Below are 57,201 nucleotides of genomic sequence, written 5' to 3' on the forward strand. Positions count from 1 at the left end.
GCCGCAAGACCTTCGAGTCGATCGGGCGGCCCTTGCCGAACCGGCGCAATATCGTCGTCACACGCAATCCGCAATGGCGCCATGAAGGCGTGGAAGCAGCGACCTCGCTCGATGCCGCCATCGGGCTGGTGGGCGACCTGCCGGCCTGCATCATCGGCGGTGCCCAGATTTACGCGGAAGCGCTGCCGCATACCGACCGTCTGATCGTCACTGAGATCGGCAAGAGCTTCGACTGCGACGCCTTCTTCCCGTCCATCGATGCACGACAGTGGAAGGAAGTCGCGCGCGAACGGCATCATTCGGACCAGAACGGATTCGATTACGCATTCGTCACCTATCAAAGAACTTAGGAGAAAAGATGTCCGGACACGGATTTCATGTACATGGTCCGCACGACCATGAAGTGGAGCATGCTGCACATGGTACGCATGGCAGCGACGGCTTTGCCAACAAGATCGCCGTCACCACGGCCATTCTCGCGACCGTCGGCGCGCTGTTCGGCTACATGGCAGGCGACACGCAAAACAACGCCGCGCTGAATAAAAACGAGGCAGCGATCAAGAAAACCGCCGCATCGAACCAGTGGAACTATTACCAGGCCAAGTCCAACAAGCAGAATCTCGCCGAACTGGCGATGACCCTGCCCGGCGTGGACGTCGACAAGTACAAATCGGAAGTCGAGCGCTACAAGAAGGAAAAAAACGATATCAAGGTCGATGCTGAAAAGCTGGAAGCCGAATCTGCCGAGTGGAGCAGCAAATCCGACGAACAGATGCACCAACATCATCGCTGGGCGCAGGCCATGACCGCCGAGCAGATCGCGATCTCGCTGGCGGCCATTACGCTGCTCACGCGAAAGAAGTGGCTGGAATACACGTCTTATGGCGTTGCCGGCATCGGTGTTGCCCTGGGCGTGCTGGCCTGGCTGCATTTCTGATTCTGCTGTCCGATGCTGCCGCCCTCGTGGCGGCAGCTACTGCGTTGGCCTCCAAGCGTCGGACACGCTCTCTTTCGCTGCAGCGTCTTTCTCCAGATTAAGCATGCCCCGCGCTTCGCGCATGCGCCTTTCCGTGTCGCTTCCCCGTGGCACCTGCTCGCCGGTATAACACGCCGCCATCTCTCGCAGCGCCGCAAAAATTACGGCACCAACTGCCCTCATTGCGCTCCAACCCTTTCCAGCGCGTACGCAGAAACGCGTAATTGCAAGCAAACAGGCTCTTGCCGCCAGAAAAACCTCTTTTCGGAAGCCGCACCCTGCAGGCGCGGCGGGCAAGCATAGTAACCCCAGGAAAGGAAATGGCCATGTATCAAGACACAAGCAAGAATCAATCATGGACAGCAGTATTCGGCGCAGCCGCGCTTGGCGCTGCGGCAATGTATCTGTCCGATCCGGATCGCGGCAAGCGGCGCCGAGCGCTCATCAAGGACAAGGCACGCAGCGCCGTCAACAAGACTGGCAATGCCATCGATGTCGCTTCACGCGATTTCGGCAACCGGATGCAGGGGTTGCGCGCACAGGGCCGGCGCTTGCTGCGCCTGCGCCGCCGGGAAGCAGATGACGTGGTGGTGGCGGCTCGCGTACGCCAATGCCTCGGGCGCAGCGTATCGCATCCGCATGCGGTGAAGGTCAATGTGATGCAGGGATGCGTGGCATTGAGCGGGCCGATCCTGGCAGCCGAAAAAGAGCGCTTGCTGGATGCGGTGCGATCGGTTTCCGGCGTCAGCGAGATCGAAGACTGCCTGGCAGTGCACGAGAGCGCCGAAGGCGTCGCGGCGCTGCAAGGCGGACGGCGCCTGGCACCGTCGCGCTACCTCTTCATGCAGGATAGCTGGCCGCCGGCGTTGCGTGCAGTTGCCATCCTGGGCGGCGGGGCCATGGGATATGCCGGCGTGACGCGCCGCGGCCCGGTCAGCGCCATAGTCGGCGTGCTCGGGCTCGGGCTGGCATTGCGCGGCGCGATCAACCGTCCGCTGTGGCGGAGCGCCGGTTCGCGCGAAATGCAACCGCTCGATCTGCACAAGACCATCTATATCAATGCGTCGCCGGAGAGGGTGTTCGATACATGGAGCAAGTACGAGAACTTCCCGCGCTTCATGTCGAACGTGCAGCAGGTGCAAGACATGGGCGATGGCCGTTCGCACTGGATCGTGAGCGGCCCTGCAGGCACCCAGGTGGAATGGGAGTCAAACCTCACTGAATCGCGGCGACCGGAACTGCTGGCATGGCGTACCGAGCCGGATGCAGCCATCGAGCACCACGGCCGGGTGCACTTCGAAGCTGTCGACGGCGGCACGCGCGTGACGGTGGAGATGGCATACAACCCGCCGGCGGGTGCGGCCGGCGAAGCCTTTGCCTCGCTGTTTACCGGCAGCCCGGCACGCCAGCTGGAAGAGGACCTGATGCACATGAAGTCGTTCATCGAAAGCGGTGTGCCGCCGCATGACGCGAGCAAGGCCATGCAGCATCCGGCACAGCCGCCGCAACGGACGGGGGAAATCCTGCATTGACCGGCCACGTGGCCGGCGGCGGGCGTTACGTTGCCAGTACCACCCGCCTTATCATCCTTCCATCTCTACGCCATGGCCGGAAGCGGCTGCGACGATCGCTTTTGGCCATGGTGCACCCGCAGCCGCCGCGCAAAATTAGCAAACAAACACCATTCCGGCGTGCCCGCATGCCGGTATGAGACCGTCCGCGCGCCTTATTGCGCGCATAATGCCCATATTTCCCCCACATCATCCGCATATCTGCGAAAATTCGGCTTTTCCAATTTTTTCGGCGCGCAAGCGGTTGTTGCCACGACTTGCCCAGGCGTCTCCCATGCACCATGTCTATTCTGGAGACCTCGATGAAATTCCGCTTCCCGATCGTCATCATTGACGAAGACTTCCGCTCCGAAAACACCTCCGGCCTGGGCATCCGCGCGCTGGCGCAAGCCATGGAAAACGAAGGCATGGAAGTCGTGGGTGTGACCAGCTACGGCGACCTGTCGCAGTTCGCGCAGCAGCAGTCGCGCGCCTCGGCCTTCATCCTGTCGATCGACGACGAGGAATTCGGTGGCGGCTCGTCCGAAGAAACCGATTTCGCGCTCAAGTCGCTGCGCGCCTTTGTCAACGAAATCCGCCACAAGAACGCCGACATCCCGATCTACCTGTACGGCGAAACGCGCACTTCGCGCCACATCCCGAACGATATCCTGCGCGAGCTGCACGGCTTCATCCACATGTTCGAGGACACGCCGGAGTTCGTCGCGCGCCACATCATCCGCGAGGCCAAATCCTACCTCGACAGCCTGGCGCCGCCGTTCTTCCGCGCGCTGGTGCATTACGCACAGGACGGCTCGTACTCCTGGCACTGCCCGGGCCACTCGGGCGGCGTGGCTTTCCTGAAGTCGCCGATCGGCCAGATGTTCCACCAGTTCTTCGGCGAGAACATGCTGCGCGCCGACGTCTGCAACGCGGTGGAAGAGCTTGGCCAGCTGCTCGACCATACCGGCCCGGTCGCGGCGTCCGAACGCAATGCGGCACGCATCTTCAATGCCGACCACTGCTATTTCGTCACCAACGGCACCTCGACGTCGAACAAGATGGTGTGGCACTCGACCGTCGGCCCCGGCGACATCGTTGTCGTGGACCGCAACTGCCACAAGTCGATCCTGCATTCGATCATCATGACCGGCGCGATTCCTGTGTTCCTGATGCCGACGCGGAACCACCTCGGCATCATCGGCCCGATCCCGCTGGAAGAGTTCACGTACGAGAACATCCAGAAGAAGATCGAAGCAAACCCGTTCGCGCGCGAAGCGAAGAACAAGAAGCCGCGCATTCTGACCATCACGCAGTCGACCTATGACGGCGTGCTGTACAACGTCGAGACCATCAAGCAGATGTTGGACGGGAAGATCGACACGCTGCACTTCGACGAAGCGTGGCTGCCGCACGCGACCTTCCACGAGTTCTACAAGGACATGCACGCGATCGGCAAGGACCGCCCGCGCGCCAAGGAATCGCTGATCTTCTCGACCCAGTCGACCCACAAGCTGCTGGCCGGCCTGTCGCAGGCATCCCAGATCCTTGTGCGCGACTCGGAAAAGGTGAAGCTCGACCAAGACACCTTCAACGAAGCCTACCTGATGCACACCTCGACCTCGCCGCAGTACGCGATCATCGCGTCGTGCGACGTGGCCGCCGCGATGATGGAGCCGCCGGGCGGCACCGCCCTGGTCGAAGAAAGCATTCTGGAAGCGCTCGACTTCCGCCGCGCGATGAAGAAGGTAGACGAAGAGTGGGGCCAGGACTGGTGGTTCCAAGTCTGGGGCCCGGACAGTTTCGCCGAAAACGGCGTTGGCTCGCGCGAAGACTGGATGATTCGCGCCGAGGACGAATGGCACGGCTTCGGCAAGCTGGCGCCGAACTTCAACATGCTGGACCCGATCAAGGCGACCATCGTCACGCCGGGCCTGTCGCTCAACGGCCAGTTCGGCGACACCGGCATTCCGGCGTCGATCGTCACCAAATATCTGGCCGAGCACGGCGTGATCGTGGAAAAGGCCGGCCTGTATTCGTTCTTCATCATGTTCACCATCGGCATCACCAAGGGCCGCTGGAACACGCTGGTGACCGCGCTGCAGCAGTTCAAGGACGACTACGACAAGAACCAGCCGATCTGGCGCATCCTGCCGGAGTTCGCCGCCGCCAATCCGCGCTACGAGCGCGTGGGCCTGCGCGAACTGTGCCACCAGATCCACGACATGTACAAGGCCTACGACGTGGCGCGCCTGACCACCGAGATGTATTTGTCCGACATGCAGCCGGCGATGAAACCATCGGACGCATTCGCCAAGATGGCGCACCGCGAGATCGAGCGCGTCGCGATCGACGAGCTGGAAGGCCGCGTCACGGCAATCCTGCTGACGCCCTACCCACCAGGCATTCCGCTGTTGATTCCGGGCGAGCGCTTCAACAAGACGATCGTCGACTATCTGAAGTTTGCGCGTGACTTCAACGAGAAATTCCCGGGCTTCGAAACCGACGTGCACGGGCTGGTCACGCAGGATGTCGGCGGACGGCGAGGCTATTACGTGGATTGCGTCAAGTAAGCCAGCCACGCATCCAGAAAAAAGGCGGGCGCATCTGTCGCCCGCCTGTTCACCGCCTGTTAATCACGCAGGCATCCCTGCGCATAAATTTTTCTCGATCTGGAAATGGCAAGCCGGATCAGCCGGCATCCTTGCCGCTGTCGCTCGCATTGCCGTCGCCCGTGGGCAACGTCTGGCTTGCGTTTTGAGTGGCGCGGCGGTCCGGGCCATTGCGCGGCTGGGCACGGCGTTCGGCAATGCGGCGCTCGCGGAATTTATTCAAGTCGTAGCTGGCTGCCTCAAAGAGATTTTCCGGTCGCGTCATGGTTTACCGCCCAATTGTGTTTAGAAGTAGAAACTTCGCGCAAGTCTAAGGCGGTGCGCATAAACGTATTTGATTTTTCTCAAGCAGCATTACTTTCTCAAGAAAACTCCCCTCCGGCCATTGAAGGCAAAGCCGTGCTGTCCAATTGTCAGCGGAGTGAAACGCTTGCGCTTGCCTCTTCCCAAGTTTGGAGGCTAGTCTGCTGCTTTTCTGGGAGGAAGCTATCCCGCTTGAGCCAGGCTGGTGACTGGGCGTCCGCACGTCGGACTGCATTGGGCATCACGGCGCGCCGACAATCCCAAATTAAGATGCTTAGCGGGCAACACTAATTTTCATCATTACGGGAAAACCTGGGCGGCCGGGATAAGCAGGAGGTTTCGGATAACGCGCAGACGCAAAACCGCTGGCGAAACACTGTCCGATAGCGTTATCAGGTTTCACCTCGACCGCCGCGGCCCGTCCGTCTGCCTCAATATCGGCAATCAGCACGACCGACTTCTGCTCCGGCGCTGGCGCAATCGCGCGGCAAGCGCGCATCGTACGAGCCAGATGGCGTCCGCTCCTGCGAATCATCGCCGTCTTATACGTTCTGAAACGCTCATCCGCTTCCACATCCCTGGCTAGTTGCACCCGCACATCAAATGGAGCAGGCAAAGCGGGAGCTTCCGCATGGACCGATACGGCAAACAAAGCGAACAACAGTGGGATGGTACGTTTCACGGCGACAGAGAAACGCGATTCACTGTGAGGGATAAGACGCGTCATATGTCGATGGGTGAGTTAATACGCATAACCAACTGCCAGACCGCCGCCCCAGCCCGGATTGCTGTCAGCCAGGCCTTTCGTCACATAGGTTTGTGTTTTCCAGGCTTTATCGACCTTGTGCACATAACATGCAGTCACTTCCGGCGAGGCCAAGCGAGATTTCTTGCCGCAACCAAATGCGATACCCGGATTGTCGCCCGCTTCCTGTCTGACGCCCTGGTCTATAGGCAACGGGAGCGCAGGCGGCATTGCGGATATCCCATTTCCCCACGCCGACCCCAATCCCTGGCTGCCATTTTCCAGAGCAAGGCGGCGCTCCCTGCCAAATGACAGACTCCCGTACTTGAAAGCGAGGTTCGCCGGATCACTGGACAAGCTGTAGCTTGTTATCTTGCCTTTCCGGAATTTTTCATGGCGCCTGTGCTTTTCCGGCGCACGAAAGATACCCTTCACGTTGTTCAGTGGCCGCTGCCTGCTCTCATGCGCCCTCGACAAAGGTAAGCCGGCCGGTACGCTCGGCGCGATGGTCAAATCCATGCCAAATGCCGTCCCTGCGTCAGACATGACCAGGCTTGATATGAACAGGACTAGCAGTACAGTTCGCTTGATCGCCATAACAAACTTGCAACGTGGTAATTTTTTGTAAGCGTGAGGAACTCCGAGGACACCAACATAGAGGAGTTTTATCTTTGTTGCTGTAAGGAAAGGTAACAGGCGTTGCACCGAGGGGAAAGATCGTTCGCCGGTGCAACGATGAAGAGAAAAAGACTGCTTTCAGGCACGCTTATCGGTCATTCGCACGCGCAGCGCAGATGGTGTAACGCCTGTGGTTTGTGCGGAATCAGGCATGCGTAATTCATGCTACGCTTACCACTTTCGATACTAAAGGATCCTATGATTTCAGCACTACAAGCACTCGATGAACTGCGTAACGGAAATCGCCGTTTCGTTTCAGATATCCGCAACTCCAACGCATTGCCTACCCATGCGCGAAGCACTTCGCTGCCGATCGGACAGGAGCCGCTCGCCATCATCCTCGGCTGTTCCGATGCGCGCGTGCCGGCTGAAATCGTGTTCGACCAGGGGCTGGGCGATCTGTTCGTGATCCGGGTGGCGGGCAATATCGTGGCGCCGTCCCAGATCGGTAGCGTCGAGTTTGCAGTCGAGCGCTTCGGCACGCGCCTCGTCGTGGTGCTTGGCCACAGTCAATGCGGCGCGATTCATGCAACGCTGGAAGAATTGCAGCGTCCGACGGAAAACCAGTCGCGCAACCTGCGCTCGATCGTCAATCGCGTGCGGCCTTCTGTAGAGGGCTTGCTCGAGACGGAATTGAAAAACGACTTCGACGCGCTCGTGCACCACGCGGTACGCGCCAATATCCGTGCATCTGCCAATCAGTTACGGCACGGGTCGGAAATCCTAGAAACACTGATTGAAAAAGACGGCTTGCTTGTCGTTGGTGCAGAATATTCCCTGGAAACGGGTGTCGTCGATTTCTTCGATGTTCAGCCCACGACATCGAACGGTTAAGCCTGGAGTGGCGGGCATCAGGTTCCCGCCTTGCTCGTTCCCATCTCCCCCACTTCTATAATCAGCCTGCTCCGCACATACTGATTGAACTATTGATTAAATGACAATTTCAGCGTAGTTTTCGATATGTCATTTACATTTAGCAACAACTCTATCAATGCGGAAACATTATCTGACAATGTTTCCATGCATCATTGTTTGCATGCAGGAAATTATCAAACAGATCAATTAGTTTTCTCCCGTCTCCATCGTGAGGGCTACTTCTCCGCAAGGAGAAGCTTGGGTTAGTGGCAGTGTGTATGCAGTACTTTGCGGTACCGCAGACACTCTACCCCTTACCTCTCCCCTCTCCCCCGCAAAGGGAGAGGGGATTTTTTTGCATTTGCATGGGACCGCGCCGGCGCATGCCGGGAGACGGAGAGCCGGGCGAGGCTGTCGACCACGACGGCACCTGCTTCTACAGAGAATGCGCAACGGTTGCGCAGCCGCTCACTGGCATCAAGTCTTCGGCAGTGTCACGCCATGCTGTCCCTGATACTTGCCACCGCGATCCTTGTACGATGTTTCGCACACTTCGTCGCTCTCGAAAAACAGCACTTGCGCGCAGCCTTCGCCAGCATAAATCTTCGCCGGCAGCGGCGTGGTGTTCGAGAATTCGAGCGTCACATAGCCTTCCCATTCCGGCTCGAACGGAGTCACGTTGACGATGATGCCGCAGCGCGCATAGGTCGATTTTCCGAGGCAAATCGTGAGCACGGTGCGCGGGATGCGGAAATACTCCATGGTGCGCGCCAGCGCGAACGAATTGGGCGGAATGATGCAGACGTCACCCTTGAAATCCACGAAGGACTTCTCGTCGAAATTCTTCGGGTCGACGATGGTGCTGTTGATATTGGTGAAAATCTTGAATTCGTCGGCGCAGCGGATATCGTAGCCGTAGGACGAGGTGCCGTAGCTGACGATCTTGTGGCCGTCGACGTGGCGCACCTGGCCGGACTCGAACGGCTCGATCATGCCGTGCTCCTGCGCCATGCGGCGGATCCATTTATCGGATTTAATGCTCATGATGTTTGCGGTGGGATGGGTGGACTGGCCGCGCAGCGGGAAAAAGCGCCTGGTGCGCGCTTCGCCGCTCACGCGAATTCCCGCGATTTTACGCGAAAACAACGTCCAAACCACTATCCGGAATGGCTATTTTGCCGCCTACCACGTGCTTTCCCGGCATCGCGAAGGAAGGCCGGAGGCTGCAGTCAGGCCACGTGCGCCGCCGCCTCGATGTAATGCGCGCCCGGCGTGTAAAAGGCCGACGCCTGCCTCATGTATTGCTGTTGCACGCATTCGCTGTACGCCTCCTTCAGCAGCAGCGGATTATGCAGCAGCTTGTCCTTCCATTCGCCGAGCCGTACCTGCTGCCGGATCAAGGCGCGCAGGATGCCGGCATGCTCGTTCAATCCAACGGCGTTGCAGCCGATAAGTACATCGCGTCTGAATTCGAGCCGCAGATACTTGAAGTTGCCGCTATCGGAGAATTCAACCCACTGCCCGCCGCGCACGCCCTGCCACTGGCCGAAAGATGATGAAATCAGGCCCATCGTATCGAGCACGTCGATCTGCCGCACACTGCGCTGGAATGCGTGCTTGCCCGTCATGTTCAGTGCCGCGCAGTAGGCCTGGTCGGCGGCATTGGGCTGCACCCCCGATATGAAGCTGCGTCCAGTTTCAGAATCAAAAGTCTCCGCACAATCGCCGGCCGCATACACGCCCGGCATGCTGGTCTGCATCGAGGCATCGACTACCACCCCCTGCAGGCACTTGATTCCGCTGCCCTTGAGGAAGCCGATGTTCGGTTCGCTGCCGACCGAATAGACGATCAAATCCGCCTGCAGCTGCTCGCCACTCGACAACCGCACCATGCGCGGGGAGTCGTTGTCCCATGCGTCGCTGCCGATGCCAATCACACGCGTCGAGGTGTACACCCTGATGCCTTTTCTCTCGCACCATAGTCTGACCATCTCCCCGGCGGACTTGCCCATCATGTTGGGCAGCATGCGGTCGCGCTTCTCGACCACGGCCAGATGGACGCCGCGCGCTGCCAGCGCCTCCATGACGATGCAACCGATGAAGCCGGCGCCGATCAGCACCACGCGCGACCTCGGCTGCGCCAGTTGCATGATGGCGCGGGCATCGTCAAGCGTCCAGCACGCGTGCACGCCGGGGAATTCGATGCCCGGGATCGCCGGGGCCCTCGGCGAAGCGCCGGTCGCAATCAACAGCCGATCAAAGTCGATCACGCTGCCGTCGTCCATCTTCACGGTGCGCGTCCTGCTGCTGACATGGTCGGCGCGGGCGGTCTTCTGCTGGATGCGCAGGCGTGAAAAATAATCCTTTTCGCGGCGCAGGTAGGTGCCGCCTTCATGCAGCTGCCCGCTCAGCAGATGCGGAATCGACATGCGGGAATACGGCGGTTGCGGCTCATCGCCGATCAGGAGGATGTCGTCCGAAGGCGCATGCTTGCGGATGGTTTCGGCCGCAATCACGCCAGCCGGGCCGTTGCCGATGATGACGTGTTTCATCCCGCCGCTCCCGACCGTGCCGCCGCGCCGCATGCCTCAGAACAGATCGCCAACGATTTTTGCATTACCCCTCCCGTGGATCAGGCTTTACAAAAACCCACTATATCGACGGTCAAATATTGTCAATTGAATAATATCAAGGGTGATGTCCCACCCTTCTGTTCTTGCGCAGGCAACTCTGGCAATCGCTCAGCTATCAGCCGATGCCGCAGTAACGATCGCCGGCTGGCTGACCGCTAGACTTGCCATGGGCGACTGACGCGTCGGCAGGAAGCGCGATACCGTTCTTCACTGCGGTCATTTCTGCGAGGATCGAGATGGCGATCTCGGCGGGCGTTCGGCTGCCTATATAAATGCCGACCGGGCCGCGTAGTCTGGCAATCTGCGCATCGCTCAGGTCGAACAGCCGGAGTCGCTCGCGCCGCCGGGCATTGTTCGCACGCGAGCCGATGGCGCCGACATAGAAAGCGTCCGAGCGCAATGCTTCCATCAGCGCCAGGTCGTCCAGCTTGGGATCGTGGGTGAGCGCGACGACGGAACTGCGGCTGTCGAGCCGCATGTCCGCAACCACATCGTCCGGCATCTCCTGGCGCATGTCCACGCCCGCCTGCTCCCAGCCATCGCGGTATTCCTCGCGCGGGTCGCAGACTGTCACGTGATAATCCATGCCGACAGCAATTTGGGCGAGAAAACGCGACAGCTGTCCGGCGCCGATGATCAGCAGGCGCCAGCGCGGGCCGTGTATCGTGGTCAGCGCGGCTTCGGATAACTGCAGGATCATGCCGGCTGCAGCCGGTCCCAGAGCCACCTCACCGGTGGCAATATCGAGCCGTCGCGCCACCAGCTCGTGCCGGGCCAGCCGGTCGAGCAGCTCATCGATCCGGCTGGCGCCGGAAAGCGGTTCGATCGCCAGTTGGATAGTGCCACCGCACGGCAGGCCGAAGCGGTGCGCCTGGTCGGCCGTAATGCCGTAAGTGACGATTTCCGGCTTCGATCGGTTCATGCCGTTGCTGCGAATATGCGCGATCAGGTCGTCTTCCACGCAGCCCCCGGAAACCGAGCCGACCACGCGCCCATCATCGCGGATGGCAAGGGTTGCGCCGGCCGGGCGCGGGCTGGAGCCCCAAGTCTTGATGACGGTGACCAGTTCGCAGCGATGGCCGTCGCTGAGCCATTCGCTGCAGGTTTTCAAGACTTCGAGGTCGATGCTGTTCATGGGCGCGCTGTGAAGATCGTGGATGCACTACTATGCCACGCTCTCCGGAGACGATGTTTATCGCCGTCAATTCATCGCTGCATCGATTCCCATACCTTTTGCAGGCGCTTGACCGATACCGGCATCGGCGTGCGCAGTTCCTGCGCAAACAGCGACACCCGCAGCTCTTCCAACAGCCAACGGAATTCCGTCATTTTCGGGTCGCCCCCCTTCTGCCTGTCTTTCCTGTCCTTATGGGCGCGCTGCCAGGGCAGCGCCACTTGCGCCCATTCCGTCATCAGGCGCATGTCACGCGCAGGGTCGGCGCGCAGCTTGTCGAGCCGCACACCGATCGCCTTGAGGTAGCGCGGAAAGTGAACGAGCTGCGCATAATCGTTGTCGGCGATGAAGCGCTTGCCGACCAGCGCCTGCAGCTGGGACTGCATGTCCGCCGCGCTTTGCGCATGCGATTTCACGCCTTGCAGCTTTTTCGGCAAGGTGTAGTACTCGGCCAGGATTTGCGATGCGAGACGCGCGATTTCATTGACCAGCAAGCCCAGGCGCGACTTGCCTTCTTCCTTGCGCCGGTTGAATTCCTCGGCATTCGTCGGCAGCGGATCCTGCAGGCAGGCGCGCTCCAGTCCGGCCTGGATGATCTGGTCGCGCAACTCTTCCTGTGTGCCGAGCGACATGAATTGCATGCCCATCTGCTGCAGGCCGGGGATGTTCTTTTCCAGGTACTTGAGCTGTTCCTTCAGCTGTAGCGCGAACAGGCGGCGCAAGCCGATGCGGTGCACGCGCGCCGCTTCCGCCGGGTCATCGAATACTTCGAGGTCGCAATGCGTCGCCTTGTCCACCAGCGCAGGGAACCCAATCAGGGTCTGCTTGCCCTGCTGGATTTCCAGCAGTTCCGGCAATTCGCCGAAGGACCAGGTGGTCAGGTTCTGATGCGCACCGGCTCCGGCGCTAGCATTCTGCCCGGCATTCGATGCATCGGCGCGGGCAGCGCCGTGGCCGGAACCGGCTGGCCCCGTTTCAGGGGGGGCGGCCACCGTCTTTTCGGCCAGTTGTTGAAATTTCTCCCGCGCCTGACCGCCCAACTCGGACTGCAAGGCAGACAGGTTGCGCCCCATCTCCAGTTGCCGCCCGTGTTCGTCGACAATCTTAAAATTCATGAAGTGGTGCGCTGGCAGGGTCTCCAGCTTGAAGTCGGTGGTCTTGACCGCCACACCGGTCTGCTCGCGCACGTCGGCGATGACGACATCGATCAAATTACCCTTGCCGAATTCCATCCGCTCGCAAAAACCGGCCGCGTAGTCCGGCAGCGGCACGCAATGGCGGCGCAATTTCTGCGGCAGCGATTTCAGCAGCATGTGCACCTTTTCCTTCAGCATGCCCGGCACCAGCCAGTCGCAGCGCTCGGTCGACACCTGGTTTAACGCAAACAGCGGAATGGTGAGCGTGACGCCGTCGCGCGGGCTCCCCGGCTCGAAGTGATAGCTCAGCGCCATGTCCACGCCGGCGACCACCATCTTCTTCGGGAACAAGTCGGTCGTCACGCCGGCCGCCTCGTGCCGCATCAGGTCGTCGCGGTTCAGATGCAAGAGCTTCGGGTTCTTCGCCGTCGCGTCCTTGAGCCACTTTTCGAACGCCGCGCCGTTGTAGACATCCTGCGGAACCAGCTTGTCGTAGAACGCCGCAATCAGCTCCTCGTCGACCAGCACGTCGAGCCGGCGCGATTTATGTTCGAGATTTTCGATCTCGCGCACCAGCTTCTGGTTATGCGCGAGGAACGACGCGCGCGTTTCGTAGTCGCCGCCGACCAGGGCGCTGCGAATGAAGATGTCGCGCGCATCCTTCGGATTGATCGCACCGTAATTGATGCGCCGCTGGCTGTAGACCACCAGGCCGTAGAGCGTTGCGCGCTCGAATGCGGATACTTGCGCGGTGCGTTTTTCCCAGCGCGGATCGCCCCATGATTTCTTGAGCAGATGGCCGCCGACGCGTTCCAGCCATTCGGGCTGGATTTGCGCGACGCAGCGCGCATACAGGCGCGTCGTTTCCACCAGTTCGGCCGCGATAATCCAGCGCCCCGCCTTTTTCGCCAGCGAGGAGCCCGGCCAGATGTTGAACTTGATGCCGCGTGCGCCGAGGTATTGCGGCTCGTCTTCCATCTTGTAGCCGACATTGCCGAGCAGGCCCGTCAACAGCGCCGTATGCAGCTGTTCATAGGTCGCCGCTGCCTCGTTCAGGCGCCATCCCTGTTCGCGCACCAGCGTCAGCAGCTGCGAATGCACGTCGCGCCACTCGCGCAGACGCAGCTGCGACAAAAAGTTGGCGCGGCAGGAATCCATCAACTGCTTGTTGGATTTCTTGTGTTCGATCGCTTCTTCGAACCACTTCCAAATCTTCAGGTAGCTCAAGAATTCGGATTTTTCGTCCGCGAATTTTTTATGCGCATTATCGGCGGCTTCCTGCGCCTCCATCGGGCGGTCGCGCGGGTCCTGCACCGACAGCGCCGAGGCGATGATCAATACCTCGCTTAACGCCGCATTGTCGCGCCCGGCGAGAATCATGCGGCCGACACGCGGGTCGAGCGGCAGTTTCGCCAGCAGCCGGCCAAGCTGCGTCAACTGGTTGTTGTCATCGGTTGCGCCGAGCTCCTGCAGCAGCTGGTAGCCGTCCGCAATCGCGCGCCCCATCGGCGGCTCGATGAACGGGAACGTCTCGACATCGGTCAGTCGCAGCGACTTCATGCGCAGGATGACGGCCGCCAGCGACGAGCGCAGGATTTCCGGATCGGTGAACTTCGGACGCTGCTGGTAATCCTTTTCGTCGTACAGCCGGATGCACACGCCGGCGGCAACGCGGCCGCAACGACCCGCACGCTGGTTGGCGGCCGATTGCGCAACCGGCTCGATCTGCAGCTGCTCGACCTTATTGCGGTAGCTGTAGCGCTTGACCCGCGCCAGCCCCGTGTCAACCACGTAACGGATACCCGGCACCGTCAGTGAAGTTTCCGCGACATTGGTGGCCAGCACGATGCGGCGCGCATTGGATGGCTTGAACACCCGCTCCTGCTCCTGCACTGACAGCCGCGCGAACAGCGGCAGGATTTCCACGTGCGGCGGATGATGCTTGCGCAAGGCTTCGGCAGCGTCGCGGATCTCGCGCTCCCCCGGCAAAAACACCAAAACGTCGCCGGGGCCGATGCGCGCCAGCTCGTCGACGGCATCGACCACCGCGTCCATCAGGTCGCGCTGTTCCTTCTGAAAAGATGGCCTGTTGTCCGTCTTATCGCCCGGCTCCACCGGCCGGTAGCGCACTTCCACCGGATACAGGCGGCCGGAGACTTCGATCACCGGCGCAGGTGCATCGGGCTTGCCGAAATGCCGCGCGAAACGCTCTGCATCGATGGTGGCCGACGTGATGATGATCTTCAGGTCGGGCCGGCGCGGCAGCAGCTGCTTCAGGTAACCGAGCAGGAAATCGATATTGAGGCTGCGTTCGTGCGCCTCGTCGATGATGATGGTGTCGTATTGCTTGAGCAGCGGATCGGTCTGCGTTTCGGCCAGCAGGATACCGTCCGTCATCAGCTTGACCGACGCACCGGAAGACAGCGTGTCGGTGAAGCGGACCTTGAAGCCCACATGCTCGCCCAGCAGCGAGCCGAGTTCCTGCGCGATGCGCTTGGCGGTCGACGATGCGGCAATGCGGCGCGGCTGCGTGTGGCCGATCAGTCCGGCCTGGCCGCGTCCCAGCTCAAGGCAGATCTTTGGCAGCTGGGTGGTCTTGCCCGATCCGGTTTCACCGCTGACGATGATCACCTGATTTTTGCGCAATGCATCGGCGATTTCCCGGCGCCGGCCGGAGACCGGCAGTTCTTCGGGAAAGGTAATCGGCGGCAAGGGATTGCGCACGACAGGCGCGGCTGGCTTTGCCTGCGGCTGGCGTGGCTTGGAAGGTGTTTTCCTGGCTTGTTCTAGTTCAGACATATCGGGGCGAATTATACAGAGCGGGGGCCTAACGGATGCGGCCGAAAAATGTACGGAAGGCATCGCTGGCGCAGTCGTCGCAGGTCGCTCTGTATATAATGCGGAACATGGAAAATCCAATTCAATTCGTTCAATGGCTGCGCTCGGTTGCGCCGTACATTCATGCTTTTCGCGGCAAGACCTTCGTCGTCGCCTTTCCCGGCGAATTGGTAACGGCCGGCGCGCTGCCGGTGCTGGCGCAGGACGTGTCCCTGTTGCATGCGCTCGGCATCAAGGTCGTGATCGTGCATGGTTCCCGCCCCCAGGTGGAAGAACAGCTCGCGCTGCGCAACCTGAAGGCGCATTATCACAACGGCCTGCGCATCACCGATGCCGCAGCGATGGAATGCGTGAAAGAGGCGGCCGGCGAATTGCGCCTGGATATTGAAGCCGCATTCAGCCAGGGCTTGCCGAACACTCCCATGGCCCATGCGGCAATCCGTATCATTTCCGGCAACTTTGTAACTGCACGCCCGCTCGGCGTGATTGATGGCGTCGACCTCGAATTCACGGGTGTCGCCCGCAAGATTGCCTATGAGACCATCCATCCGATCTTAAGTGCCGGCGCGCTGGTGCTGCTGTCGCCCCTCGGCTTTTCGCCGACCGGCGAGGCATTCAACCTGACGATGGAAGACGTGGCGGTCGCTGCTGCAACGGCTTTACATGCTGACAAGCTGATTTTCGTCAGTGAAACGCCGTTGATGACCGATGCGGAAGGCCGCGACGTACGCGAACTGACTGCTGCGCAAGCCAATGCACTGCTGAAGACGGGCCAGTTGCCGGCCGATACCGCGTTTTACCTGCAAGCCTGCGTTAAGGCGTCGCGCGGCGGCGTGCCCCGGGTGCATATCGTGCCGTTTGAAATGGATGGCTCGGCCCTGCTGGAAATCTTCACCCACGACGGCGTCGGCACCATGGTCAGCACGGAAAACTTGGAAACGCTGCGCGAAGCGACCATTGAAGACGTCGGCGGCATCCTCAAGCTGATCGAGCCGCTGGAAGCCGATGGCACGCTCGTCAAGCGCGGACGCGAGCTGATCGAGCGTGAAATCGACTATTTCTCCGTCATCGAGCACGACGGGGTGATTTTCGGCTGCGCGGCACTGTATCCGTTCCCGGCTGAAAAGATGGCGGAAATGGCATGCCTGACTGTCAACCCGGAAGTGCAAAGCCAGGGCGACGGCGAGCGCATCCTGAAGCACATGGAAAACCGCGCGCGCGCCGCCGGGTTCAGCAAGCTGTTCGTGCTCACGACGCGCACCGCGCACTGGTTCCTCAAGCGCGGCTTCGTGCACGCGACAGTCGACGATTTGCCGAAAGACCGGCAGCACATGTATAACTGGCAACGAAAATCGCTGGTCTTGATCAAACAGCTTTGAATGAAACGGCGCATCATGCCGCTTCCGACATGGCAGAATTTTTTTGAACGCACAAGGAGTAAAACATGGCCCGTACGGTCCACTGCATTAAACTGAACAAGGAAGCCGAAGGTCTGGATTTCCCGCCGTATCCGGGCGAACTCGGCAAGCGCATCTACGAAAACGTGTCGAAGGAAGCCTGGGCCGGATGGCTCAAGCACCAAACCATGCTGGTCAATGAAAACCGCCTGAACCTCGCCGACGCGCGGGCGCGCAAGTACTTGGCGACGCAGATGGAGCGCCACTTCTTCGGCGAGGGCGCCGACCAGGCTGCCGGCTACGTGCCGCCGACGGAGTAAGCTCGCATCGCCTGTGAGCAAAAAAGCCCGTTGAAGCGATTCAACGGGCTTTTTCTTTGCAGCTGAAGGTGCGTCGTCAGAACGTCATCTTCTTCACGCCCTCCGCCATCCCCAGCAGCGCGACATCCGCGCCGCGCTGCGCGAACAGGCCGACTGTGACCACGCCGACCATGTTGTTGATCAGCGCTTCCATTTCGGCCGGGCGATCGATCTTCAGGCCGATCAGGTCGAGGATCTGGCACCCGTTATCGGTGATCAGCGGCTGGCCGTCCTTCATGCGCAGGCGCGCCTCGCAGCCGAGTGCTGCCAGCTTGCGCGCCACGGCCGCCTGCGCCATCGGGATCACTTCGACCGGCAGCGGGAAGGCGCCCAGCACGCCGACCAGCTTGGAGCCGTCGGCAATGCAGACGAACCGGTCAGCCACCGACGCGACGATCTTCTCGCGCGTGAGCGCCGCGCCGCCACCCTTGATCATGGCGCCGTGCGGCGTGATTTCATCGGCGCCATCGATATACACGGACAGGCGCTCGACGTCGTTGAGGTCGAACACCGGGATGCCGTGTGACTTCAGCCGCTGCGCGGTCGCTTCGGACGATGCGACCGCGCCCTTGATGCGGTCCTTGATCTTGCCCAGTTCGTCGATGAAGAAATTGGCGGTGGAGCCGGTTCCCACGCCGATGATTTCACCTTGCGGTACGTATTCGATAGCCGCGCGCGCAACTGCCTGTTTCAGTTCGTCTTGAGTCATGGTGTATTGCAAAAAAAAGAATGTGCCTATTTTAAGCGCGGCGGCCTGCAATAGCATATTTTTTCTCGGGAAAACGAACCGCCGCCACTATTCGCAGGTAGACTTATCGCGGAGTATTTTTTAGATATGTTTGAATCACCTGCAGTGCAAAAATGACAACAGTCCTCGTAGTAGACGACAGCCGGGTTTCGCGCATGCTGTCGCGGCAATTCATCCTGCAAAAGCATTCCGACTGGACTATTGCGGAAGCCGCCAGCGGCGAAGAAGCAATCGACAAGCTGCAGAGCGTGACCCCCGACCTGGTCCTGCTCGACCTCAATATGCCCGGCATGGGCGGCTTGGCGGCGGTCGAGAAAATCCAGGAAAAGTGCCCGACAGCGCGCATCACGCTGCTGACTGCCAATGTGCAGGACGCAATCCGCGAGCGCGCCGCCGCGCTTGGCATCGGTTTTGCCGAAAAACCGATTACCGAAGTCCGCATCGACCAGATCATCGCCACTCTCGGGAACTAGCCATGTTCCAGCTCAGCGAACTTCAGCACGACGCCCTGCTTGAAATTTTCAATCTCGGTGTGGGACAGGCCGCCGCGGCCATGAGCCGCATCGTGAATGAAGAAGTCACCATGTCGGTGCCGATGATCGCATTCCAGAGCCGCGCCGAAGTTGCGAAAACCTTGGGCAGCCAGGAAGGGCGCCGCATCTGCGCCATCACCCAGCATTTCGAAGGTGCCTTCAACACCGAGGCCTTCCTCATGTTCCCCGAGGAAAAAAGCTTGGAGATCGTGCGCCTGATGGTTGGCCAGAGCCTGTCCATGGAAGAGCTGTCGGAAATGGAGCAGGAGGCGATGAGCGAAATCGGCAACATTATCCTGAACTGCTGCATGGGCGCATTCGCCAATGCATCGGGCAAGGAGTTGCACGGCTCGCTGCCGCTGTACCATGTCGGCACCGGCGACAACATCCTCGCTGTCTCCGGCAAGGAATGGGACGGCGTGGTGCTGACGCTGAAGATCGATTTCAATATCGAAAAGCATCAGATCCACGGCTATGTCGCCTTCCTGCTCGACCTGCCGGCATTGCACGACCTGCAGCAGTACGTCGATGACTATCTCGCCAGGCTGATGGGATGAACATGCCGACCACGCTCCCGGAAACCCGCCTGCAGCTTTTCACCAGCGTCCTGACTGCGGTTCGCACCGGCATCATCGTGTTCGACAGCGAGCAGCGCGTAGTGTTGTGGAATCACTGGATCGAGCAGCATTCTCACCTGCCCGCGCCTTCCGTGCTCGGCAAGCCGTTTGCGGACGTGTTTCCCGACATGGTGGACGGTCGCACCCATATCGCGATCCGCGAGGCCCTGCGCAACAACTTCGCGTCGCTGATTTCCCAGACCCTGAACAAGGCGCCCTTCCCGCTCTTTGCCGCTCCGGCCGATGCAGCCGGCGGCGCCCGGCTGCAGCAGGCGATCCATGTAATGCCGCTGGAAGTTCCCGGCCTGCCGCGCCACTGCATGGTGCAAATCACCGATGTCAGCATGGCGGTGTCGCGGGAACGCAAGCTGCGCGAAATGGCGGTCGAACTGGAATCGCAGACCCTGGTCGACGGCCTGACCGGCATTGCCAACCGCCGGCACTTCGACCTGCACCTGGAAGATGAATTCCGCCGCGCCAAGCGCACCAGAATGCCGGTGTCGCTGATCATGATCGATGTCGACTACTTCAAGGATTACAACGACAACTACGGCCACCAGCGCGGCGACCAATGCCTGGTGCGCATCGCCAGTGCGCTCGGCGCCGTGCTGAACCGTTCGCGCGACTTGCTGGCGCGCTACGGCGGCGAAGAGTTTGCGGTAATCCTGCCGGATACCGACAACAATGGCGCGCTGCAGCTTGCCGAGGCAATGCGCGCCGAAGTCGAGTCCTTGGAACTCGAACATGGCCACTCGGGCGTTGCTCCGCAGGTGACGGTCAGCCTTGGCGTGAGCACGATGGTGCCGGAACTGATCGCCAAGAGCGGCAGCCTGATCCATGCAGCCGACCGCGCGCTGTACCAGGCCAAACGTTCCGGGCGTAATGGTGTCGCGGTGTACAACGACGAACAGGCCATTAACGTATAGGCCGATAGCACCGCCTTGATGCCGGGCAGACCTTTGACAGGGAAGCAAGCGATGACTACAGATGCACAAACTCCGTTGCACGTCTCCATCGACCCATTGCTCGCCAAGCTGTATGACGGGGTCACGTCAGCGAACGGCTTCCAGGACTTTATCGAAGCGCTGGTGACATCCTTCGACCTCAAGGCGGTCACGCTGATCGTTCATCACGCTGAAACACACGAAGTCAAAGGGCTTTGGCTGTGCGGAATCACGCCGGACTGGGTGGAGCGATACGCGCTCGACTATGCGCAGGAAGACATGCTGGCGCAGCATATCGTCGCGTCTCCCGTGGCGCACTTCTACGCCAGTAACCTCGACGTCGCAAACCCCGAACGATTCCCACAGACCCGGTTTTTCCGCGAATGGCTGGAGCCGCAAGGCGTAGCCTATGCCGCCGGCGCCATTGTGCTGCGCGAAGGCGCATGGTGCACCCAGATCATCCTGCAACGCGCTCCGGCGCAACCGGCATTCTCGCGCGCCGAAGTGGACATGCTGGACTTGCTCATGCCGCATATGCAGCGCGCATTGCAGATGCGGGAGCGCTTTGCCGAACTGCAGCTGGGGCAGGACTTCCTTGCCGGCGGCCTGGACCTGCTGGCAATGCCGACGATTTTCTTCGACGAGCACAGCCGCGCCGCCCACCTGAACAAGCGAGCCAAGGCGCTGCTGGCGGAGAACAGCCTGTTACGCCTGGACGACGGGCATCTGGTGGCAAGTAATGTGGAAGCCAGCCGCAAGCTGAATTACGAGATTGCCAGCGCGATCCAGGCCAGCCGCGGCGGTGCGGCGCCCTTGAACGAAGTCGTGCTGCTGCCGCGACCGGAGCGCCTGCCCCTGATGCTCATGGTGGCACCACTGCGGCTCGACGCAGGACAGGCGCATGGCGCTGCCCTGCTCTTCGTCTTCGACCCCGACGATGCGCCCAGCCTAACCGCAGACCGGGTACGCAAGTTGTTTGGCTTAAGCGAGGCGGAAGCCGGCCTGGCGGTAGCCTTGTGCGCAGGGTGCACACTCGAGGATATCGCCCGAGAACGCAAGGTTTCGCCGAATACGGTGAAATCCCAGCTCAAGAGCGTCTTTGCCAAGACCGGCACCAACCGCCAGACCGAGCTGGTTTCGATGCTGCTGGCCAGCCCGGCGTATTTTCTGGCCGATCGCACGAGCCCGAATTAACGAAATTCAGCTTGACCGGTATTGCGCTGCCGGCCCGTCCTGCCCTTGAGTCACCCGTTCGGGTGATATTCGATTTGACATAAATCAATTAGCATTCGATGTGCAATTTCCTATAAGAATTAACTAACCCATTAAAGACCCCAGAGGGAGATTTACATCATGAATGCACAAGGCAAGATGAGGCTGAAGGGATTAATCCTCGCAAGCGCGGTAGCTGCTGCTCTTGCGGCTTGTGGCGGCGGCTCGTCCTCCACTTCCACTAATACATCGTCAAGTTTGACTCTAAGTGGCACGGCAGCCACGGGCTTGGCTATTGCAAATAGCTCAGTCAGCGTTAAATGCCAAGGTGGATCAGGAACTGCAACAACCAAAGCGGATGGTACCTACACTGTTACCGTAGCGGGAGCGACCTTGCCATGTGCGTTGGAAGTTACCGCGAATGGCGAGACCTTGCGTTCAGTAGTTTCCGGTACCGGCACTTCGGCGACAGCGAACATCACGCCGCTAACCGAATTGCTCGTTGCCGCCTTGCTGCAACAGCATCCTGATGCCCTTGCCGATGGGGCGCCGTCAGCAACAGCAATCACCAGCGACGCTCTAAAAGCAGCAAAAGATACGGTAATTAGCTTCCTCCAGGCAAATGACATCGATGTTACCGCCTTGGCCGATACAGATTTCGTCGGAACACCATTGACCGCAGCCGTTACAACTCCTGGTACTGGCGATACGCAGGATCAGTTGCTCGACAAGCTAAAAACCGCACTGCCCAATTTAAGCGATGCGGCAACGACAATTGCAACAGCGCCAACCGGCTGTGCAGTAGCAAAATCGGGAAAATACACACTGATTAACCACACCGGTGCAGTCTCGTTTGCTAATGTCGATTTTTCCAAACAAACCATTAGCTTTGACGACAACCCGACGCCGCAGGCCTTTAAAGCGTCCAGCACGTATGCTTGCGAATTTACCGGCGGCACCGTTACAGTCAATTTTGCCAGTTCCGGCCTTGCCATTTACAAAGACACCACTACCAAGGTAATTGGTATTGCGCTTCCGACCCAGCCATTTGATAAGTCTGTCTTCGGAGACACATATAATCTTTCCGGCTATTTCGTTCAGGGCGCTGGCCCTGCGTCACTTAGTAACAATGCAACCGGACCGAATGCGCAAATCGGTACCTTTAAAGTAAATACCGATGGTAGCGTCAAGGTATGTGGCAATACGGACTATTCTGATACGTGTGGCATAACTGCAAGCTTCTCCAGCACACTCAACAGCGATGGCAGCGTCGATTTCCTTGCTCCCGACACGACCACACCGACCAAGGCCTACAGCTACAAGGCACCGAACGGGAAAAAACTGTTGGTGCTGGCAGACAGTGAGACCTTCCTGATCGCGGCCAAGCAAGAAGCTATTGACACATCGAAAATCGAACCGAATTCCGTGTGGTACCAGGTCAAGGGATATGCTGGCTACTCGGGCGGCACTGGAAGCAGCGCCTGGACCGGAGCCACGATTGAATCCGGAACAAGCGTCGTGACAGACGCCGCTGCAGGCACAATAGTGCAGCATTTCGATGATGGTGTAACCGCAGATCGTACGGACACCTATCAGTGGAATAAACCTTGGACCGGAATGCGTCTTCGCCCGGCAGTTACTGGCGTTGCACCAGCCAGAATCGGCATGACCGCAATCGGCATGGGCTTGAGCACCAACGGAAGCGTCAATATTGTGTCGTCAACGGCAGTTACCGCTCCCAATGTGCCTGGATTCACGCTCTCGGTAAAACGATGATCCGTATCGCACAGCGACCGCTCTCCACTTCGTTTATCGAATAACGGGTGATCGCTGGCAAGATCAATAGGGGGCAGCTTGCCCCCTATTTTTTTTTTGCGATTGACTACAGTACCTACCCGTTATGCGGTCAGTCATGCGTCTTCGCCGGTACGCATAGCCGGGCATTATAATTTCAGCATGATGCTCTTACGGCCCCGCACGAAATCCCGGCCTCGCTCCTTAAACGTCAGTTGTTCGCTGAGGCACCAACCCACCGAGGACACGAATTGGACGCCCCCGACCTTTCAAAATTAAAAATAGATCGAAACGCAACGCCATCTGGCGGCAATCCGCAGGGACGGCGCAGACGCTGGGGCCGCATCGCCATTGCCATCCTCATCGTACTCGGCGTCACGCTCGCCATTGCCACCCGCCTGCGCGGCCCCGTCAGCGTGGAAACGGTAACCGTTGCCACAGCCTATCCGTCGCAGAATTACACCCTGCTCAACGCCACCGGCTATGTAGTGGCGCAGCGCAAGGCGGCGCTGTCCTCGAAGGCGACCGGCCGCCTGGAATGGCTGGGCGTGCTCGAAGGCAGCCGCGTCAAGAAGGATGAACTGGTCGCGCGCCTGGAAAACCGGGATGTGGCGGCTGCCCTCGGCCAAGCCTCGGCCAACGTGCAGGTCGCCCGTGCCAACCTGGAACAGGGACAGGCGGAATTGCGCGACGCGGAGCAGGCATACCGGCGTTCGCAGGAACTGCTGCAGCAAAAGTTCATCTCGATGGCAACCCGCGACACTGCACTCGCGCGCTACAACAAGGCGCAGGCGGCGATTGCCGGCTTGCGCGCCGCCATTGCCGCGGCCGAAGCCAGCAGGCAGGCGGCGCAAGTGGCGCTCGACCAGACCATGATCCGCGCGCCGTTCGACGGCGTGGTTCTGACCAAGAATGCCAATGTCGGCGACAACATCACGCCGTTCTCCTCTGCCACCGACAGCAAGGGAGCGGTGGTCACCATTGCCGATATGGATACGCTGGAAGTGGAAGCCGACGTCTCCGAATCCAATCTTTCCAAGATCAGCGTTGGCCAGGCCGCCGAGATACAGCTCGATGCGTTTCCCGACCTGCGTCTGGCCGGCGTGGTATCGCGCATGGTGCCGACCGTTGACCGATCCAAGGCCACGCTGCTGGTCAAGGTGCGCTTCATCGAGCGCGATGCGCGCATCTTGCCGGACATGAGCGCGAAAGTCGCCTTCCTGTCGCATCCGGTGCCGCCGCAGGACGAGAAGCCGGTCACTGCGGTTCCGGGCGGCGCCGTGGTGCAGCGTGACGGCAGGAAGGTCGTGTTCGCGGTAAAGGACGACAAAGCGCGGCAAACTTCGGTGAGCACGGGCAGGAAAATTGGCGAGCTGCTGGAAGTCGGCGGAATCAAAGCCGGCGACAAGGTGGTGCTTAATCCGGGGGACAAACTGAAAGACGGCAGCGCAGTTGCGCCGGCGAAGAAATGAGCACGCTGGTCGATATCCGGCACCTGGTGAAATCCTACCGGCGCGGCGACCAGGCGGTGCCGGTATTGACCGACATTACGCTTGCCATCGACGCTGGCGACTTCACGGCGCTGATGGGCCCGAGCGGCTCGGGAAAGAGCACCCTGCTCAACCTGATCGCGGGCATCGACAAGCCCGACAGCGGCATCCTGCTGGTCAATGGCCTCGATATCACGCAGCTGTCGGAAGCGGAGCTGGCCGACTGGCGCGCCGCCAACGTTGGCTTCATCTTCCAGTTCTACAACTTGATGCCGGTGCTGAGCGCCGTCGAAAACGTCGAACTGCCGCTGCTGCTGACTGGCCTGTCGCGCAGGGAAAGGCGCGAGCGCGCCGAGCTCACGCTCGCGATGGTCAACCTGTCCGACCGCCTGGACCACTATCCGTCCGAACTGTCGGGCGGCCAGCAGCAGCGTGTCGCGATCGCACGCGCCATCGTCACCGATCCGACGCTGATCGTCGCCGACGAACCGACCGGCGACCTGGACCGCCAGTCCGCCGTCGAGGTGCTGGACCTGCTCAAGCGCCTGAATCAGGAGCTGGGCAAGACCATCATCATGGTGACGCATGACGCGCATGCGGCGCAGCGCGCGCGCTCCATCGTCCATCTCGACAAGGGCGAGCTGCTCAGAGAGTAATCATGGAAGTCCTCAAACTGATCCTCAAGAACGCGCTGCGACACAAGCTGCGCACATCGTTGACAGTGCTGGGACTAGTGGTGGCAACGCTGGCGTTCGGCCTGCTGCAGACGGTGGTGGGCGCCTGGTATGCCGGCGCGGACGCCGCCTCCAATACCCGGCTGGTAACGCGCAACGCGATTTCGCTGGTTTTTCCATTGCCGCTGTCGTACGAGAACAGCATACGCGGCATCGAGGGCGTCACCGGCGTGGCCTACGCCAACTGGTTCGGCGGCATCTATCAGGAACCGAAAAACTTCTTCCCGCAACTGGCGATTTCCGGGCGCAGCTATCTCGACCTGTATCCGGAATTCGTGCTCGACGAAGACCAGCGCGCCGCCTTCCTGCGCGACCGCAAGGGCTGCGTCGTCGGCAGCAAGCTCGCCGCACAATATGGTTTCAAACTCGGCGACGTCATTCCCATCAAGGGTACGATCTTCCCCGGCCAGTGGGAATTCGTGGTGCGTGGCATCTACGACGGCAGGCAAGAAACCACCGATACCTCGCAGTTCTTCTTCCACTGGGACTACCTGAATGAAACGCTGCTGAAAACCTCCAAACGGCGCGGCAATCAGGTTGGCCTGTATGTCGTGCGAATCGATAATCCCGATAATGCCGCCGCCATTTCCGGCGCCATCGACCGCCAGTTCAAGAACTCGCTGGCAGAAACGCTGACCGAAACCGAAAAGGCTTTCCAGCTGGGTTTCGTGTCGATGTCGGAGGCGATCGTGGTAGCGATTCGCGTAGTGTCCTTCGTGGTCATCGTGATCATCATGGCAGTCATGGCCAATACCATGGCGATGAGCGCACGCGAACGGCTGGCCGAGTACGCCACGCTCAAGGCGCTTGGCTTCGGACCGGGGTTCCTCGCGCTGCTGATTTTCGGTGAATCGCTCCTGATCGCGCTGGTGGGTGCCGCCATCGGCATCGTGCTGTTGTTTCCAGTCGCGCATGCATTCAGCGCCAAGATGGGCACACTGTTTCCTGTGTTCGAGATCGCGCCGCAAACCCTGCTGCTGCAGGCTCTCGCCGCGCTCACGGTCGGTATCGTCGCGGCGATCGCCCCTACTCTGCGCTCGATGCGCGTCAATATCGTCGACGGCCTGCGGAGTATCGGATGAAAATCCCGCTCAGCTATATCGCCCGCAACCTGTGGACCCGGCGCCTGACGACGCTGCTGACGGCCGCCGGGCTGGCGCTGGTGGTGTTCGTGTTTGCCACCGTGCTGATGCTTGACGAGGGCTTGAAGAAAACCCTCGTCACCACCGGCGAATACGACAATGTCGTGCTGATCCGGCGCGCCTCGGAAACCGAGGTCCAGAGCGGCGTCTACCGCGACCAGGCGACGATTGCGGCGAGCCATCCGTCGATTGCGCTCGGCGCCGACGGACAACCGCTGGCGTCAAAGGAAACGGTGGTGCTGATCGCATTGAACAAGCGCGGCACCGACAAGCCGGCCAACGTGGTGATCCGCGGCGTGTCTCCCGTCGGGCTTGCGCTGCGTCCGCAGGTCAGGCTGTCGGCCGGACGCATGTTCCGCCCCGGCGCGTCAGAAATCATTACCGGCAGCGGCATCGCCAAGCGCTTTTCCGGCACCGCCATCGGCGAAACGCTACGCTTCGGCCAGCGCGACTGGACCGTGGTGGGGACATTCGACGCCGGCAACAGCGGCTTCGATTCGGAGATCTGGGGCGATGCGGACCAGTTGATGCAGGCCTTCCGCCGTCCCGTGTATTCGTCCGTCATCGTGCGCCTCAACGACAGCCACGACTTCGACGCATTCAAGAAGGATATCGAGAGCGACCCGCGCCTGACGCTGGAAGCCAAGCGCGAACAGACGTTCTATGCCGACCAGTCGAAGGCGCTGTCCACTTTCATCAGCATCCTCGGCATGACGTTGTCCATCATCTTTTCAATTGGCGCCATGATCGGCGCCATGATCACGATGTACGCATCGGTTGCCAACCGCGTGGCGGAAATCGGCACGCTGCGTGCGCTCGGCTTCAAGCGGCGCAGCATCCTGGCGGCGTTTCTGACTGAGTCCCTGCTGCTGGCGCTGATCGGCGGCGTGGTCGGACTATTCTTTGCGTCCTTCATGCAATTTCTCTCGTTCTCGACCATCAACTTCCAGTCGTTTTCCGAGCTTGCATTCGGTTTCACACTCAACCCGGCGATTGTGGCCAAGTCGCTCTTGTTCGCGCTGTTGATGGGCTTTGTCGGCGGCTTCCTGCCGGCACTGCGTGCCGGGCGCATGAAGATTGTCGATTCACTGCGCGCGGCTTAGTTGTGCGACTCAAGCGCGCAGCTTGCTGGCCGCCGCCGCCAGCGAAGTAATCTGTTTCCAGTCCCCGTTCCGGATCGCGTCTTTGGGCGTCAGCCACGATCCACCGACGCAGGCGACATTCTTGCATGCGAGGAATTGCGGTGCCGTTTCCTGTGAAATGCCACCAGTCGGGCAAAACATCACGTCGGGCAGCGGCCCCGCGATTGCATTGAGCATCCCGACGCCGCCGGCCGGCACTGCCGGAAACAGCTTCAGTTGCCGGAATCCCGCTTCGCGCGCCATCATCACTTCGGACGGCGTCATCACGCCAGGCAGCAATGGCAAGCCGCTCGCTTTGGCTGCCTCGACCATGCGCGGTGTCAGACCCGGCGATACGCCAAATACCGCGCCGGCGTCACGTGCGGCGACGAACTCTTCGGGCCGGGTCAGGGTTCCGACGCCGACGATTGCGCCCGGCACCTGTTCGGTCATGGCCCGAATTGCCGGCAAGCCATGCTCGGTGCGCAAGGTCACCTCCAGCACCCGGATACCGCCTTCAACCAGCGCCTTGGCCAAGGGCACGGCATGTTCGATGGCGTCGATTGCGATCACCGGAATCACCGGCGATGCGCGCATGATTTCAAGAAGTGTCATGTCTTTCTTTCCATCGGACGTGAGAACAGGAAATCTTCATCCGAGTATGCTTCGGATTGCGGAACGGCCAGACAGTTGTCCGTTTCCTCCGGCATGTGCAGCGGCAGCGGCAAGCCGAAGGTCGCGGCGCCCTGCTCGGCTTCGCTCACTGCATTACGGAAGGTGGCAAACAACTCGCGCCCCATGCCGACGTGGCTGGCTGAGAGATCCGCTGTGGCGACGGTGCGCGCCTGCCATTCGACTTTCGGCACCAGCGCCTGCAAGACTCCCGCCTCGGCATCCAGCCGGATCATGTCGCCGTCGCGCACGCGTCCAAGCGGTCCGCCAGCCAGCACTTCCGGCGACACGTGAATGGCTGCCGGCACCTTGCCGGATGCGCCGGACATGCGGCCATCGGTCACCAGCGCGACATGCCGCCCAGCATCCTGCAGGTTGGTGAGCGCCGGCGTCAGCGCATGCAGCTCTGGCATGCCGTTGGCGCGCGGCCCCTGGAAGCGCACGACCGCCACGAAGTCGCGATCGAGCTTGCCTGCCTTGTAGGCATCCATCAGCGCTTCCTGCGAATCGAACACCAGGGCCGGCGCTTCCACCACCCGGTGCTGCGGCTTGACGGCGGATACCTTGATGATGGCACGGCCGAGATTGCCGGACACCAGGCGCAATCCGCCATCGGCTGAAAACGGCTCCCCTGCAGGCCGCAATACGCCGAGGTCGCCGCTGGTCTGCGGCGCCGGCCGCCACACCAGCGCCTCATCCTCAAGGAAAGGCTCGACGCAGTGCGCGCGCAAGCCTTGCCCCATGACCGTCGTCACGTCATCGTGCAGCAAGCCGGCATCGAGCAGTTCTCGGATCACGAATGGCGGGCCGCCCGCCGCCTGGAAATAATTGACATCGGCTTCCCCATTCGGATAAATGCGCGTCAACAGCGGCACTACCGACGACAGCTTGTCGAAGTCGTTCCAGTCGATCACGATACCGGCCGCTTTCGCCACCGCGATCCAGTGCAGCGTGTGGTTGGTGGAGCCACCGGTTGCCAGCAGCGCCACGACCGCATTGATGATCGACTTTTCGTCGACCACGCGGCCGACCGGGATATACGACTGGCCTTGCGCGCTGATTTCTACCGCGCGCTTGCCGGCAGCCGCAGTCAATGCCTTGCGCAGCGGGGTATTGGGCGGAATGAAAGCCGCACCCGGCAGGTGCAGCCCCATGACTTCCATAAGCATCTGGTTGCTGTTGGCGGTACCGTAAAAGGTACAGGTACCCGGGGCATGGTAAGACGCCGATTCCGACTCCAGCAACTCCTCGCGCCCGACCTTGCCTTGGGCATACAACTGGCGCACTCGCGCCTTTTCGGAATTGGAAATCCCGGTCGTCATCGGGCCGCCCGGTACAAACACTGCCGGCAGGTGGCCGAAATGCAAGGCGCCGATCAACAGTCCCGGCACGATCTTGTCGCAGATGCCGAGGTAGACCGCGGCGTCGAACATGTTGTGCGACAGTGCAATGGCGGTCGCCATTGCGATCGTGTCGCGCGAAAACAGCGACAGCTCCATACCCGGCTGGCCTTGCGTGACGCCATCGCACATGGCGGGCGTGCCACCGGCGAACTGCGCCACGCCGCCTGCCTCTCGCACCGCGTCCTTGATTATCGGAGGAAAGTGCTCGAAAGGCTGGTGCGCGGACAGCATGTCGTTGTATGCCGATACGATCGCCACCGACGGGTTATGCAACTGCTTGAGCTTGAGCTTGTCATTGGCAGGAAATGCCGCGAAGCCGTGGGCGAGATTGGTGCAGGCCAGCGCGGCGCGATGCACGGTGTTGCCCCGCGCCGCCTCGATTCGTGCCAGGTAGGCGTTGCGATAGGGCCGGCTGCGCGCGACGATCTGATCGGTGACCGCCTGCAGAACAGGATGGAGAGCCATGGAAGCATTCCCGCGGAAGAGTTGTTTTTGAAATTTTACTACACTTATCTTACTGATTCAGATCAATCAATTTTCTGCAGAACCTCTCAGAGAATGCAGCCAGAAAAACGACGCACGACATCCCTTTCAGAGAATCAGAGCACAGTCGAAATACAACCTCCTGAGGCAGCGCAAAATGTATTCAAAGATGCAAAACAAATTGTAGTGAATTTACTTAAACATGATGTATAGTTAAACAAATTGAATTTTCCGACCGCCTGCCATGCACCCGTCATCGCTGACCACTACACCGGCCTTTCAGGCACTTGCTTCGCATTACCCTGAAGCCAGGGAATGGCATATGCGCACCCTGTTTTCTCAAGACGTGGACCGCTTTGATCGCTTTTCGGTCGAAGCAGCGGGTCTGCTGCTGGATTACTCGAAGAACCGGCTCAATGCGACGACCGTGCAGCTGCTGCTTCAACTGGCGCACGAGCGCGGCGTGGAAGAACGGCGCGACGCCATGTTCGCGGGCGAAAAGATCAATGTCACGGAACATCGTGCCGTCCTGCACACCGCACTGCGCATGCCGCGCAACAGCATTCTGATGGTAGATGGACAGAATGTGATTCAAGAGGTTCATGCGGTGCTCGATCATATCCAGGCCTTCACCGACCGGGTGCGCTCCGGTGCCTGGACTGGCCATACCGGCAAGCCGATTACCGATATCGTCAACATCGGCATCGGCGGCTCCGATCTCGGTCCGGAAATGGTCTGCCGCGCATTGCGCTCCTTCATCCATCCGCGCCTGACCATGCACTTCGTCGCCAACGTCGACGGCCATGACCTGGATGCGGTACTGGCAAAGCTCAATCCGGAAACCACGCTGTTCATCGTCGCTTCCAAGACCTTCACCACGCGCGAAACCATGCTCAACGCACAGTCGGCTCGCGAATGGTTCCTTGCCCGCGCCGGCGAAGCGGCATTGCCGAAACATTTTGTCGCCGTATCGACCAACACGAAGGCAGTCAGGGATTTCGGCATCGATCCGGAAAACATGTTTCCGTTCTGGGACTGGGTCGGCGGGCGTTACTCGGTATGGTCGGCCATCGGGCTGCCCGTGGCACTGGCCATCGGATTCGACGCCTTTGCCGAATTCCTCGGCGGTGGCCATGCCATGGACCAGCACTTCCGCACCGCGCCGCTGGAACGCAACATGCCCGTGTTGCTGGCGATGACAGGCATCTGGTACCGCAATTTCTTCGGCAGCACATCGCTGTCGATCGCCCCTTACCACCAAGACTTAAGCCAGTTTCCCGCCTATCTGCAGCAACTCGAAATGGAAAGCAATGGCAAGTGCGTGACAATCGATGGAGTGGCTGTTGATTATTCCACTTGCCCGGTCGTCTGGGGCGATGTCGGCACCAATGGCCAGCATGCCTATTTCCAGCTGCTGCATCAGGGTACGACAATGGTGCCGGTCGATTTCATTGCGGCGCTGAAACCGGCGCACGACCTCCCCGGCCACCATACCGTGCTGCTCGCAAATTGCTTTGCTCAGTCGGAAGCATTTATGCGCGGCAAAACTGCCGACGAAGTGCGGGCCGAAATGCGTGCGCAGCAGATCGATGAAGCGGAAATCGATGTGTTGATTCCGCACAGAACGTTCCCCGGCAACCATCCCAGCAATACCATTCTGATGGATACATTAGCACCGGCCACGCTGGGCGCCTTGATTGCGTTGTACGAGCACAAGGTATTCGTGCAAGGCGTGGTTTGGAGCGTCAACAGCTTCGACCAGTGGGGTGTTGAGCTGGGCAAAGTGTTGGCGAAAACAATTGAGACGGAATTGATCGGCAATGCGCATCCGAAGGCGCATGACAGCTCGACCAATGCACTCATCGCGCGCGCCAGGGAAGCGCTGGGGCGCTGATATCGAAAGCAGGAAGTAAAGCGACGTGCGCACGGGTTCGCGCTTTCTTCTCGCCTACGGTAAAAAGTCGCCTAAACTAAAAAGTCATTGATTGCCGACTTCTGTTAACCCAAATCAACCTCACATCATGGCCCTTACAGATTTTGACCTGGCCTTATTCGGCGGCAGCGGCGACTTGGCAATGCGCAAGCTGTTGCCCGCCTTGTACAACCGTGAGCGCTGCAGGGATATTCCCTCCACCGCCCGCATTATCTGTATCGGACGGCACGAATGGAGCCGCGAGGCATTCCTGACTGAAGTCGAGAAAAACGCGAAGCCGCATATCGCGTCCGGCAATTTTAGCGAAGCGGCGTGGAATGCATTTTGCGCCCGCATCAATTACGTCGCGCTCGATGCAATGAACCCCGCGTCTTACCAGGCACTGGTCGATGCCATGCGTCAGGAAACGACCGGCATCAATCGCGTGTTCTACCTGGCCACGCCGCCCAGCCTGTTCGCCACGGTGTGCCACAACCTCGCCGCCTGCGGGCTGGCCACGCCGAATTCGCGCGTCGTTCTCGAAAAACCGCTGGGGCGCGATCTTGCCAGCGCCAAACAGATCAATGAAGAGGTTGGCCGCGTCTTTGCCGAATCGCAGATCTTCCGCATCGACCATTATCTTGGCAAGGAAACGGTACAGAACCTGCTCGCCCTGCGTTTCGGCAATGTGCTGTTCGAACCCCTGTGGCGGCGCGAATGGATCTCCGATGTCCAGATCACCATTGCGGAAGAACTCGGCGTCGGCAACCGTCTCGACTATTACGACACCGCCGGCGCCTTGCGCGACATGCTGCAGAACCACCTGTTGCAACTGTTGTGCATCGTCGCGATGGAGCCGCCGGTGGCCGCCACGCCGGACGCCGTGCGTGATGAAAAACTGAAAGTGCTGCGCTCGCTCAAGCGCTTCACGCCGCACATGCTGGTGCAGAACGTGGTGCGCGGCCAATACCGGTCCGGCTATGTCGACGGCGTCGCCGTGCCCGGCTACCGCAAGGAACCGGGCGCCAATCCGGGGTCGCGCACCGAGACGTTCGTCGCGGTCAAGGCCGAGATCGAAACCTGGCGCTGGGCCGGCGTCCCCTTCTATCTGCGCACCGGCAAGCGCATGGCCGACCAGCTGGCGGAGATCGTGGTGCGTTTCAAGTCGATCCCGCATTCGATCTTTGCGCAGCCCAACAGCAGCTTCCAGCCCAATTCCCTGATCATCCGCCTGCAGCCCGACGAAGGACTGCAGCTGAACCTGATGGCAAAGACTCCAGGCGACGGCATGCGCCTGCGTCCGGTCGAGCTGGAACTGGATTTCCGCGAAACCTTCAAGCAGCCGCGCATGGAAGCCTACGAGCGCCTGCTGCTGGATGTATTGCGCGGCCAGCTCACCCTGTTCATGCGCAGCGACGAACTGGAGGCCGCATGGGAGTGGGTCGAGCCCATCCTCAATTACTGGGAACAGGAAGGCATCGAGCCGATGCCCTATACCTCCGGTACCTGGGGACCGGCGGCGGCCAGTGCCTTGATCGGGCGCGACGGCTTGCAATGGCGCGAAGAATCGCTGCCGGAAGAATTATAAAAAAACAGGCTCTCAATGCTGCTTGACTCGATCCGTACCCAGCTCGACAGCCTCTCCAAGTCGGAGAAAAAAGTTGCCATGGTTGTCCTGAAAAACCCCGATCTCGCGGTGTCCGGCAACATCACCGCATTGGCCAAGAATGCCCAAGTGTCGGAACCGACCGTCGTGCGCTTTTGCCGCGCGCTCGGCTGCGACGGCTGGCATGAATTCAAGCTCAAGCTGGCGCAGGGCCTGGCGCTGGCCTTGCCGCCAGCCGACGAATCGATGTTGCAGGGCGACCTTGCATCGGACCTGGTCAACAAGATCTGCAGCCGCTCCATCAATACCCTGCTCGACCTGCGCAACAGCCTCAAGCCGGCTGCCATCGAGCACGCCCTGGAGCTGCTGGCGCGCGCCAACAAGATCGAGTTTTACGGACAGGGATCGTCGGGCATTGTCGCCGCCGACGCGCAGCACAAGTTCTTCCGCTCCGGCGTGCCCACGGTGGCCTATGCCGACCCGCACATTCACAGCATCTCGGCTTCGCTGCTGCAGAAAGGCGACGTGGTGGTCGCGATTTCGCAGCGCGGCAACAGCACGGCGCTGCTACGCAGCGTGCAGCTGGCAAGAAAAGCCGGCGCCGACGTGGTGGCGCTCACGCCCAGCGGCACCCCGCTGGCCGATCTCGCAACGGTGCTGGTGCCGATTGACCTGAGTTTCAATATCGATCCGTATACGCCGATCTCGGCGCGCCTGGCGCACCTGGTCGTGATCGACATCCTCGCCGTCGGGCTGGCGCTCAAGCGCGGGCCGGAATTCCGCAAGAAGATGCAAAACGCGCAAAAGGCGCTACAAAAATACGACTTGCAGTTCGACGCCTACTATCGCCATGCGCCCAAGACGTAACCGAACACGCACTGATGCATATCTAACAAGCAAGAATTAAGCGTTGTTGCGAGCGCCAATCTGGGTATCATTTACGTTTTTCCTCTTTTCTGCTCCACTCGCAGCCAGATTCCATGAACCAGCTCGAACAACTGAAACAGTACACCACCATCGTCGCCGACACCGGCGACTTCCAGGCCATGAAGGCCTTCGCGCCGCGCGACGCAACCACCAATCCATCGCTGATTCTCAAAGCCGTGCAAAAGGACGAATACAAGCCGCTGCTCGAAAAGGCGGTGCGCGACCACGGCAGCAAATCGATCGCCGAGATCACGGACCATCTGCTGGTCGCCTTTGGCCTGGAAATCCTGAAGATCATTCCGGGGCGCGTCTCGACCGAAACCGACGCGCGCCTGTCGTTCGACACGCAAGCCACCATCGACAAGGGACGCTCCCTGATCGCGCTGTACGAAGCGGCAGGCATTTCTCGCCAGCGCGTGCTGATCAAGATTGCTTCGACCTGGGAAGGCATCCGCGCCGCACAGGTGCTCGAGAAGGAAGGCATCCGCTGCAACATGACGCTGCTGTTCGCGCTGCCGCAGGCAATTGCCTGCGCCGACGCTGGCGTGCAATTGATCTCCCCGTTCGTCGGCCGCATCTACGACTGGTACAAGAAATCGACGGGTCAGGAATACAGTGGCGCGGACGATCCGGGCGTGCAGTCGGTCAAGCGCATCTACGACTACTACCGCAAGTTCGGCTACAAGACCGAAGTAATGGGCGCGAGCTTTCGCAACACCTCACAGATCACCGAACTGGCCGGCTGCGATTTGCTGACGATCAGCCCCGAACTGCTGCAGAAACTGTCGGAAAGCGACGCCCCGGTGGCCCGCAAGCTGAGCCCGGAGCAAGCACAGGGCGCGGGCCTGCAAAAGCTGGACCTGGATGAAAAATCGTTCCGCTTCATGCTCAATGAAGACGCGATGGGAACGGAGAAGCTGGCCGAAGGCATCCGTCTGTTCTGCGCCGATGCGGTGAAGCTGGAAAAGATGATCGCCGCCTTGCGCTGATCGCTTGCCCGTCACTCGTTCCGTTCGGGGACGTCCGACCGCTTCCACATCGCTTGATATGCGACTTCAAAGCCGTCGAATCGGGGACGATCTCGAACGGAATGTGATTGGCAGTCGCCGCCCCATGCGGCGATGAGCGCATTGGGCTGTCCCGCCTGAACATCAGCCTGACGCGCGAGCGTGAGCGTGAGATCGGACAGGTGCCGGTTTGGACTTGACTGTCGCCTTTTTCCCGGAGATCGATTGCCGGACTGTCTTGCACACCGCACGGCAAAAAGATTCTAAGCGCGCACGATCACCGCTCAGATCCGGCATGGCGTGCTGACACTGCGCGAGGTTTTACGGAGCGGCTGATCGCCCCGGCGACAGGCTAACCAAACACGCGTCCGAGCGTGAAATAGCCGAGTAGGAACAGCGCCAGCGCAATCGCGAACTGCTTCCAGAAATTCCTGTTCATGCGTGGCTCCTAAATGACGCGCTCATTCTTCAGCTGCGCAATGCGTGCATCGTCGAAGCCAAGCGCGCGCAGCACTTCATCGTTGTGCTCGCCCAGTGCCGGGCCGAGCCATCTGGTTTCGCCGGGCGTCTCGGATAACTTGGGCGTGATCGCCGGGAGCTTGAGCGGCGTGCCATCACTGAATGCGTGCTGTTCGAACATGCGCCGCGCCAGGAACTGCGGATCGCTCATCATGTCGCGCACCGAATAGATCTTGCCGACCGGGACATCGGCCGCCTTCAGGATCGCCAGCGCCTCGTCGATCTCCTTCGACTCGCACCATGCCTGGATCGCGCCGTCGATTTCCTCCGTACGCGGCACGCGCCCGTCGTTGCGCGCCAGTTGCGGATCGTTCGCCATGTCGTCGCGCCCGATCGCCGTCATCAGGCGCTTGAAGATCGCGTCGCCGTTGCCGGCAATGACGATATTCTCGCCGTCCGCCGTGGTATAGGTATTGGACGGCACGATGCCAGGCAAGGCGCCGCCGGTGCGGGTACGCACCACGCCGGCATAGTCGTATTCGGGCACCATCGACTCCATCATGTTGAACACGGCTTCGTACAGCGCCACGTCCACCATCTGGCCCTGGCCCGCCACGCATTCATCGCCCGTCTTACCATTCCAGCGCCCGCCCGTCACGTCGCGGTGGCGCAGCGCCATCATGGCGCCGATCACGCCGTGCAATGCGGCGAGCGAGTCGCCGATGGAAATGCCGATGCGCACCGGGGGCCGGTCCGGATGGCCGGAGACGTAGCGCATGCCGCCCATCGACTCGCCGATCGCGCCGAAGCCCGGCAAATCCTTCATCGGCCCAGTCTGGCCGTAGCCCGACAGGCGCACCATGATCGTCGCGGGATTGATTTTCTTGAGGTCTTCATAGCCGACCCCCCATTTTTCCAGCACGCCGGGGCGGTAGTTTTCGATGATGATATCCGCGTCCAGCGCCAGGCGCTTGGCGATGTCCTGCCCGCGCGGGTCTTTCATGTTCAGCGTGACGCTCTTCTTGTTGCGTGACTGCACCGACCACCACAGCGAAGTGCCATCCTTGAGCACGCGCCACTGGCGAATCGGGTCGCCGCCGTCGGGTGCCTCGATCTTGATCACGTCCGCGCCGAATTCGGCGAGCATGCGCGAACAAAACGGGCCCGCGATCAGCGTACCCAGTTCCAGGACCTTGATGCCGGCCAGCGGGCCGGAAGATTTTTTTTCTGTCATGTTGATCGCCGGTCGAGCATGGCGCGCGCGATGGTGCCCGCGTCAACATATTCAAGTTCGCCGCCGACCGGCACCCCGCGCGCCAGCCGGCTCACCTTCAGGCCGCGCGCCTTGAGCGTCTCGCTGATGTAATGCGCCGTCGCCTCCCCTTCGTTGGTGAAGTTCGTCGCCAGCACCACTTCCTCGACCTCACCGTCGGTGGCGCGCGCAATAAGCTTTTCGAGATGGATGTCTTTCGGGCCGATGCCGTCCAATGGCGACAGGCGCCCCATCAGCACGAAATACAGCCCCTTGTAGGTCAAGGTCTGCTCGATCATCAGCTGGTCGGCCGGCGTCTCCACCACGCACAACAGGCTTGCATCGCGTGCGCTGTCGAGGCAGGTTTCGCAGACTTCGCTTTCAGTGAACGTGTTGCACTTGGCGCAGTGATGGATTTTCTCGACCGCCTGCGTGAGCGCGCGGCCAAGCATGGCCGCGCCGTCACGGTCGTGCTGCATCAGGTGATAGGCGATGCGCTGCGCGGACTTGGGGCCGACGCCAGGCAGGCGGCGCAATGCTTCGGCGAGGAATTCGAGGCTGGAGGGAGATTTCACTGATCGGTGTCGTGGCTATGACAGGCCGGCGCAAACGTCGGCCCGGTCCGGGAACATCAGAACGGCATCTTGAAGCCGGGCGGCAGCGGCATGCCGGCGGTCAGGCCAGCCATTTTTTCCTGCGAGGTCGCTTCTGCCTTGCGTACCGCATCGTTGAAGGCAGCGGCCACCAGGTCTTCCAGCATGTCCTTGTCGTCACCCAGCAGGGAAGGGTCGATCGATACGCGCTTGACGTCGTTCTTGCAGGTCATCACGACCTTCACCATGCCGGCGCCAGACTGGCCTTCGACCTCGATCGAGGCGAGCTGCTCCTGCATTTTCTTCATGTTGTCCTGCATCGCCTGGGCTTGCTTCATCAATCCTGCCAGTTGGCCCTTCATCATGGTCGTACTCCTGTTCGTTAGTGAATTCGTTGGGAATGTGTTGATTAAGCGGGTCTGATCGATCCCGGCACGATGGTTGCGCCGAATTCGCGCATCAATGCCTGCACGAATGGGTCGCGTTGCAGGTTTTCTTCCGCCTGGCGCTGCCGCGCTTCGCGCTCGGCCACGGCCTGCGCATTGGCGGTATGCTCGACGGCGCCGATTTCAGTCTCTACCCGGATCGGTTTGCCGAAATGTTCGGTTAACGCTGCCGTCAGCTTCTCGACGGAGCCGGCCGAACGCAAGGTTTCCAGCGGAATCCGCAACAGGAACTGCGCGCCTTCGCCCTGCACATCGCAGCGCAGCAGTTCGCTTTGCTGCGCCAGCTGCTGCACCACGCCGCGCAACGGCAGCGATGCGGCCAGCACCGGCCAGTTGCCGTCCCAGTTCAGCGCGGGAACCGGCGTTGGGTCGGGCGCCCTCACCCTTGCCGCGAGTGGCGCCGCTTCCGCCGGCTTTTCGACAACAACGGCCGTGTCCACCTCGTTCAGTGCGACCGAGCCTGCGGGCGCATCAGTTTTTTTTTGAGCCGCCGCACCTGTCGCTTCGGGCATGGCCTGTTCTCTTGCCTGCGGCTTTTCCTCTTCCCATGGCGGAGGCGCGCTCGGCGCCTTGGGCGCGATACTCGCTGCCGGCGGCATCTTGCCGCCATTTCTGGCGGCTTCCAGTGCCGCGCGCGCCGGGCTCATCGCACCGGCCGATCGCGCCACCGGCGCGCTTGCCGTTGCCACTTGGGGAGCGGCGCTCAGCCTCGCGACTGCCGGCGCGGGAGCGGCCGACGCAGGCACCGCCGCCGGCTTCGCATCCGCCGCACCGATACCCGGCCTGAAGGCCAGCATGCGCAGCAAGGTCATCGAGAATCCGGCATATTCGTCCGGCGCCAGGCTCAGTTCATTACGCCCATGCACCGCAATCTGGTAAAACAGCTGCACTTCCTCGGCATCGAAACTCCCCGCCAGGCGCAGGATATCCGCGCGCTCGGGCACGTCATCAGGCACTGCGGCAGGCACGGTTTGCGCCAGCGCGATTCGGTGCAGCAAGGTCCCGAGGTCCTGCAAGGCGGCGTTGTACGACAGGCTGCGCGTGGCCATTTCATCGGCCACCGCCAGCAATCCGGTGCCATCCTTTGCCGCCAGCGCATCGAGGATGCGGATCAGGTAGGACTGGTCGAGCGCCCCCAGCATGCCCTGCACTGCTTCGAGCGTGACCTTGCCGGCGGCATACGCGATGGCTTGGTCGGTCAGCGACAGCGCATCGCGCATCGAACCATGCGCACCCTGTGCCAGCAGGCGCAGCGCCGGCGCATCGAATTCGATGCCTTCCTGGCCGAGAATATTTTCGAGGTGCCCGACGATATGACCGGGCGGCATCTGCTTCAGGTTGAACTGCAGGCAGCGCGACAACACGGTAACCGGAATCTTTTGCGGGTCGGTGGTCGCGAGGATGAACTTCACATGCTCGGGCGGCTCCTCCAGCGTCTTGAGCATCGCATTGAACGCATGGTTGGTCAGCATGTGGACTTCGTCGATCATGTAGACCTTGAAACGGGCGTTCGACGGCGCGTAGATCGCCTGTTCCAGCAATTGCGCCATTTCATCGACACCGCGGTTCGACGCCGCATCCATTTCGATGTAATCGACGAAGCGCCCGGCATCGATCGCGGTACAGGCTTCGCACGTGCCGCACGGCGTGGCGGTGATTCCTGCTTCGCAATTGAGCGATTTCGACAAAATGCGCGACAGCGTGGTCTTGCCGACGCCACGGGTGCCGGTAAACAGGTAGGCATGATGCAGTCGCTTTTGCTCCAGCGCATGCGTCAGTGCCCGCACGACGTGCTCTTGCCCGACAAGTGTGTCGAAACTCTTGGGGCGGTATTTACGGGCCAGGACTTGGTAAGACATAAAGGCGCAAGAGGTTATTTATAAGACGCATTTTACCTGACAGCCCGGCCTAACTTACAGACTTGATCTTTGGATACCCTGCAAGTTGCAATCGGCAAATTCCGACTTGACAGCTTCCTCTTGCGCCGCCTTGACGTAGCCATGGACCAGCATCCCCAACTGGTGCCGGAACACGGGCGTACCGACAGTGTGCGGTCGGCACATCAGCGTCTGGTACAGCAGGCCATAGACGGCGACATGCAGCACATACGCCATGTCTTCCACAAGTTCGGCGCGATTCGGCGTGCCGCTAGCGCGGATTGCCTGCGCCCAGATGCCGACGAAATGGCGATACAGCGTCCGGTACGCCTGTTCGTCCGATATCTGCCGCTCCAGGAATATCAGCGCCGACCACTCCTCGGGCCGCTCGGCGTGCAGGGCGACGACGGTATCCAGCAAGGCATCTACCAGCTCCCCCAAAGGCTTGCCGCGCACCGCTTCGATACGCACAAGCATGCTGTCGCCGACGGACTTGAAGCGCTGATGAATGCAATTGGCCGCAATCGACTTTTTATTCGGGAAATATTCATACAGGGTTCCCAGCCCTACCCCGGCAATGGCTACGAGGTCGCGTATCGTCAGGCGGGCATAGCCGCGCTCCAGCAAAAGCCGAACAAAGGCATCCAGAATCGCGTTCTGGGTGACCCTGGAACGCGATTGAACCGGCTTGCGGCGCGGCTTTAAAGGGATATCAGCCAATTCCTGTCTTCCTGCAAAAGACGAACACCCGAACCGGCGCCAGGCGATAGACTTGAAAAATAATCCACACCCGACAAGACAAGGAGACCCGCCATGCAATGGCCGACCCACGAAGTCACCAACCAGGTTCCGGAACTCGAAAACTACAACGTTTACACCAGCGACCAGGCGCTGCGCGAGGGCGTGCAACGCGGCCAAGCCGCTTGGCATGATGAAAACCTTAACAGATTCGGGGCCGAATTGGGCAGCAAGGAAGTGCTGGCGCTGGGCGAACTGGCAAATAGCCACTTGCCCGAACTGGTCACGCACGACCGCGTCGGCAACCGGCTCGATGCCGTGCAATTTCATCCGAGCTGGCATCAGCTGCTCGGCCTGCTGCGGCGCGAAGGCTTGCATGCGTTGCCATGGATGCAGCCGCAGGCGGGAGCGCAGGTGGCGCGCGCGGCTGGCTATTTCATGCAGGCGCAAGTGGAAGCCGGCTCGCTGTGCCCGACGACGATGACCTTTGCATCGATTCCGGTGCTGCGCAACGAACCGAAGCTGTTCTCGATACTGGAATCGAAGCTGTTCTCACGCGAGCACGATCCGCGCGACCTGCCGCTGGAACAGAAGAAATCGATCATGGTCGGCATGGGCATGACCGAAAAACAGGGAGGCTCCGACGTGCGGACCAATTCCACCGTTGCCCGCTCGCTGAATGGAACGGGGCGCGGTGCCGACTATCTGCTGACCGGCCACAAATGGTTTTTTTCGGCACCGATGTGCGATGCGCATCTGGTGCTGGCCCGCACCGATGCGGGGCTGTCCTGCTTTTTCGTGCCGCGCTGGCGCCCGGACGGCAGCAAGAACGCGGTACTGGTGCAACGCCTAAAAGACAAGCTCGGCAACCGCTCCAATTCCAGCAGCGAGGTCGAATTCCAGGACGCCTACGGCATCATGGTCGGCGACGAAGGCCGGGGCATCCCGACCATCATCGAAATGGCGAACTATACGCGGCTCGACTGCGTCATCGGAAGCGCCGGCCTGATGCGCCAGGCGTTCGTGCAGGCAGCGCACCACGCGCGGCACCGAAGCGCATTCGGCAAGCGGCTGGCCGAACAACCGCTGATGCGCAACGTATTGTCCGACCTGGCACTGGAAAGCGAAGCTGCCACGGTGCTGATGCTGCGCCTGGCGCGCGCCTTCGAATCGTCCGGCGATCCGCTGGAACGCGCATGGCGCCGCATCGTCACGCCCGCCGCAAAATTCTGGGTCTGCAAGCGCGCGCTCGAGTTCACCGGGGAATGCATGGAAGTCTGGGGCGGCAACGGCTATGTGGAAACCGGCCCGATGGCGCGCATGTACCGCGAGGCGCCGGTCAATTCGATCTGGGAGGGTTCGGGCAATGTGATGTGCCTCGACGTATTGCGCGCTGTCGAACGAGAAGCGGAAGGTTTCCTGCTGCTCCTGAACCAGTTCGATCAAGCCGCCGCGCAGCATCCATCCCTGCGCACGCTGGTTCATGCCTTGCGCGCGGATCTGGCGACACCGCCGGAACAACGCGAAATGCTGGCGCGGCGCTTCGTGCAACGGCTTGTGCTGGCAGCGCAGGGAACGCTGATGCTGCAAAACGCGCCGACACCCGTTGCCGAAGCATTCATTGCCAGCCGAGTCGATCCGGATTGCGGCCGCGTCTATGGCACGCTTGCTACAGCCGCCTTGCAGCAACGCATACTCGAACGCGCATGGCCTGTCTGATTCGATAAGGGGGATGATAAGGAAAGGGGCGAGCCTGATCTGCGGCACTTGCGGGAAATGGCTGTGGCTGCTTCGTTCCCGACCTGACCAGGTTGACCATGCCACAATGCGCAGGGGCCCGCCGACGGCTATTTTAACAGCAAAGCGCGGCGGCCGTCGCGCTATTTCCCAGCATTACAGCCCCAATTCCTGCCAGATCCGGTCAACCTTGGCTTTGACTTCGTCGGTCATGGCAATCGTCCTACCCCATTCGCGGTCGGTTTCCCCCGGCCACTTGTTTGTCGCGTCGATTCCCATCTTGCCACCTAACCCGCTGACGGGCGACGCGAAATCGAGATAATCGATCGGCGTGTTATCGACCAGGGTGGTGTCGCGTACCGGGTCGACGCGGGTAGTGATAGCCCAGATCACTTCCTTCCAGTCGCGTACGTTCACATCCTCGTCGACCACGACGATGAACTTGGTGTACATGAACTGGCGCAGAAAGCTCCAGACGCCGAACATGACACGCTTGGCGTGCCCCGGATATGCCTTTTTCATCTGCACCACCGCCATGCGATAGCTGCACCCCTCTGGCGGGAGATAGAAATCGGTGATTTCGGCAAACTGTTTTTGCAACAACGGGATAAATACTTCGTTCAGCGCCACACCCAGGATTGCCGGTTCGTCCGGCGGCTTTCCAGTGTAGGTCGAATGATAAATCGGGTCGCGCCGCATTGTGATGCGGTCAATGGTAAATACCGGAAACCACTCCTGCTCGTTGTAATAACCGGTATGGTCGCCATAGGGGCCTTCCAGCGCATGTTCATAGCCGCTCGGATGCGACTCGTCAGGATAAATGTGGCCTTCCAGCACGATCTCGGCGGAAGCCGGCACCCGCAACTCGCTGCCGATCGCCTTCACCAGCTCGGTCCGGCTACCGCGCAACAAACCTGCAAACTGGTATTCCGACAAGCTGTCCGGCACTGGCGTCACCGCCCCCAAAATAGTTGCCGGGTCGGCGCCGAGCGCAACCGCAATCGGATAAGGCTTGCCGCGATTGACGATGCAGTGTTCACGGAAATCAAGCGCACCGCCGCGATGTGCCAGCCAACGCATGATCACCTTGTTACGATCAATGACTTGCTGCCGGTAAATACCCAGGTTTTGCCGTTTCTTGTGCGGCCCCTTGGTAATGACGAGGCCCCAGGTAATAAGGGGAGCGATATCGCCCGGCCAGCAATGCTGGATTGGCAACTTCGCCAGATCGACATCATTGCCCTCCCACACCACATCCTGGCATGGCGCAGAACGTTGCTCCTTCGGCGCCATGTCCCACAGCGATTTCACCATCGAACCCAAGCCGAGCACATCCTTGAAGCCCTTCGGCGGCTCCGGCTCTTTCAATGTTGCCAGCACATGCCCGATCTTGCGCAACTCACCAATATCATCCGCCCCCATTCCGAGAGCGACGCGGCGCGTTGTGCCAAAGAGATTGGCAAGCACCGGGATGGTGTGGCCGCTCGGTTTTTCGAACAGTACTGCCGGGCCACCCGCGCGCAAGGTGCGGTCACAGATTTCGGTCATTTCCAAATAAGGCGATACTGCTACCGAGGTGCGTTTTAATTCACCAAATCGTTGCAATTGGGAAATAAAATCGCGCAAATCCGAATATTTCATGATTTTTTACAATGTCTGAAACTTGTTTCTATTTTTAGAATAGCGAACACAAGTTCTTGATTCTATTGATTTTCTGCTGCGTTGCAGCGAGATTTCAAGATTTAAAAGTTATATAGAATCAATTTGATAGTATTGACTTGATATAAACACGCACCTAAAATCTGCCCAGCTTGATGAGAGAGCGAGCCGGGACTGACGGTGACGCGACAAAGACTTTCATCGTTCACGGGATCGGGGCCCATTACATTTTAAGGAGTGTTATCAAAAGGCGTCTGCCTTCTCCCCCGAAAAAGTTGTTTGCCGCTGATATGGCGCTGCTAGGCAGCCGACAGCCCGATGCAAACAATTCCGACGCCTGTTGCTTGCGCCATGCATGTCGACAGGCGATGTTTCTGATCACGACCGGCACCAGACGCTACGAATCGTTATAGCGGCTGCACTCGCGTGTCGTGACGATTCAGGAGGCTCTATGTTAAATCGATGTATCCGGGTAACGTTTGACTTCACCCGACGCAAGGCTAGCCAATCGGCCGCTTGGGCAGTTTTCGCCGGCGACACCGTACGCGGCTTTGTCACGACTGCGCACCACACGCTCATGATTCTGGGAATCATCGCCATTGCGGCACTTAGCGCAATGTTCGTCAAACCGGAGCTGGCCGACCAGCTGCTCGCCCTGTCCCCTTTTATCGAGGCAGATACTGCTGAAGCTGAGGATACGGTTGCGGCCGCCGAGCCAGCTGAAACACCGGTCCAAACTGCCGCCCCAAGCAAAGTGCCCAGCGAAGACGATAGCAAACTAGCGGCCAATTCACGCCAACAGCAATGGGTTACCAGCTGGCTATCCAAGCGCTATCGGGTCGCATCCGATGCCACGCATATGCTGGTATCGACTGCCTACATGACCGCCAAGGATATCAAGCTCGATCCGCTGCTGATCCTGTCGGTAATGGCAATCGAATCGGGATTCAACCCTTTTGCGGAAAGCCCGGTGGGCGCGCAAGGCCTGATGCAGGTCATGTCAAAAGTACATCACGACAAGTTCCAGGAACTCGGTGGCGTAAAAGCTGCCCTCAATCCGGCTGCCAACATCCGGGTCGGCTCGCTGATCCTGAAAGATTATGTGACGCGCGGCGGTTCGATTGAAGCCGGATTGAAGCTGTATGTCGGCGCGGGGGCATTCGATTCCGACTCGGGTTATGGCGCAAGAGTCTTGGCAGAATATCGCCGCCTGAAAGACGTATCCATGGGCAAGAAGGTCCCGGTATCTACCGTCGCCGCAAAACCACGCCAGCCGGAGATCAAAACGAACGGCAATGCAGAGGAACCAACCTCCGCAAGTGCGTCGAAGGATTCCTTCACAAAGGATGGCAAGCTAGCCGCATTGTAAGAATCGCTACGAGCTAATAAAAAAGGAGCCGAAGGCTCCTTTTTTATTACTTATACATCTTGATACAACCTGTCTAGTGCCGGACATTAAAGTAGTGGCGCAACCGGTTAACCGCTTCCTGCAGGTTTTCCATTGACGTCGCATAGGACAGGCGGATGTACTGGCGCGCCGTGTAAGGCCCGAAATCGAGCCCCGGAACCAGTACCACGCCGGCTCGGTTCAACATGTCAATGGTCAACCGGTCAGCGTCATCCGACAACGCCGAACAATCAGCATAGACGTAGAACGCGCCATCCGGCGTCACCGGCACTTTGAAGCCAAGTTCGCGCAGCATGGGAACAATGTAATCGCGGCGGCGCTTGAACTCCGCCTTGCGCTGTTCATAGATGGCGATGGATTCCGGTTCGAAGCAGGCTACGCCCGCATGCTGCGCAATGCTTGATGCGCAGATGAACAGATTTTGCGCCAGCTTTTCGATCTGCGGAACCATCTTTTCCGGCACCACCAGCCAGCCGAGCCGCCAGCCAGTCATATTGAAGTATTTCGAAAAGCTGTTGATGACAATGACGTCCTCGCCCAAGGACAATGCCGAGAACGGCTCCTCATCGTAAGTCAGCCCCTGATAGATTTCGTCAACGATCGTAAAGCCATTCGTCTCCCGCACCGTCGCAACGATTTTCGCCAGCTCTTGGTGTGGAATCGAGGTTCCAGTCGGATTCGATGGCGATGCCAGCAGCACACCGCCGGTGACCGCACTCCAGTTTTCGCGTACTTTTGCATCCGATAGCTGAAAACGCTGCTCGGGGCCGCTCGGTATCATCTTTGCTTTACCGTCGAACGCCGCGACAAAGTGGCGATTGCACGGATAGGATGGATCCGGCATCAGCACTTCCGCATCTTTCTCCACCAAGGCCGCACAGGCCAGCAGCAATGCTGCCGATGCGCCGGCCGTGACAATGATGCGCGATGGTGCGATCTGCAGTCCGTACACCCGCTGGTAATGTGCGGCAATCGCTTCGCGCAAGGCAGGAATGCCCGTGGCCGACGTGTACTGCAATCGGCCATCGGCCATAGCGCGTGCCGCGGCGTCGATCACCGGCTGGGCTGCCGTGAAATCGGGCTCGCCGATGCCCATATGAATGATGTGACGCCCCTGTCGTTCCAGTTCGGTTGCCATTTTCGCCAGCTCCATTACATGGAACGGTGCGATATTGGCAAGGCGCGATGCGAGCGTAAGATCGAGGCTGGAGGAATTCATACAGGCAGGGGTTTTGCCGCAGGCTGTCGCTGCGGCTCGATGTGATTAATGCTTCTTCGCGTCGTCCACTTCGACATTGCGCACCTTGGCGGCAAACTTGTCGAGCACGCCGTTGACGTACTTGTGACCGTCGATGCCGCCGAAGGACTTGGTCAGCTCGACCGCCTCGTTGATCACCACCTTGTAGGGGATTTCAAGGTGATTGTTGAGTTCGTATGCGCCGATCAGTAATGCGGCATGCTCCACCGGCGACAACTGGTCGATCGGCCGGTCGATCAGCGGCGCCAATCCGTCGCGCAGGCTGGACGCCTGCCTGATCGTACCGTGCAACAGCGTATCGAAATGCTCGGCATCGGCCTTCTCAAAACCGTGCGCTTCGCGGATGTGCGCATCGATCGCGCCCGCATCCTCATGATTCAGCAGCCATTGATACAAACCCTGCAGCGCGAATTCGCGCGCGCGATGACGCGGCGTGCGATTCTTGTTCGGATTCGCGTGAACAATCTTTTGGGTCATTACTTATTCTTCCTCAGTTACTTCGCCGAGCTCTTCCAGAGCGATCGCCAGATTAGCCATTTCGACGGCAACGCGCGCCGCGTCCGTGCCCTTTTCCGCCATGCGTGCTTCGGCCTGCTCGTCAGTCTCGGTCGTCAATACCGCGTTGGCAATCGGAATGCCGAAATCCAGTCCGACGCGGGTAATCCCCGCGCCCGATTCATTAGACACCAGTTCGAAGTGATAAGTCTCGCCACGGATTACGGCGCCGATTGCGATCAATGCGTCGAACTGCTGGGTTTCAGCCATTTTTTGCAGCGCCAATGGAATTTCGAGGGCGCCCGGCACAGTCACGTGCAATACGTCTTCGTCGGCCACGCCAAGATGCTTCAGCTCGGCAAGGCAGGCGGACAACAGGCCGTGGCACACGTCTTCATTGAAGCGTGCCTGAACGATACCGATACGTACGCCTTCGCCGCCCAAATTGCTTTCGTATGTTCCTACGGTCATGATGATTCCTTTACGCGCGACTGCGCTCATTGATTGTTGGCCAACACCTGGCTTTCCGCAATACTGAAAAGGAATGTCAGGCGTTGATATTCTTCGAAGTTCAGCCACTAGCCGCCGTAATGCGGCAGGATTTATTGGTTCGGCTTGTCCTGGTAGCCGGTCACTTCCAGGTTGAAACCGGCCATCGACGGCATCTTTCTCGGATTGGCGAGCAGTTTCATCTTACCTACACCCAGATCCTTCAGGATTTGGGCGCCGATACCATAAGTCCGCAAGTCCATGCGCGATTCGCGCGCCTGCGGTTTCACATCGGGAGCTGTCAGCGCGGCAAATTGCGCAAACATTTGGTCAGCCGATTCTTCACAATTAAGCAGCACTACGGCGCCGCGTTCAGCCGCCTTGACCGCCGCCAGCGCGGATGCCATGTTCCAGGAATGGGTGGTGGCCCGTGTTTCGAGCAGATCCAGAATCGAGACAGGCTGATGTACGCGCACCAGCGTCTCCAGCTCGGTCCTGATTTCGCCATGCACCAAGGCCAAATGGGCGCTGCCGCTGGCCTTGTCGCGGTAAGCAATCGCCTTGAAGTCGCCGTGTGCAGTATGCATCACGCGTTCGCCGACGCGTTCGACAATACTTTCATGCTGGCTGCGGTAATGGATCAGGTCGGCAATCGTGCCGATCTTGAGACCGTGCTCCTGCGCGAATTCCATCAAATCCGGCAAGCGCGCCATGGTGCCGTCGTCCTTCATGATTTCGCAAATCACCGCTGCCGGCGTCAGGCCAGCCATTTCGGCCAGGTCGCAGCCCGCTTCGGTATGGCCGGCACGCATCAGCACGCCGCCCTTTTGCGCCTTCAACGGGAAAATATGGCCCGGCTGCACGATATCGGAAGGCTTGGCATTTTTTGCCACCGCGACCTGCACGGTGCGTGCGCGGTCCGCGGCCGAGATGCCGGTCGTAACGCCTTCGGCCGCTTCAATCGAGACGGTGAAAGCGGTGCCGTACGACGTTCCGTTACGGGCCGTCATCATCGGCAGGTTTAATTGGTTGCAACGCGCTTCCGTTAAGGTCAGGCAGATCAATCCGCGACCATACTTGGCCATGAAGTTGATGGCCTCTGGCGTCACGAATTCGGCGGCGAGAACCAGATCGCCCTCGTTTTCGCGATCTTCCTCGTCGACCAGGATAACCATGCGGCCGGCGCGCAGCTCGGCAACGATTTCTTGTGTTGTTGAAATAACCATGACATAAATCCTATGTAGCAGGCTATTTTAAAGGATTTAGGCTGCTTCCAACTTTCAGAACCACAACTATCGGCAGGTTTTGTGGCTCAATGCCGCCTAATCACGAAATCGGCCGCCTAAAATCAGGCTTTCAGGCTGAGCATACGCTCCACATAACGCGCAATCAGGTCAATTTCCAGATTGACCTTCACGCCTGGCTTAAGGTGCTTGAGCGTGGTTACCTCGACCGTATGTGGAATCAGATTGATCGAAAACTCGCAGCCGCTGGCGCCATCCACGATGCGGTTGACGGTAAGCGACACGCCATTCACAACAATCGAACCCTTGTAAGCAAGGTACTTGGCAAGATCCTTCGGCGCCTCGACCACCAGCTCCACTGACTCACCAACCGGCTCGAACTTGCGCACCACCCCCAACCCATCGACATGGCCGGAAACCAGATGTCCGCCCAGCCGGTCAGCCAGCGTCAGCGCCTTTTCCAGGTTGACCTCGCCCAATCCATCCAGCCCAGCGGTGCGATTGAGGCTCTCGCGCGACACGTCGACCACGAAACCGTGATCTGTCTTTTGCACGACGGTCATGCACGCGCCATTCAATGCAATTGAATCGCCGAGTGCGACGTCGGCCAGCGGCAATGCACCGGCATCAACTGTGAGGCGCACGCCTGCATCGGCTTGATTGCCCAATGGAGAAATGGAAGTGATCTTGCCGACCGCGGCGACGATTCCGGTAAACATGCTTAAAATCCGATTAAATGAAACGAGCAAGGATACGCAAATCCGGCCCGATTTGCTTAACTTCGTGAAACGACAGCGACTTCCTGCCGTCAAGGCTGGCGAGCGCCGGCAAATCAAACAAGCCTTGCGCATCACCCAGCAGACTGGGCGCCAGATAGAGCAGCAATTCGTCGACGCAGCCCTCGCGGATCAGCGATCCGTTCAGCTTAAATCCAGCCTCGACATGCACCTCGTTGATCTGCCGCCTGCCGAGCTCATGCATCAGTGCGGGCAAGTCCACTTTTCCATGCGCATTTGGAAGCACAATTATCTCAGCGCCGCGCTCGCGCAATTGCGCTTGCTTTTCGGGATCGGCGCTCGCCGCAACGACCCAGGTGCCGCCACCGTCCAGAATGCGCGCTTGCGGGCTGATCTGAAGCTGGCTGTCGATCACGATACGGCGTGGCTGGCGCGGGGTATCGACCGCCCGCACATTTAGTTGCGGATTATCCGCCAGCACTGTGCCGATACCCGTGAGCACCGCGCATGCGCGCGCGCGCCACCAGTGGCCGTCATCGCGCGCGGCATCGGAGGTAATCCATTGGCTACGGCCGTTGTGGAGTGCCGTCTTGCCGTCGAGGCTGGCGGCAGCCTTCATCCGGACCCACGGCTTGCCGCTGCGCATGCGCGACATGAATCCGATGTTCATGTCACGGGCTTCGTCTTCCAGCACGCCACAAGTCACCGCGATGCCGGCAGCCCGCAGTTTTTCCAGCCCCTGCCCCGCCACCAGCGGATTGGGATCGGCGATTGCCGCGACCACTCTGGCCACACCGGCCTTCACCAAGGCATCCGCACAGGGCGGCGTGCGCCCGTAATGGCTGCAGGGTTCCAAGGTTACATAAACTGTCGCACCGCGAACATCAGCACCGCGGCATGCGGCATCATTGAGCGCCTGCACCTCTGCATGTGCCTGTCCCGGCGGCTGGGTATGACCTTCGCCGATGACCTGCCCATCCTTGACGATCACGCAGCCGACTCTCGGGTTCGGCGTGGTAGTAAACATGCCTTTCGATGCCCATTGCAGGGCGCGTTCGATGCCCTGCCGATCGCTGGTAATTTCCACGGGATTTATCATGTCCGGTTATTGAAGTCGCTGCCGGCTACCTGCGCAAGCTGGCCCATTCTATCGCCAAAGCCTTCCGGCGCGCGGCTCAACAAGTTGCGCCATCGGTATCCGGATTGCAAACACGGGGGCGTCCCAGGAAGTTCAGCTTGATCTTCCTGGTCTGTTTGCCGAGCTTGAATGTAAAGGTGCCGAATTGCGTAGCCTGGCTGCTGGCATTGGTGCGCGTGCGGCCGGAGCCGGTATAAGCCAGATATTGTACTTTTGAATCGGTAAGGCTGGCCGCAATGCTCATTCCACGCGCAGCCGCGTCATGGGAAAAGATGATTCGCTCGGGACTGTCCGGCCTTTGGTTCCCGTTTTCATCAATGAAGACGACCCAGCCTTTTGCCCAGTCGCCAGTCGCATCCTTGGGAACAAGGTCCACCCGCGCTCCCAGGCGAATTGCCTCCGATCGGGCGAGATATATTGCGGAGAAAAAATCATTAACAGTCGTCGCGACCCGTTGGCGCTCGACCATATCCCGGAAGTTCGGCGCGCCGAGCGAGGCAAAAATACCGATGATAGCGATCACAATCAGCAACTCTGTCAGCGAAAACCCTGCGCGCCGGCTGCCCTGCAGTATAGCGGCAGACATGCTAGTTCCAGCAATCCGTGCTGCTTGCAGTCTTGACTCCGGTGCTCGTCAAAATGAGATCACCGCATTCCAGGTCCCTGAATTTCAAATCCACGTTGTATGTCCCCGGCATGGCCGTCAATTGCACGCAGCTTTCGATCGACTCGTCCTGGCAGGACTCCGCCTTGATTTCGTATGCGCTGCTTTTCGCGCTATTTCCGGAGAACCATTTGAATTTCCTTTCCTCTTCGTCCGTTGAGGAAGAATGAAAGCGGATATAGCTGTTGTGCCCCGAATAGAAACGTTCCTCTTGCTGCATCGCCTGCATTAACGCAGCCCGCCCTTCGGCGCGCTTGCTCTTGCGTACCGACTCGCGGTATGACGGTATGGCGATCGCCGTCAGCAGTCCCGCGATGGCAAGGGCAATCATGAGATCGGTGAGCGTGAAGCCGTGCTGCTGAACCTCAAAATCAATTGGTTGCTCACTTTCCAGCAAGAGCATCGTGTAACTCCTTCCAGTTAGGGATTTCTCGCCAGCTGAAACGGCCAACTGGCATCGCATGTTCTTCGCTGTTCGTACCGGCTTTCCGATAAAGCGCCTGTAACATCACCTGGGTAGTATGTGCAGCACCGAAACCGATTGCGGTAATGCGGTAGTAATAAATTGCCTTCGCTCCACCGCCGCTACTGTCAGGCATGAGTTCAATGATGTACCTCGGCACGTGCGATGGAAGCGGACCGGCTCCGTTCGGAAGTGTGCGCCCGGTGAAATGACCGTAAGGCACCGACTTCGTCCCCGTCAGGGCACTTGCGAAATCCATTAGTTGCCAAGTCGGTCGGCTAACTTCCCCGGACAGGCACAAGCCGAGGTAGAGCGCCGTCTGGCCGTTATTGCAATCCAACGCAAATCCCTCGTTCCGATCCGGTTCAAACAGGTAGCTGCGCGGCGAGGTTTCAATATCCAGTTCGGCATCGGTCAGCGCCGCCTCCGCAGCCAGCAGAGCAATCTCCCGGTCGCGCTCGTTGCGCGACGCCTTTTCATCCTGCAAAGAGATCCGCGCCGCCGAAAGCCCCACCATTGCCAGAAGTGCCAGCATCAGTAGCGTCACGATAAGCGTGGCTCCGGATTCGACATTCCGACGGTAGAAAGCGCAAAGCGGACCGAGCTTGGAGCGATGTGCGAGCCTCATCGCGAGCCCTCCGCTAACGGCGGCGGTTGGCGCAGATGGATCGTCGTCGCAAAGATTCGGCGCACCCGGCCACGCTGCAACGTTGGCATCTCTGCATCGCGAATGCGCACGCCCTTGTCGCTGTCCGCAAATGCATTCGCGTAATCCTTGCCAAACAAATCATGCTCAGCACTCATACGTTCTACGCCGGCCAGATGCGCGCCATGGATAAGCATCGCGATCCTTACAGCCACGACCTTCTTCCAGTTTGTTTTGCGCCCCCTGTCCCGCGCTCGCGCTGCCGCGTCGACGCCTTCAAGGACGAGGGTGCCATCCAGCGCATCGATCGCCGATGCCGTCATAAACTGGTTCGGCAAGCCGTCCGCGTCGGTATCGAGCCCGTACAGCACCTGGAACGATTCGACGCCGCGCACGATTGCCTGGGACGACCAGCCGCTTGCTCCCTGATACTTACAGTACAGCTCCGGCTCGCCGGTAGCATCTTCCACCACATAAAAAATGCTCCATCCACGGCTGTCGTCCGCCAGCGCGTCGACTGCCCCGGCAACACCAAAACCCGCACAATTAATCATCGACCCATCGGCCGCACCGCCAGCGCCGGAGCCGAAAAATCGCACGGCAAGCACATCACTGCCGTTCACCGACTTCCTGACCGGTAAGTCGATACCTTGCGTACTGCTTTTCAAGCTGCGTGCATCCAACCCGGCAATCATTCCCCCGATGAGATCCGTACTGAGCTGCGCATTGCTCATCCCGCTCCAGGGAAAATAAGCGGACTGCCGCACCGCCCGCGAAACCGTTTCGATTGCAAAGCGTCCGCTCGCCTGTATCTGCGCTTCGTCGTCTTGCATCAGATAGCCGGATTTGGTCGACATAAGAAGAACCGTCGCCGCCATCACGACAAACAAGCCGATCGTCATCGAAATCATCAGCTCAATCAGCGTTACCCCTGACTGGCCACATGCGCCGAGCAAGCCGGCGCCAGCATCCCTGACACGTCCCTTCATGACGGTTCAATATGCTACGGCCAGCGCGACGGATGGCGCGGAGATCCCGTTGGCATCCCGCTGCTGACTTCCGTCTGGATTTTTTGCCTGCCAACCCAGCTTGATGACAATCGGTGCTTTGCCGCCCACTCCGCCATTACAGTTCCAGTTCAATGCATTCAGGACTCCACTCCACGGATTAGCATCACGGCATACAACGACGCGCCCACCCGGCAAAGCCGCTTTGACACGCATTTTCCATTCATACATTTCAAATTCAGCCAATTCCTGTGGATTGCATTCATTGCTGTAGCAAAGCTTTGCCGGCTTTTGTGGATCGCCATCGACCGCTGCTTGGTAGTCGAATCCGCTATAGGGATCAGCCCCGCTGGTTTGCAGAAGGCGCCCATGCCCAGCCCGCACTGCGCCCGCCATTTCTGCGGCAAGCTGGTGCGCGAAAGTGTGAAATGCCGACTGTTGCGCGGTTCGCATCGCCGTCAACTGCATACCGGCAGCCCCCAGAACACCCACCCCGAGAACCACGATGGACACCAACACTTCAACCAGGGAAAAACCGCTTTTCGTCCATCCATTCATGTTTATATTTATTATTAATTTGACAACATTTTTGACGCAAAAACTCCATCCTCCCGGAATATGCCGAATTACTTGGAGGGGTTTTTTCGTTCTCGCCCAACCTCGGCGATTACATCCTGGAATTCCGCAACGTCTTCAAAACTCTTGTAGACGGACGCAAAGCGAATGTAGGCAATCTTGTCGAGACGTTTAAGCTCTCGCATGACCAATTCACCGACATGACCCGAAAGCACTTCTCGAGCACCGCTCGACAGCAGCTTTTCTTCGATATGGTGGATGGCCGCATCCACCGCTTCGGCAGACACCGGGCGCTTGCGTAATGCAAGCATCATGCTGCCGCGCAGCTTGGCTGGGTCATATTCCGTGCGGCTGCCATTTTTCTTGACGATGACGGGCATCGATAATTCGATGCGCTCATAGGTAGTAAAGCGTTTGTCGCAATGCGCGCAACGGCGCCGACGCCTGATGGTATCCCCCTCTTCCGACACGCGCGTGTCGATGACCTGGGTGTCGTCATGATGACAGAAGGGGCATTTCATAGTGGTCAACCATTCGTTTCAGGCTCTGCAGCAAGTTATCAATCAGTTAATTCTGTTGCACGCATGCAGAGCCATCAATCACATATATTTGGTATATGGCATTGTTTCGAGAGGGAACATGCTGCCTCGTTGATTATCCGCAAACGCATATTGCTTCTGCGTCGAGCAACAAAGCAGCACTATCCATTCCCGTCTTAACGCGCGTATACCGGGAACGCGTCGGTCAATTTCTTGACTTCCGCCTTCACGCGCTCGATGGTCGCAGCGTCGTGCGGGTTGTCCAGCACGTCGGCGATCAGGTTGCCGACCTTGGTTGCTTCCGCTTCCTTGAAGCCGCGGGTGGTCATCGCCGGGCTGCCGAGACGGATGCCGGACGTCACAAACGGTTTTTCCGGGTCGTTCGGGATCGCATTTTTGTTGCAAGTCATATGCGCGGAGCCAAGGATCGCCTCGGCTTCCTTGCCGGTGATTTTCTTGGCGCGCAAATCGACCAGCATCACGTGCGATTCGGTGCGGCCGGAGACGATGCGCAAGCCGCGCGCGATCAGCGCCTTGGCAAGTGCGTCGGCATTCTTCACTACCTGCTGCTGGTAAGCCTTGAATTCCGGTGACAGAGCTTCCTTGAAGGCGACAGCCTTACCGGCGATCACGTGCATCAGCGGACCGCCCTGGATACCCGGGAAAATCGCGGAGTTGATGGCCTTTTCATGCTCAGCCTTCATCAGGATCACGCCACCACGCGGGCCGCGCAGCGACTTGTGGGTGGTCGAGGTGACGAAATCGGCGAACGGTACCGGGTTTGGATAAACGCCAGCGGCGATCAAGCCGGCGTAGTGCGCCATGTCGACCATGAAGTAGGCCCCGACCTCTTTCGCGATCTTGGAAAAACGCTCGAAATCGATGCGCAATGCATAAGCGGAGGCGCCAGCGATGATCAGCTTCGGCTTCTTTTCGCGCGCGAGCTTTTCCATCGCGTCGTAATCGATTTCTTCCTTGTCGTTCAAGCCATAGGAAACGACGTTGAACCACTTGCCGGACATATTCAGCGCCATCCCATGAGTCAGGTGGCCGCCTTCTGCCAGTGACATGCCCATGATGGTGTCGCCCGGCTTCAGCATCGCAAAGAACACGCCCTGATTGGCCTGCGATCCGGAGTTCGGCTGCACGTTGGCCGCTTCCGCACCGAACAATTCCTTCAGGCGGTTAATCGCCAGCGTCTCGGCCACGTCGACGAATTCGCAACCGCCGTAATAGCGCTTGCCCGGATAGCCTTCCGCATACTTGTTGGTCAGTTGCGAGCCTTGCGCCTCCATCACGGCTGGCGAGGTGTAATTCTCGGATGCGATCAGCTCGATATGGTCTTGCTGGCGCTGATTTTCCTGTTGAATGGCGGACCAAAGTTCCGGATCGACTTTGGCGATGGTGTGGTCTTTTGCGAACATGAAAAACTCCAATCGATTTAAGTATGCAAAGCGGGTTTGCCGAAATCGAATGAGGGCCGATGGAAGAAGACAGGCAGCCTCAGTCGTACATTCCATTTGGGCTGCCCAGGCGAACGGCGAAAGACATCTCACGTTCCCCGGTGGATCTCCACCTTGTCGCCGGAGCTGCAAGCCCCTGCTTTTTCGCCAGTTACGTGAGACGAAATGGTACCAAATTGTAAGGTAGGTGCTTGATTTGAGCAAGAATGGTAGAAAATTCCGCACCGTTTCTTCGGGAGCAGCAGGGACCACCTTTGGGCTACAATTTCGCAATTCGTTGCATACCACCAATGGGAGATTGCATGATCGTTCTGGTTACGGGCGCCACATCCGGCTTTGGCGCGGAAATGGCCCGCAAATTTGCGCAAAACGGACACAAAGTGATTGCTGCCGGCCGTCGCAAGGAACGATTGGATGAACTGGCCGCCGAACTTGGCGCCAATATATTGCCAGTCGTAATGGATGTCCAGGACAAGACATCAATCCAAAATGCTCTTGCCAGTCTGCCCGCTGCGTGGCAGGAAATCGATGTCCTGATCAACAATGCAGGACTGGCTCTGGGCATCGAACCTGCGCACAAAGCGTCGCTCGATGATTGGGAAACGATGATCTCAACCAATTGCACGGGGCTCGTCACAATCACTCGCGCCCTGCTGCCCGCCATGGTGGCGCGGGGACGCGGCACTGTGATCAATATCGGCTCCGTGGCGGG

At 59.7% G+C, this 57,201-nt stretch carries 52 protein-coding genes, 1 other RNA gene and 1 riboswitch (2 of these 54 only partly in view); of the genes, 23 read left to right on the forward strand and 30 right to left on the reverse strand.

Going from position 1 to position 57,201, the window contains the following annotated elements:
• The 4 genes from TSA66_RS08930 to TSA66_RS08950 all read left to right on the forward strand — a co-directional run.
• On the forward strand, window positions 1–350 hold the 3' portion of the coding sequence (locus TSA66_RS08930; RefSeq protein WP_040039743.1) for a dihydrofolate reductase. The gene continues 133 nt to the left of window position 1, outside the view; 350 of the gene's 483 nt are visible here — the last part of the coding sequence; its start codon lies beyond the left edge, outside the window; the stop codon is at window positions 348–350.
• Between the two features lie 8 nt (window positions 351–358).
• Window positions 359–937: a DUF4337 domain-containing protein gene (locus TSA66_RS08935; RefSeq protein ID WP_040039744.1), complete on the forward strand. Its 579-nt coding sequence runs from the start codon at window positions 359–361 to the stop codon at window positions 935–937.
• Window positions 938–1,302: 365 nt separating this feature from the next.
• Window positions 1,303–2,508 carry an SRPBCC family protein gene (locus tag TSA66_RS08945; protein ID WP_198358749.1) on the forward strand — a complete coding sequence of 402 codons (1,206 nt, stop codon included), beginning with the start codon at window positions 1,303–1,305 and terminating at the stop codon, window positions 2,506–2,508.
• A gap of 341 nt (window positions 2,509–2,849) precedes the next feature.
• The gene (locus TSA66_RS08950; RefSeq protein ID WP_040039747.1) at window positions 2,850–5,099 is read left to right on the forward strand and encodes an arginine/lysine/ornithine decarboxylase; all 2,250 of its coding nucleotides are present in this window, start codon (window positions 2,850–2,852) and stop codon (window positions 5,097–5,099) included.
• Between the two features lie 118 nt (window positions 5,100–5,217).
• On the opposite strand, the gene TSA66_RS08955 is transcribed toward TSA66_RS08950, so the two are convergent.
• The 3 genes from TSA66_RS08955 to TSA66_RS08965 all read right to left on the reverse strand — a co-directional run bounded on the left by TSA66_RS08955 (window position 5,218) and on the right by TSA66_RS08965 (window position 6,705).
• Window positions 5,218–5,403 carry a hypothetical protein gene (locus TSA66_RS08955; RefSeq protein ID WP_040039748.1) on the reverse strand — a complete coding sequence of 62 codons (186 nt, stop codon included), beginning with the start codon at window positions 5,401–5,403 and terminating at the stop codon, window positions 5,218–5,220.
• Between the two features lie 312 nt (window positions 5,404–5,715).
• A complete protein-coding gene (locus tag TSA66_RS08960; protein WP_040039749.1) occupies window positions 5,716–6,168 on the reverse strand; it encodes a hypothetical protein in 453 nt (150 codons plus the stop codon).
• A 15-nt stretch (window positions 6,169–6,183) separates the two neighbouring features.
• Window positions 6,184–6,705: a hypothetical protein gene (locus TSA66_RS08965; protein ID WP_157691639.1), complete on the reverse strand. Its 522-nt coding sequence runs from the start codon at window positions 6,703–6,705 to the stop codon at window positions 6,184–6,186.
• 357 nt (window positions 6,706–7,062) lie between these two features.
• Here TSA66_RS08965 and TSA66_RS08970 point away from each other — a divergent pair, with 357 nt between their 5' ends.
• Window positions 7,063–7,698, forward strand: coding sequence for a carbonic anhydrase (locus TSA66_RS08970; RefSeq protein WP_040039751.1), 636 nt, complete (start codon window positions 7,063–7,065; stop codon window positions 7,696–7,698).
• Between the two features lie 498 nt (window positions 7,699–8,196).
• Here TSA66_RS08970 and dcd read toward each other — a convergent pair whose 3' ends face one another.
• The 4 genes from dcd to hrpA form a co-directional block, all read right to left on the reverse strand.
• Window positions 8,197–8,763, reverse strand: a complete 567-nt coding sequence (gene dcd, locus TSA66_RS08975; RefSeq protein WP_040042357.1) for a dCTP deaminase — start codon at window positions 8,761–8,763, stop codon at window positions 8,197–8,199.
• Window positions 8,764–8,948: 185 nt separating this feature from the next.
• Window positions 8,949–10,271, reverse strand: coding sequence for an NAD(P)/FAD-dependent oxidoreductase (locus TSA66_RS08980; RefSeq protein ID WP_052452638.1), 1,323 nt, complete (start codon window positions 10,269–10,271; stop codon window positions 8,949–8,951).
• A gap of 196 nt (window positions 10,272–10,467) precedes the next feature.
• On the reverse strand, window positions 10,468–11,487 hold the full coding sequence (locus TSA66_RS08985) for an XdhC family protein (RefSeq protein WP_040039752.1): 1,020 nt from the start codon (window positions 11,485–11,487) through the stop codon (window positions 10,468–10,470).
• A gap of 71 nt (window positions 11,488–11,558) precedes the next feature.
• Entirely contained in the window at window positions 11,559–15,461 is a 3,903-nt protein-coding gene (gene hrpA / locus TSA66_RS08990; RefSeq protein WP_040039753.1) for an ATP-dependent RNA helicase HrpA, read from the reverse strand.
• A 107-nt stretch (window positions 15,462–15,568) separates the two neighbouring features.
• On the opposite strand from hrpA, the gene argA reads away from it, so the two are divergent.
• Entirely contained in the window at window positions 15,569–16,879 is a 1,311-nt protein-coding gene (gene argA / locus TSA66_RS08995) for an amino-acid N-acetyltransferase (RefSeq protein ID WP_040042359.1), read from the forward strand.
• A gap of 65 nt (window positions 16,880–16,944) precedes the next feature.
• Entirely contained in the window at window positions 16,945–17,217 is a 273-nt protein-coding gene (locus tag TSA66_RS09000; RefSeq protein WP_040039754.1) for an oxidative damage protection protein, read from the forward strand.
• A 76-nt stretch (window positions 17,218–17,293) separates the two neighbouring features.
• On the opposite strand, the gene rpiA is transcribed toward TSA66_RS09000, so the two are convergent.
• A complete protein-coding gene (gene rpiA, locus TSA66_RS09005; protein WP_040042360.1) occupies window positions 17,294–17,965 on the reverse strand; it encodes a ribose-5-phosphate isomerase RpiA in 672 nt (223 codons plus the stop codon).
• Between the two features lie 152 nt (window positions 17,966–18,117).
• Between rpiA and TSA66_RS09010 the strand changes: the two genes are divergently transcribed.
• The 9 genes from TSA66_RS09010 to TSA66_RS09050 all read left to right on the forward strand — a co-directional run bounded on the left by TSA66_RS09010 (window position 18,118) and on the right by TSA66_RS09050 (window position 27,573).
• Window positions 18,118–18,477: a response regulator transcription factor gene (locus TSA66_RS09010; protein WP_040039755.1), complete on the forward strand. Its 360-nt coding sequence runs from the start codon at window positions 18,118–18,120 to the stop codon at window positions 18,475–18,477.
• 2 nt (window positions 18,478–18,479) lie between these two features.
• Window positions 18,480–19,094, forward strand: coding sequence for a chemotaxis protein CheC (locus TSA66_RS09015; protein WP_040039756.1), 615 nt, complete (start codon window positions 18,480–18,482; stop codon window positions 19,092–19,094).
• Window positions 19,095–19,096: 2 nt separating this feature from the next.
• Entirely contained in the window at window positions 19,097–20,080 is a 984-nt protein-coding gene (locus TSA66_RS09020) for a GGDEF domain-containing protein (protein ID WP_040042361.1), read from the forward strand.
• Between the two features lie 51 nt (window positions 20,081–20,131).
• Window positions 20,132–21,292 carry a helix-turn-helix transcriptional regulator gene (locus TSA66_RS25475; RefSeq protein WP_052452193.1) on the forward strand — a complete coding sequence of 387 codons (1,161 nt, stop codon included), beginning with the start codon at window positions 20,132–20,134 and terminating at the stop codon, window positions 21,290–21,292.
• 159 nt (window positions 21,293–21,451) lie between these two features.
• Complete coding sequence (locus tag TSA66_RS09030; protein WP_157691640.1) at window positions 21,452–23,086, forward strand: hypothetical protein; 1,635 nt, start codon at window positions 21,452–21,454, stop codon at window positions 23,084–23,086.
• A gap of 269 nt (window positions 23,087–23,355) precedes the next feature.
• Window positions 23,356–24,576: an efflux RND transporter periplasmic adaptor subunit gene (locus TSA66_RS09035; protein WP_040039758.1), complete on the forward strand. Its 1,221-nt coding sequence runs from the start codon at window positions 23,356–23,358 to the stop codon at window positions 24,574–24,576.
• Window positions 24,573–25,250, forward strand: a complete 678-nt coding sequence (locus tag TSA66_RS09040) for an ABC transporter ATP-binding protein (RefSeq protein ID WP_040039759.1) — start codon at window positions 24,573–24,575, stop codon at window positions 25,248–25,250. Before TSA66_RS09035 ends, TSA66_RS09040 begins: the two co-directional genes overlap by 4 nt.
• A gap of 2 nt (window positions 25,251–25,252) precedes the next feature.
• On the forward strand, window positions 25,253–26,410 hold the full coding sequence (locus TSA66_RS09045) for an ABC transporter permease (protein ID WP_040039760.1): 1,158 nt from the start codon (window positions 25,253–25,255) through the stop codon (window positions 26,408–26,410).
• Complete coding sequence (locus TSA66_RS09050) at window positions 26,407–27,573, forward strand: ABC transporter permease (RefSeq protein WP_040039761.1); 1,167 nt, start codon at window positions 26,407–26,409, stop codon at window positions 27,571–27,573. The genes TSA66_RS09045 and TSA66_RS09050 overlap by 4 nt, the downstream gene beginning before the upstream one ends.
• 9 nt (window positions 27,574–27,582) lie before the next feature.
• Here TSA66_RS09050 and TSA66_RS09055 read toward each other — a convergent pair whose 3' ends face one another.
• Together TSA66_RS09055 and edd are read right to left on the reverse strand one after the other, a co-directional pair.
• Entirely contained in the window at window positions 27,583–28,206 is a 624-nt protein-coding gene (locus tag TSA66_RS09055; RefSeq protein ID WP_040039762.1) for a bifunctional 4-hydroxy-2-oxoglutarate aldolase/2-dehydro-3-deoxy-phosphogluconate aldolase, read from the reverse strand.
• Window positions 28,203–30,131, reverse strand: coding sequence for a phosphogluconate dehydratase (gene edd / locus TSA66_RS09060; protein ID WP_040039763.1), 1,929 nt, complete (start codon window positions 30,129–30,131; stop codon window positions 28,203–28,205). Before edd ends, TSA66_RS09055 begins: the two co-directional genes overlap by 4 nt.
• Window positions 30,132–30,393: 262 nt before the next feature.
• Between edd and pgi the strand changes: the two genes are divergently transcribed.
• From pgi to tal, 4 genes are all read left to right on the forward strand, one after another.
• Window positions 30,394–32,043, forward strand: coding sequence for a glucose-6-phosphate isomerase (gene pgi / locus TSA66_RS09065; RefSeq protein ID WP_040039764.1), 1,650 nt, complete (start codon window positions 30,394–30,396; stop codon window positions 32,041–32,043).
• Window positions 32,044–32,170: 127 nt separating this feature from the next.
• On the forward strand, window positions 32,171–33,649 hold the full coding sequence (gene zwf / locus TSA66_RS09070) for a glucose-6-phosphate dehydrogenase (RefSeq protein WP_040039765.1): 1,479 nt from the start codon (window positions 32,171–32,173) through the stop codon (window positions 33,647–33,649).
• A gap of 15 nt (window positions 33,650–33,664) precedes the next feature.
• Window positions 33,665–34,534 (forward strand): SIS domain-containing protein, encoded by an 870-nt coding sequence (locus TSA66_RS09075; RefSeq protein WP_040039766.1) that lies wholly within the window; start codon window positions 33,665–33,667, stop codon window positions 34,532–34,534.
• 113 nt (window positions 34,535–34,647) lie between these two features.
• On the forward strand, window positions 34,648–35,583 hold the full coding sequence (gene tal / locus TSA66_RS09080) for a transaldolase (RefSeq protein WP_040039767.1): 936 nt from the start codon (window positions 34,648–34,650) through the stop codon (window positions 35,581–35,583).
• Window positions 35,584–36,049: 466 nt separating this feature from the next.
• Here the strand turns inward: tal and TSA66_RS09085 are convergent, their stop codons facing one another.
• From TSA66_RS09085 to TSA66_RS09105, 5 genes are read right to left on the reverse strand one after another with little or no spacing between them, the layout of a single operon-like run.
• A complete protein-coding gene (locus TSA66_RS09085) occupies window positions 36,050–37,294 on the reverse strand; it encodes a CaiB/BaiF CoA transferase family protein (RefSeq protein ID WP_040039768.1) in 1,245 nt (414 codons plus the stop codon).
• Window positions 37,291–37,887 (reverse strand): recombination mediator RecR, encoded by a 597-nt coding sequence (gene recR, locus TSA66_RS09090; RefSeq protein WP_040039769.1) that lies wholly within the window; start codon window positions 37,885–37,887, stop codon window positions 37,291–37,293. Before recR ends, TSA66_RS09085 begins: the two co-directional genes overlap by 4 nt.
• Window positions 37,888–37,943: 56 nt before the next feature.
• A complete protein-coding gene (locus tag TSA66_RS09095; protein ID WP_040039770.1) occupies window positions 37,944–38,270 on the reverse strand; it encodes a YbaB/EbfC family nucleoid-associated protein in 327 nt (108 codons plus the stop codon).
• Between the two features lie 44 nt (window positions 38,271–38,314).
• Window positions 38,315–40,210 (reverse strand): DNA polymerase III subunit gamma/tau, encoded by a 1,896-nt coding sequence (gene dnaX / locus TSA66_RS09100; protein ID WP_040039771.1) that lies wholly within the window; start codon window positions 40,208–40,210, stop codon window positions 38,315–38,317.
• 54 nt (window positions 40,211–40,264) lie between these two features.
• Window positions 40,265–40,948, reverse strand: a complete 684-nt coding sequence (locus TSA66_RS09105) for a TetR/AcrR family transcriptional regulator (RefSeq protein ID WP_052452194.1) — start codon at window positions 40,946–40,948, stop codon at window positions 40,265–40,267.
• Window positions 40,949–41,041: 93 nt separating this feature from the next.
• Here TSA66_RS09105 and TSA66_RS09110 point away from each other — a divergent pair, with 93 nt between their 5' ends.
• Window positions 41,042–42,685 (forward strand): isovaleryl-CoA dehydrogenase, encoded by a 1,644-nt coding sequence (locus TSA66_RS09110; RefSeq protein WP_040039772.1) that lies wholly within the window; start codon window positions 41,042–41,044, stop codon window positions 42,683–42,685.
• Window positions 42,686–42,709: 24 nt separating this feature from the next.
• Here TSA66_RS09110 and ffs read toward each other — a convergent pair.
• Window positions 42,710–42,808, reverse strand: an RNA gene (ffs, locus tag TSA66_RS26110) — signal recognition particle sRNA small type.
• Window positions 42,809–42,859: 51 nt separating this feature from the next.
• On the reverse strand, window positions 42,860–44,344 hold the full coding sequence (gene ubiD, locus TSA66_RS09115) for a 4-hydroxy-3-polyprenylbenzoate decarboxylase (RefSeq protein WP_040039773.1): 1,485 nt from the start codon (window positions 44,342–44,344) through the stop codon (window positions 42,860–42,862).
• Window positions 44,345–44,813: 469 nt separating this feature from the next.
• Here ubiD and TSA66_RS09120 point away from each other — a divergent pair, with 469 nt between their 5' ends.
• A complete protein-coding gene (locus tag TSA66_RS09120) occupies window positions 44,814–45,731 on the forward strand; it encodes a transglycosylase SLT domain-containing protein (protein ID WP_052452195.1) in 918 nt (305 codons plus the stop codon).
• Between the two features lie 73 nt (window positions 45,732–45,804).
• Here the strand turns inward: TSA66_RS09120 and TSA66_RS09125 are convergent, their stop codons facing one another.
• The 13 genes from TSA66_RS09125 to glyA all read right to left on the reverse strand — a co-directional run bounded on the left by TSA66_RS09125 (window position 45,805) and on the right by glyA (window position 56,450).
• A complete protein-coding gene (locus tag TSA66_RS09125; protein ID WP_040039774.1) occupies window positions 45,805–46,989 on the reverse strand; it encodes a pyridoxal phosphate-dependent aminotransferase in 1,185 nt (394 codons plus the stop codon).
• A 45-nt stretch (window positions 46,990–47,034) separates the two neighbouring features.
• A complete protein-coding gene (gene nusB, locus TSA66_RS09130; protein ID WP_040039775.1) occupies window positions 47,035–47,505 on the reverse strand; it encodes a transcription antitermination factor NusB in 471 nt (156 codons plus the stop codon).
• Between the two features lie 3 nt (window positions 47,506–47,508).
• Window positions 47,509–47,994 (reverse strand): 6,7-dimethyl-8-ribityllumazine synthase, encoded by a 486-nt coding sequence (gene ribH / locus TSA66_RS09135; RefSeq protein WP_040042365.1) that lies wholly within the window; start codon window positions 47,992–47,994, stop codon window positions 47,509–47,511.
• A gap of 131 nt (window positions 47,995–48,125) precedes the next feature.
• Window positions 48,126–49,238 carry a bifunctional 3,4-dihydroxy-2-butanone-4-phosphate synthase/GTP cyclohydrolase II gene (gene ribBA / locus TSA66_RS09140; RefSeq protein WP_040039776.1) on the reverse strand — a complete coding sequence of 371 codons (1,113 nt, stop codon included), beginning with the start codon at window positions 49,236–49,238 and terminating at the stop codon, window positions 48,126–48,128.
• Between the two features lie 122 nt (window positions 49,239–49,360).
• Window positions 49,361–49,975, reverse strand: coding sequence for a riboflavin synthase (locus TSA66_RS09145; RefSeq protein ID WP_040039777.1), 615 nt, complete (start codon window positions 49,973–49,975; stop codon window positions 49,361–49,363).
• Window positions 49,976–49,988: 13 nt separating this feature from the next.
• The gene (gene ribD / locus TSA66_RS09150) at window positions 49,989–51,080 is read right to left on the reverse strand and encodes a bifunctional diaminohydroxyphosphoribosylaminopyrimidine deaminase/5-amino-6-(5-phosphoribosylamino)uracil reductase RibD (RefSeq protein ID WP_040042366.1); all 1,092 of its coding nucleotides are present in this window, start codon (window positions 51,078–51,080) and stop codon (window positions 49,989–49,991) included.
• Between the two features lie 88 nt (window positions 51,081–51,168).
• Window positions 51,169–51,717, reverse strand: a complete 549-nt coding sequence (locus tag TSA66_RS09155) for a GspH/FimT family pseudopilin (protein ID WP_084199438.1) — start codon at window positions 51,715–51,717, stop codon at window positions 51,169–51,171.
• Between the two features lies 1 nt (window position 51,718).
• On the reverse strand, window positions 51,719–52,198 hold the full coding sequence (locus TSA66_RS09160; protein WP_084199440.1) for a type IV pilin protein: 480 nt from the start codon (window positions 52,196–52,198) through the stop codon (window positions 51,719–51,721).
• Complete coding sequence (locus tag TSA66_RS09165) at window positions 52,179–52,886, reverse strand: pilus assembly protein (protein ID WP_052452196.1); 708 nt, start codon at window positions 52,884–52,886, stop codon at window positions 52,179–52,181. Before TSA66_RS09165 ends, TSA66_RS09160 begins: the two co-directional genes overlap by 20 nt.
• Window positions 52,883–53,893 (reverse strand): PilW family protein, encoded by a 1,011-nt coding sequence (locus TSA66_RS09170; RefSeq protein WP_052452197.1) that lies wholly within the window; start codon window positions 53,891–53,893, stop codon window positions 52,883–52,885. Before TSA66_RS09170 ends, TSA66_RS09165 begins: the two co-directional genes overlap by 4 nt.
• A gap of 6 nt (window positions 53,894–53,899) precedes the next feature.
• Window positions 53,900–54,469, reverse strand: a complete 570-nt coding sequence (gene pilV / locus TSA66_RS09175) for a type IV pilus modification protein PilV (protein ID WP_040039778.1) — start codon at window positions 54,467–54,469, stop codon at window positions 53,900–53,902.
• Window positions 54,470–54,537: 68 nt separating this feature from the next.
• Entirely contained in the window at window positions 54,538–55,008 is a 471-nt protein-coding gene (gene nrdR, locus TSA66_RS09180) for a transcriptional regulator NrdR (RefSeq protein ID WP_040039779.1), read from the reverse strand.
• Window positions 55,009–55,202: 194 nt separating this feature from the next.
• Window positions 55,203–56,450 carry a serine hydroxymethyltransferase gene (glyA, locus tag TSA66_RS09185; RefSeq protein WP_040039780.1) on the reverse strand — a complete coding sequence of 416 codons (1,248 nt, stop codon included), beginning with the start codon at window positions 56,448–56,450 and terminating at the stop codon, window positions 55,203–55,205.
• A gap of 96 nt (window positions 56,451–56,546) precedes the next feature.
• Window positions 56,547–56,654, reverse strand: a riboswitch (ZMP/ZTP riboswitch).
• A 137-nt stretch (window positions 56,655–56,791) separates the two neighbouring features.
• Here glyA and TSA66_RS09190 point away from each other — a divergent pair.
• Window positions 56,792–57,201: the 5' portion of an SDR family NAD(P)-dependent oxidoreductase gene (locus TSA66_RS09190; protein WP_040039781.1), read on the forward strand. Its footprint extends 337 nt past the window's final position; the window shows 410 of its 747 coding nt (coding positions 1–410); the start codon lies at window positions 56,792–56,794; the stop codon falls past the right edge of the window.

Source organism: Noviherbaspirillum autotrophicum (assembly GCF_000818395.1).
GTDB classification, from domain to species: domain Bacteria; phylum Pseudomonadota; class Gammaproteobacteria; order Burkholderiales; family Burkholderiaceae_D; genus Noviherbaspirillum; species Noviherbaspirillum autotrophicum.

What these genes read in the sequence shown, in the direction of transcription:
- TSA66_RS09155 (WP_084199438.1), bottom strand. Translation starts at nt 51,717, where the DNA reads ATGTCTGCCGCTATACTGCAGGGCAGCCGGCGCGCAGGGTTTTCGCTG.
- TSA66_RS08965 (WP_157691639.1), bottom strand. Translation starts at nt 6,705, where the DNA reads ATGGATTTGACCATCGCGCCGAGCGTACCGGCCGGCTTACCTTTGTCG.
- hrpA (WP_040039753.1), bottom strand. Translation starts at nt 15,461, where the DNA reads ATGTCTGAACTAGAACAAGCCAGGAAAACACCTTCCAAGCCACGCCAG.
- TSA66_RS09000 (WP_040039754.1), top strand. Translation starts at nt 16,945, where the DNA reads ATGGCCCGTACGGTCCACTGCATTAAACTGAACAAGGAAGCCGAAGGT.
- TSA66_RS09165 (WP_052452196.1), bottom strand. Translation starts at nt 52,886, where the DNA reads ATGAGGCTCGCACATCGCTCCAAGCTCGGTCCGCTTTGCGCTTTCTAC.
- dnaX (WP_040039771.1), bottom strand. Translation starts at nt 40,210, where the DNA reads ATGTCTTACCAAGTCCTGGCCCGTAAATACCGCCCCAAGAGTTTCGAC.
- TSA66_RS08955 (WP_040039748.1), bottom strand. Translation starts at nt 5,403, where the DNA reads ATGACGCGACCGGAAAATCTCTTTGAGGCAGCCAGCTACGACTTGAAT.
- TSA66_RS08950 (WP_040039747.1), top strand. Translation starts at nt 2,850, where the DNA reads ATGAAATTCCGCTTCCCGATCGTCATCATTGACGAAGACTTCCGCTCC.
- TSA66_RS09045 (WP_040039760.1), top strand. Translation starts at nt 25,253, where the DNA reads ATGGAAGTCCTCAAACTGATCCTCAAGAACGCGCTGCGACACAAGCTG.
- TSA66_RS09040 (WP_040039759.1), top strand. Translation starts at nt 24,573, where the DNA reads ATGAGCACGCTGGTCGATATCCGGCACCTGGTGAAATCCTACCGGCGC.
- TSA66_RS09095 (WP_040039770.1), bottom strand. Translation starts at nt 38,270, where the DNA reads ATGATGAAGGGCCAACTGGCAGGATTGATGAAGCAAGCCCAGGCGATG.
- TSA66_RS09170 (WP_052452197.1), bottom strand. Translation starts at nt 53,893, where the DNA reads ATGAAGGGACGTGTCAGGGATGCTGGCGCCGGCTTGCTCGGCGCATGT.
- nusB (WP_040039775.1), bottom strand. Translation starts at nt 47,505, where the DNA reads ATGACCCAAAAGATTGTTCACGCGAATCCGAACAAGAATCGCACGCCG.
- ribH (WP_040042365.1), bottom strand. Translation starts at nt 47,994, where the DNA reads ATGACCGTAGGAACATACGAAAGCAATTTGGGCGGCGAAGGCGTACGT.
- TSA66_RS09145 (WP_040039777.1), bottom strand. Translation starts at nt 49,975, where the DNA reads ATGTTTACCGGAATCGTCGCCGCGGTCGGCAAGATCACTTCCATTTCT.
- TSA66_RS08980 (WP_052452638.1), bottom strand. Translation starts at nt 10,271, where the DNA reads ATGAAACACGTCATCATCGGCAACGGCCCGGCTGGCGTGATTGCGGCC.
- nrdR (WP_040039779.1), bottom strand. Translation starts at nt 55,008, where the DNA reads ATGAAATGCCCCTTCTGTCATCATGACGACACCCAGGTCATCGACACG.
- TSA66_RS08960 (WP_040039749.1), bottom strand. Translation starts at nt 6,168, where the DNA reads ATGACGCGTCTTATCCCTCACAGTGAATCGCGTTTCTCTGTCGCCGTG.
- zwf (WP_040039765.1), top strand. Translation starts at nt 32,171, where the DNA reads ATGGCCCTTACAGATTTTGACCTGGCCTTATTCGGCGGCAGCGGCGAC.
- TSA66_RS08970 (WP_040039751.1), top strand. Translation starts at nt 7,063, where the DNA reads ATGATTTCAGCACTACAAGCACTCGATGAACTGCGTAACGGAAATCGC.
- TSA66_RS09160 (WP_084199440.1), bottom strand. Translation starts at nt 52,198, where the DNA reads ATGCTCTTGCTGGAAAGTGAGCAACCAATTGATTTTGAGGTTCAGCAG.
- TSA66_RS09010 (WP_040039755.1), top strand. Translation starts at nt 18,118, where the DNA reads ATGACAACAGTCCTCGTAGTAGACGACAGCCGGGTTTCGCGCATGCTG.
- pilV (WP_040039778.1), bottom strand. Translation starts at nt 54,469, where the DNA reads ATGAATGGATGGACGAAAAGCGGTTTTTCCCTGGTTGAAGTGTTGGTG.
- TSA66_RS08945 (WP_198358749.1), top strand. Translation starts at nt 1,303, where the DNA reads ATGTATCAAGACACAAGCAAGAATCAATCATGGACAGCAGTATTCGGC.
- pgi (WP_040039764.1), top strand. Translation starts at nt 30,394, where the DNA reads ATGCACCCGTCATCGCTGACCACTACACCGGCCTTTCAGGCACTTGCT.
- TSA66_RS09020 (WP_040042361.1), top strand. Translation starts at nt 19,097, where the DNA reads ATGCCGACCACGCTCCCGGAAACCCGCCTGCAGCTTTTCACCAGCGTC.
- TSA66_RS09050 (WP_040039761.1), top strand. Translation starts at nt 26,407, where the DNA reads ATGAAAATCCCGCTCAGCTATATCGCCCGCAACCTGTGGACCCGGCGC.
- TSA66_RS09110 (WP_040039772.1), top strand. Translation starts at nt 41,042, where the DNA reads ATGCAATGGCCGACCCACGAAGTCACCAACCAGGTTCCGGAACTCGAA.
- dcd (WP_040042357.1), bottom strand. Translation starts at nt 8,763, where the DNA reads ATGAGCATTAAATCCGATAAATGGATCCGCCGCATGGCGCAGGAGCAC.
- ribBA (WP_040039776.1), bottom strand. Translation starts at nt 49,238, where the DNA reads ATGGTTATTTCAACAACACAAGAAATCGTTGCCGAGCTGCGCGCCGGC.
- rpiA (WP_040042360.1), bottom strand. Translation starts at nt 17,965, where the DNA reads ATGACTCAAGACGAACTGAAACAGGCAGTTGCGCGCGCGGCTATCGAA.
- TSA66_RS09075 (WP_040039766.1), top strand. Translation starts at nt 33,665, where the DNA reads ATGCTGCTTGACTCGATCCGTACCCAGCTCGACAGCCTCTCCAAGTCG.
- TSA66_RS09125 (WP_040039774.1), bottom strand. Translation starts at nt 46,989, where the DNA reads ATGAATTCCTCCAGCCTCGATCTTACGCTCGCATCGCGCCTTGCCAAT.
- TSA66_RS25475 (WP_052452193.1), top strand. Translation starts at nt 20,132, where the DNA reads ATGACTACAGATGCACAAACTCCGTTGCACGTCTCCATCGACCCATTG.
- TSA66_RS09015 (WP_040039756.1), top strand. Translation starts at nt 18,480, where the DNA reads ATGTTCCAGCTCAGCGAACTTCAGCACGACGCCCTGCTTGAAATTTTC.
- TSA66_RS09120 (WP_052452195.1), top strand. Translation starts at nt 44,814, where the DNA reads ATGTTAAATCGATGTATCCGGGTAACGTTTGACTTCACCCGACGCAAG.
- ubiD (WP_040039773.1), bottom strand. Translation starts at nt 44,344, where the DNA reads ATGAAATATTCGGATTTGCGCGATTTTATTTCCCAATTGCAACGATTT.
- glyA (WP_040039780.1), bottom strand. Translation starts at nt 56,450, where the DNA reads ATGTTCGCAAAAGACCACACCATCGCCAAAGTCGATCCGGAACTTTGG.
- argA (WP_040042359.1), top strand. Translation starts at nt 15,569, where the DNA reads ATGGAAAATCCAATTCAATTCGTTCAATGGCTGCGCTCGGTTGCGCCG.
- TSA66_RS09085 (WP_040039768.1), bottom strand. Translation starts at nt 37,294, where the DNA reads ATGACAGAAAAAAAATCTTCCGGCCCGCTGGCCGGCATCAAGGTCCTG.
- TSA66_RS08985 (WP_040039752.1), bottom strand. Translation starts at nt 11,487, where the DNA reads ATGAACAGCATCGACCTCGAAGTCTTGAAAACCTGCAGCGAATGGCTC.
- TSA66_RS09055 (WP_040039762.1), bottom strand. Translation starts at nt 28,206, where the DNA reads ATGACACTTCTTGAAATCATGCGCGCATCGCCGGTGATTCCGGTGATC.
- edd (WP_040039763.1), bottom strand. Translation starts at nt 30,131, where the DNA reads ATGGCTCTCCATCCTGTTCTGCAGGCGGTCACCGATCAGATCGTCGCG.
- TSA66_RS09030 (WP_157691640.1), top strand. Translation starts at nt 21,452, where the DNA reads ATGAATGCACAAGGCAAGATGAGGCTGAAGGGATTAATCCTCGCAAGC.
- tal (WP_040039767.1), top strand. Translation starts at nt 34,648, where the DNA reads ATGAACCAGCTCGAACAACTGAAACAGTACACCACCATCGTCGCCGAC.
- TSA66_RS08935 (WP_040039744.1), top strand. Translation starts at nt 359, where the DNA reads ATGTCCGGACACGGATTTCATGTACATGGTCCGCACGACCATGAAGTG.